Consider the following 42,601-nt stretch of genomic DNA (forward strand, 5'->3'; position numbering starts at 1 on the left):
CCACCCGACCGTACCATTCAAAAACCACTTAAGTTATTGATAAATAAGCACAAAATCAGATTGATAAAACAGGCTTATTGCCATATGGCTTATTTTTGTGCCACATAACGTTCCACATTTTGCGCCACACGCGCTTTCGGAGCGGTATAGATGACTCGCAAACGCGAAGACAAAAGCCCTAACCGGCACCTCCAGCAACGCAATGGCAATTTCTTCTATAAGCGCCGTGTTCCGAAAGAAATCGCGGCCCTCGACGCCCGTGGCGAGCATATCCGGATATCGCTGAAGACGGATGATATCGCCATCGCCAGAACGAAGCGCGATATTTATGAGACCGCAGATAACGAATATTGGGCCTCCCTTATAATGGGCTTCGAAGGCGACAAAGCGCGGCTGCAATACGCCTCTGCAGTCAAGCGTGCCGAAGCTCTCGGCTTCTCATATAAACCTGCCGCGATGCTTGCGCTTGAACCCATAGAGGCCCTTGCACAGCGTTTCGAAGCCATCCTTGACGTTCGCACCGAAAAGTCTGCGCTCGTGTCCGTGCTCGGCGTTGTGGATCAGCCGGCCGCAACCATTTCGAAAGCGCAGAAAATCTTCCTCGAGGAGATTGTTCCCCACGAGCTGACCGGCAAGAGCAAAGACCAGCGGGAACGGTGGATAGCGAAAAAGAAACGGTCGTTCAAAAACTTCATCGATCTCGTTGGCGATAAGCAGCTTGTTGATATCACGAGGGATGATGCCAACAAGTTCTACAAGTATTGGCTCGATAAGATCGCACCGAAGGAAGGTCGCGGCTCGCACTCTCCGTCGACCGGTAACCGCGATATGGGAAATTTGCGGACGCTCTACACGGCATATTTCACATACATGGGCCAAAAAGATCGCGATAATCCCTTCGATGATCTGAATTTCAGCGAAAAGAAGAAGCGCAAGCGGCCTCCATTCCCCCTCGATTGGATCAAGGAAACAATCTTGGCGCCTGGCGCATTGGCTGGCCTGAACAGTGAAGCGCGGGGAGTGTTGTTGGTCCTGATCGAGACAGGCGCGCGAATGGGCGAGATCAGCAATCTGACCGGGGCCACGATCGATATTGCCAGCAACATTCCCCATATCAAGATTGAGCCTCGCGAAGACCCGGACGATCCACGGGAGATAAAAACCCAATCGTCGATCAGGTCCGTCCCCCTAATCGGTATGGCACTTGAGGCGCTGCGAAAGCATCCAAACGGATTCCCTCGTTACAAAGACAAGGAAACGGTTCTATCCAATACCTTGAACAAGTTCTTTAGGGATAACGAGCTGTTTCCATCTACGAAGCATACGATCTATTCGTTTCGCCACGCATTCGAAGACAGGATGAAAGAGGCGGGAATTGACCACGAATTGCGCAAGATTTTGATGGGCCACACCATTGACCGGCCTGATTACGGGATAGGCGGTTCAATGGAATGGCGCATGCAGGAACTCAGGAAGATTGAGCTATCCTTTGATCCCTCGATTGTCTGACCCTCTCGCGGATCAGCGTCATCTTGTCGATCGACTTCTTGCGGTCATCGATTTCCCGTTCGAGCCTTTCATAGATGGGCAGTAGGCAGTCGAACTCCGGGCCGTGATCAACCATGATTGTAGCCAGGCGGTCGAGATATAATTCTAGACGCTCAATAGTCACCGGCTTGGACGAGGTAGGCTTACCCATTGGGGGTTGACCTCGCGATCGTGTATCCGATACCGGCTTCGCTCAGTATCGTGTGCGGGTGCAAGCGCCTGATCGCCTTTATGTCGCGATAAATCGTCCTCTCGGAGACGCCAAATTGTTGGGCCAAGTCAAGGGCGCGCACCACGTCACCCCAGCTGAGATCGGTTGCCATATGGTCGAGGATATATCTACGCCGCTCCCTGGCGATCGAATGCTGATATTTCCTCTCTCGTGGGCTCGCTCCCTGGTCGGTCATGGCTTGCTCCTGTCGAGCAGTGAGCGAGCCAGCCATCCGAAGTAGAACGCAAGTATCGTCGATACGATTATTGCGACAGGGTCGATTGTCATAATCCACCTCCGGTCATAGCGTCTTTGTGGAGGGTATCTCTGCCCAAGTCAGTAATTTGGATACTTACGCCGCGCCACTCTAGAAGCCCTCGCTTCACAAGTGAGGGGATGACGCGTGTGCTGCCGTCTATGAAACCGCGATCGATCGCTCCGCAATGTTGGTCGCCAATGTATTGAAGGAAAGCCATCTGAGTTGGTGAAAGTCCGTTCATGCCGCTTCACCAAGGTCTTTTTCAGCGATGTGGCAGAGGAAGTCACAAGACGGCGCTATCGGGTTTGTTGTCGGTTGATTGGCAGGGATTTCATCGATGAAAATCCGCTCGTCGTTGATGCGTGACAGACGTACGTCAAGCTTGCGTGAAAGCTTGGCCATGCGTGCGAAGTCTTCGGGATAGGACTTGCGTACTAGTGCCCAATAGTCGGGGCTGGTTGCCTTAACGCAAGTCTTACAGTTGTTGTTGTGGAAGCCGAGCTTGTAAGGGATCGGAATATCAATCCCAGCTTGCTGCACCATTGCTAGAACCGCCTGTTTGGTCAGTCCGGCATCGATGAGCGGGGTGCGAATGGTAAGCTCTGGATAATTATCTCTAAGCTGCTTGGCTCGCTCTACATCCCGCCTATCTGCCGTATACCCAAAAACATGAATATCCGTGGGTCTCTGGAATGCGAGACGCGGCCTGACTTTTAGTTCTGTGGTGCAGCGAGCGCCATTGATCCCGGCAAGCCACCCGGTCTTTTCCCATACATCCCAAGTGTCGGCGTATTCATCCGACTTGATCGAGGTGATGGGGGCGTTGAACCAGCGCACGCAATCCGCCATGAAGCGCTTACTGTCGTCGTGTTCCTGTCCGGTTTCGCAGTAGACGGAGATAGCCTCCCGGTTGTCGGCGAGTGTCATTTTTGCTGCTACTGCGCTGGCGGCACCGCAGGAAAACCAAATGACGGTGCGAAATGCAATCGCAGCGTTGATCTGCTTTTCAGTTGGTTTCATTTCAGAACCTCCAGATAGCAGCGGCGGCGAACCAGGCCACCAAAACAATGATCCACGCGAGCAGCGCTGCCAGAAACGATAATCCCAGAGCGTGAGTGAAGAGATAGGCAAGCAGCCCGACGACAGCCGCGAGCAAAATGTCACCTTGCGTGAAGGTCAGCATGTTTGCGGCCTCCACGACTTCAGCACTTCGACCAGCTCGATCCCCGTGGTTTCGAAGTTACGATGGTGGATGGCGATACCGCCGGCGTCGTTCCACTCTCGCACGTTCTTGTCGTAGTCATCGATCAAGATGTCGCCGGGTGCATGCATGAACAGCGGCTTGTACTTGCTTCCCGACACCGGGAGGATGGTGACTTTGCTCGAAAGATGCTTCCGAACCCACTCACGCTTTTGCCGGGCGACATTTGCGTAATTCGACTTTGAACAAGCGGTGAGGATGATGGGATTGAGCCGCTCGATCTCACAAAAGAAGTCTAGCGCACCATCACAAAGAGGCATGTCGAGAAAATAGGAGGGGTGCGCGTTGATCTGCGACCAGATTTCATCGCCCGCCATACTGCGGTGATCGAGATTAAACGTCGCCGGAAAATGGTAGTCGAAATCGGCCAAAACGCCGTCTAGGTCGAGATATAGGCGGGGGGTCATATTGCCTCCTCGCAGATTGGACGGTTCGCAATTTTCAGTAGTATGTCGGCGTGGCAGGGTTTGCCATCGAGCGCGCACCAACATGCCAAGTTTTTGCCACGCAGCTCGTCGAGGTGGGTGCCAACGTAACTGCGAGACGCTTTGAGAGCTTCGATGTCTGGTGACTTCGCGAGCGCTAGGAGACCTGAGAGCAGTGCAGTGTAGAGATCAACGCACTGTTCTCGATCGCCGTCCTTCCCGACGATAAACGGGTTGCCCCAAGGCCCGGGGCGGGCGACGTGTACCGCCGGCAACCCATTGAGCGCAAGGGAGTGGGCTTCGAGATCAAAGCCTCTCGCACGGGAGAGGCGGATTCGCTGCGGCATAGTCATTGAGGGACCTCCGCCTTAACATCGTCAGCAGTTCGATCGTGCTCGATCGCGTGATCGTGCGACATCGTCCTCCAATCTGGCCAAATACGATTTTCGTTGCGGGTCTGAACTGCCATAATGGTCGCGGAGATTGCTTCTGGCGAATACCCGTGACGCATCGCTCCGTCGAATGCCAAAAGCATCACGTCGACCCATTCTTTGAGGTCGTGAGGGTCCTTCTCAATCTCGATCAATTCCTTGCGGATGTGGTCGAGGTTACCAAGGGTTCTTTCGCCTGGACCGAAGGTCGCCTGTGAAAATGTCGATTGGCGGCGCAGGTGTTGGATGAGATCGAAGATCATTCTGCTGCCCTCAAAGAATGTTCTGGGAGGTTGCCCCACTGTGCAGCCATTGCGCCGGCGATGCCGGGGAAAAATCGCGAGCGTTCCTTCCAGCGATCGGGTCCGGGCGACATACGAAAGACGCGCTGTTCGCGGCCTGCAACGATGTTGGTGGGGACGAGTGGCGGAAGGTTTTTCAGCCATAGGCATGTTCGCTTGGTTTCACCGTGCCCATATTGCCAAGGTTGCACCGACTGGGCCGGTTCGCGATAATTGGTGATCAGCGCCTTGGCGTGGCGGTGCATGACGGGGTTTTCGACACAAATCCGCTCGATCGGCGCGTTCCAAAAATCTGAGAAGAGAGCTGCGCCTTCGCGCAGTTCGGCTTGCATTTGATCGACCGTCTTGCCGGCCGGCGGCGTTGACAGCCACCGCACACCTGAATTGCACAGGCGAGTGCAGGGCGGGTGCGCCACGATCAAAAGGTCCCATCCATCGTTGAGCAATTCGCGGGCGTCGCCGATGATATGCTTGTTGCTCCTGTCCTCGGCCGGAAGTAAATCGCAGGACCAAGCGTCATGACCTCGAACAGCAAAAGCCGTTCTCACAACGCCCGAATATTCGCACGCAACCAAAACGCGAAGCCCGCTCATTGCACGCCACCTCGCGCGTCATGCACTCGCTTCTGAAACCAAAGGGACGGCGGCTGATAAGGCAGCGGACTCATTGGCATGTATGCGCCGACGAAATCGGGGTAATCCTGCACGGTAACCACAACCGGTTGCGGAGCGCCGTCTTTACCTTGGGTGTGCCGATGGAATGTCTCGGCGCCGCGTTGGCGGACTTCAGCTATGCGAGCAGGTATCCGGCTGAAAAGCGCAACCACTTCTGGATTTATCTCGCTCACACCCGTTGTGAGGTTAGAGTTTGTAAGGGCTAGCTCGAGCGGCTTGCGCCAATTAACGGGTGCGCCGGCCGTCCACTTGTAGTCTTGTCCAACGGTATAGTTTCTCCCGCATTCTGTTGCCTGGAACAGGCACGGGTGGAATTCATCATCCTCCTCGGCCCAGTCCGGATGCCGCATTTTCGGGAGGACAAATGATCCCGCGGAATAGGCGACAACCGTGTGAGGCTGCGCCCATTCGGGCAGCGGGCATGAATAGGAATGACCGCAGTAGGTCATGTGGATGGGCTTGGGTGGCCGGCAGGCTTCAAACATGGCGTCAGGTATGCCGAGCGTCATCGGTCTGCTGCAGCTACCGTGCGGGTCCCGAAACACGGCAATCGCGTGCCCAGATATACCGGCCACGATTGCGCCACCTTCCGCACAAGGTTCTACGACAATGTTGTCAGTCATGGCGCCTCCGAACGAGCGCATGTAATCGGTGAGGGGTTGCAACATCCACAGGATGTCAGAACGGAAAGAGGCAAAGCCGCTCTCGAGCTTCCCGTTATCGTCCATGGTTTACCTCGGGGAATGCGTCGTGTGTCACACCGTCAAGCTCGCGGCCGGCGGCTCGCTTTCCGAACCAAGCCATATAGGGGCCGTTCGCATCCGAAGTCGGCTTGTATTCGCCCCACTGCTTGAAGAGAAACGGCACGCTCGCGCCGGCGCATTGATCGCGCAATGATTGAACCCATTTTTGCTGCACCGGCCTCGCACCATGGCCGCTTTCGCCGCCGACAACCACCCAATCGAGGGTCGGATGCATGAAGCCATCTGGAATGCTGCTTAGCCCGTACCAGTCGAGGAAACCGTCAAGCGCCTCGTTAGCGTCGTCGGTAGTGCCCTGCCAAGACAACTCCCATTCATCGCGCCATAGGCGTGGATTAATCGTGTCCATGGAGCCGTCGTTATCAATATCGACGTTGGCCAGGTCGATAGGGCCTAGCAGCGGTTCTGCGCTGATCCACCGGACAGCGGCGGGTGTGTCGAGCAGAATAGGAATGCGCTCTTCGGCCCGCGTCTGATCCTCGACCGACACGCCAAGCCAGACATTTGCAAGCGGATTCGCTGCGGTCTCCTGAGCCGTCTCATAAATGCCATCCGGGTCCTTGCCGCCCCAGATGGACGCTGCCCATTGACCGAGCCGGTCAGCTCGTGCTGGTAAATTCCGGCAGTAGTCCCGCATGCGATCCGGACGCTTCGTCAGCACTTGAAAGACGTGCTGCGGCGCGAGCGTCATAACGGTGAAAATCTTGTCGATCCATTCATCTGGCACGCCCTCGGCGAACAGGTCGCCATGCGCGCAAACGAATATCATGCGGGGGGCTTTCCACCGTAGTGGCTGATTAAGCCACTCTTCGTTGAAGCGAACCTCTCCAGTCCAAACGGGACCGGCCTTCGTATCCTTTGTCAGCCCCTTGCGGGATTTGATGTGCTTGAGCCGCGTTCCTGCCAGCTTCATCGCGTAGCAGTTGGTGCAGCCCGGCGACACGATGCTGCAGCCGGTGATGGGGTTCCACGTCGCATCTGTCCATTCGATCTTGGTTTTGTCAGCCATGCTTTGCCCTCCACAGTGCGAGGGCGACAAAGGCCAACCAAACTAGAAGCGAGATCACGGTGGCTATGGTTACACGCGCTGTGACTTCGAACAGCGGGCCGCATTCAAAGCCACCTTCGTGTTCAGGCTCTTTGTAGGGAATCATGACCACGACCGCCCAAATGAGGCCGGACAAAATGATTGGCACAAGCCATAGATACTGCTGAATGAGCAGAGCCATTCGCGTTCCTTTTCAGTGGACAGTGGTGAAGCGATAAAGACGGTTGAAAAGTGCCTGCCAGGCGTGACGCAGCACGTTGAGTTCCCGATCGGGAACGCCGGCGTATTCTCCGACCGTCACTCGCATGCTGATCTCGTCCATCTGTTCTTCGATGGTCAGATCGCGAACGGCGGAAAGCGTACGTACAGCGTAGTCGTTGAGCGCTGCGGGAAGGTGCGCAGTAGGGTTCATTTGCGCGCACCGTGGTCACTGGCGTTTCCGCTCACGCGAAGGCCGCAGTCGTAATACCCGCTGGCGCAAGAACGCTCCTGGTATGCTTCGAGAGATGTTCCCGTCGCCGGGGTCCAATTGTTGTAGCCGGTAGTGCAGCCGGACAGCTGCAGCGAGGTTACGAAAGCTCCGACGATAAACGCCGTGCCGAGGATATGCTGAAGGGTAGTGCTCATTGTCATCCTCAGAGGTTGCGGCTGGACCAACGCGGGGTGTCGCGCGGTGTAGCCTTCGGATGACGCATATATTTCTATTATAGAAACGACGGTGTCAATAAAATGTTTCGAAAAAAGAAACTTCAAATATGACGATTACGCTGATATGAGTGAAAGGACCTTCGAAAACAGAAACGTTGGAAGCAGAATCAGCGTGTGCGGTTGGAAAGCTTGGTGCCGATCGAGATTATGAGATCGACGATCTTCGCTCGATCTTCATCATCCAATAACTGAGTGGCTTCGATAATCTCAAGCAGCGAGGCCGAAATATCGTGGCGCGGCTTGGGTTGATCCAAGAAGGACTGTTCAAGACGGGCGACGATCTCGGCGTTTATGGAGGATGATATCGCAGCCCGGGACAACTGCTCGTGCAGTTCCACGGGAAGCCGAACCGTCTTCCGTATCCAATCGTCTTGCTTCCCCATGAGGGTCGGCAATAACATCGAAAGTTTCTGGTGTCTTGACACCAAAATGGTGTCAACACATGTATGATGGTCTTTTACTAGGGAGTGCGGCGTAATGCGATCAAGGCGGGAGGCCCTCAAGAGCCTTACACTTGGAGCGGTTTTGATAGGTCAGACCGGAACCACGAGGCAGGCTAATGCTTTAGCCCTGGACGATGAATGTGAGGAATACGCCCGGAGGCTGGCAGAGGCAATGTCGCGCCGGCATGGTGGGGCCTGGACGATTGAAGTTGACCACACTTCCAGATTTGCACTGATTATCCCTGTTCCAGCCGGCGTTGATTAACCTGTCTTCTTCGGGACCATCGTCTGCAATATTTTCATCGACCGATCGCGATCGTCGGGAGACATGCGGTCTATAAGCTCGTTCGCAGAAGGCTTGTCCGGATCGCGAAAAAGCGCCGGTATATCGCAATCCAGCACGAACGCTATACGCTCCAGTAGATCCTGATTATAGCGCTGCTTTCCATTGAGAAGCTTCGATATCACGCTCGTACTTGCTTCAATCCGTGACGCAAGCTCCGCCGAGGTCATGCCTCGATGCTTGAGCCACGACTGAAGATAGAGAGTCGATACGCGCCGGTCTTTTGTTTCTTTGAGTTTCACTGGCATCTTTCGATTATCGCAATTTCGTTAAATTTGGCGATACTCGGAAAAGAAACTTTCAACATGCTCCGCTTGACAAAAAAGTTTCTATAATAGAAACGTGATGTCATGGAGCACGCCCTTACCAAATATCGAATCGAGACCGGCCTATCGTTGGAGGCCTTCGGGGCTTTGATCGGTGCGTCCAAGAGCATGGTTTGGAAATGGGAGGCCGGAGCGGCCATTCCACGCCGCAAGTATCTCGAACGTATATTCACGGTCACTGCTGGCAAGGTACCCCCAAGTGCATTTGTGGCCGTGCTTACTTTGGAGCCGGCACAATGAATTCCTTTTGTGACGCCCTTATCGTTCGTTTTAGCCGGTCACGTCACGCAAATTGCAGGCTATCGACTTTTCGCGCCTCCCGTCACTTCCCCATTTCTGTCCGCGTCCTCCTCCCTGCGGATAGAGACGCGCGCCCGGACTTAGGCCTTTCGTCCGGGCGCGCTCGTCCCTTCGGAGTAAAATCATGACTGTCAGGTTCTCATCAGACAAACAGCGCAACTCGTTGAAAATGGCTTTCCGCGTGTCCGTCGAGCAAGGCGGTGGCGGCAAAATCGTGAGCGAGATGACTCGAGTCACTGCGCCGATGATCTCACTTTACTGCGCATCTCATGAACACGAACGCTTTCCCGGCGTCGATGTAGCACTCGATCTAGACCTAGCCGTTGGCGCTCCAGTTAATGCCCGCGCGCTGGCTTCTGCCCAGGGGTACGAGCTGGTGCCTATGACCGAAAGTGCCGGAACAGGCCGGCTTGGGCTGGGCGATCTCTCCAGTGTGATGCGGGAGGCTCACGATGTGGAGCGGCAAATTGTGGAGGCGCTCGATGATGGCGTCGTAACTGAAAACGAACGGCTGGCGATCACCAAAGACATTCAAGAACTCATGTCCGTGCTGTCCAGCATCCAACGGAAAGTGAGTGGCGCATGAGCAAGTACGGATTGATGAATGTCCCCATGAAGGCCTTGGAGAGCGACGATTGCGCTTGGCCAGTTAATTCCCCGCCACCTGGCGGAGTTTTCATTTTTTGTGCCGACGTTTGTCAAAATGGCCGGCGCTACTGCGAGAAGCATCAAGCGTTGGCCTACCAGCGGGGCCGTTTCATTGCGAGCGAGGCAGCTTAATGGACGCGCATCCGCTTGCCGAGCTGTTTCCGATGATAGGCGATACCGACCTGCAGCAGCTCGCCGACGATATCGCCGTGCGGGGCCAGGAAGAGCCCATTGTCTTATACGAAGGCCGGGTTCTAGACGGGCGGAATCGTTTAAGGGCCTGCGTGCTGGCCGGAGTTGAGCCGCTCACGATGGAATATGGCGGTACCGATCCGCTCGGATTTGTTCTCTCGCACAACCTACATCGCCGTCATTTGAGCGAAAGCCAGCGGGCCATTGTCGCGGCCAATATCGTCGACTGGACCAATGGCACAAATCAATATGCCGAAGGGTCCGCAAATTTGCAGACCCAAAAGAAGGCAGCAGAGCGATTGTCTATTTCCGAACGTGCGATCGCTGCTGCCAAACGCGTGCGCGATCGCGGCGTCGAAGAACTGTCGACTGCGATCCGCGACGGCAAAGTGTCGGTTCACGCCGGCGAGGCAATTTCGCATCTCGCGCATGAGGCGCAGCGGGAAGTCTTGGCGCAAGAAGAGCGAGAAATCATTGCGCGCGCCAAGGCGATCCGGGCGGAGCGTCAGCGCCTCCGCCATGCCGAGCGCCTAGCCAACATGCGCGCGATCGAAACCGCGGGCCATACTACGGCGCCGGGTCGCGTACGCATGCAATATCCCGTGATCTATGCCGATCCACCATGGAAGTTCGACGTTCGCAATGAGGAAACTGGTCGCGAGAAAAGCGCCGAAAACCATTACCCGACGATGGACACAGACGCAATTTGCCAATTGTTCGAAGAAATTGGCTCTCCAGCAACACCTAACGCCGTTCTGTTTCTTTGGGCGACTAATCCAATGCTGCTCGATGGTATTCGTGTGCTGCAGGCTTGGGGCTTTCGCTACATCCATCACTGGGTTTGGGACAAGGAAGTTGCCGGCACGGGGTATTGGGGGCGCGATCGCCACGAGATTCTTTTGATCGGCAAACGCGGAAACATTCCCGCGCCGCTGCCCGGATCGCAGCCTGAGACCGTCTATCGCGAAAAGAAAGGCCGGCACTCTGCCAAGCCCGATTTCTACGCCGAAACGATAGAGCGGCTTTACCCGGATGTTCCTCGCCTCGAAATGTTCTGCCGCAAGCCGCGCCCGGGCACTTGGGACGCGTGGGGATATGAGGTCGGCGAACCCGTCAACGAAGCTGAAAAGGTGGATGATGCGACCAATCAAGATTGATCCCAAACAGCGTCCTACTCACATTGATCCCGGCGTTGCGCCCATGTTGCAATGGGTCCGGATCGATTGTCTCGTCATCGACGACAGTTATCAGCGAGAGCTGAAACCTGGTAACTGGAAGGCAATCAAGCGTATTGCGGCTCGCTTCAAGTGGTCGCGGTTTTCGCCCGTGTTCGTCGCCCCGATCGAGGGCGGCAAATACGCGATCATCGACGGGCAGCATCGCACCCACGCCGCTGCAATGTGCGGATTCGCCGAAGTTCCGTGCCAAATCGTCCACATGACAGCCGAGGAACAGGCCGCAAGCTTCGCGGCGGTAAATGGCATGGTGACGAAAGTCACCGTCTGGCAAGTTTACAAAGCTGCGTTGGCTGCAGGCGAAGATTGGGCCGTCCAGGCCGCACATGTTGCCAGCGACGGCGGTGCAACGCTGATGGACAGCAATACGTCGAGCTATACCAAAAAGCCCGGGCAGATATATGGCGTCACTGCATTTCGGAACGTCATCCATGCGCGCAAGCGCGAAAATATTGTGCTTGCCCTCAGAGTACTGATGCGTGCGGAAGGCTATCGCGATGCTTCTGAGGTCTGGGATATGGGAATTCTATATCCTCTGCTGATGGCGTTATCTGAACGCCCAAAGGCATTGATGCAGCCTGATTTCGTCTCAAAGTTCGAGCTTTTCGACATTTGGTCAGCGAAAGACAGTATCGACGCCGAAACCAAAAAACGGCTGCGTGCTGGACTACCGTATGTCGCCAAGAAGGATCAGCTCGCGGCTGCCATCACTGACTGGATTGACGCGAAGTTTCCCGAGCGCGTTGCCCTGCCTGCGATGGCATCGGCATGACCAGGTTAATTCCGGACTACTCGCCTCGGATGTTGAAACGATTTTTGCACCTTGGCGCTGACTACCGTTGGCTTTCGGCTCCTCTCAACGGTGGGCAGGACGCGACGGTGAAGCGATACAAGAATGACATGCGGCGCGCCGCCGGCGTGTCGGTGGCTGAGTTTGAGGACGCGTGGGCCGGACGGCTCAAGACAGCCTCTCCCCGCAAAAAACTATGGGCGGCGCTAAACGTTCGGCCCAACGATCTCGGCGTTCTCCTTCTCGATGATGGGAGTCAGGAGGTGATCGAATGACCGATCTACCTTCTGAGGATGAAGTGGCAGGGCGTGCGGAATACGATTGGCGTCCCTTTGGGAAGTTGCTGCGCGCGCGTCTCAATGATGACGGGCGTGGTTATAGGGCGCTTGCTCATGTCATTGGTGTGACGTGGACTGACCTATCGCGCGTGACGTGCGGCCAAGCCGTGGCCGCGCACAAGGTCATCGCCATCTGTGACTGGATGGGTATCTCGTTTCGCGCCTTCTACATTCCTCCAATGAATTCAGACTGTTGCAGTGAGTCGCGTGTGAAACGTTCTGCGCAAATTAGCGGTGGCAGACGATGAGGTCGGAGGCGGCAGAACTTCGAAAAATCCGAGATCGTCTCGATGCTCTGCATCCCGCGCGATGGTCGTTGGCGGCGGATCGCGACATCACCTTTGTAGAGTCAAGGCTGGATAGCGGCGAACTGGTCGAGGTCGCGCGGTTCCATCGCGGCGCTTCATCAGATGAGATTGATTTCGTCGTCAATGCGCCCGCCATGGTCGGTTTTCTTCTCGGTCTTGTCGATCGGGCCATCACGGCTGCGCGAGGGTCGAGCGGCGCGCCCGCAAAGCGCGAGCCAAAGGATTTCGCGGCGGAAGCCGCCATGAAATGCGAGGAGCCCGCGTTCCGGGTTTTCCTCGAACAATGCCACGGTCTAGAGCGTCCTTTGACCAAAGATCGCGTGGCTCAAAAGTTGCGTACCGTACTCTGTGTTTCCTCCCGAAAAGAACTCAATGACAGTGAAGCTGCGGCGGATCGGTGGCGCAAATTGCGGGCCGATTTCGAGACGTGGCGGAAAGCAAGCCGATGAACGAAGAGGCGACAATCCGGCGTGGTGTGCGCAATGCACGCTATAGCACCATACCAAACCACGTCTTCGAGGATACGCGCCTCAGCATGGCCGCGCGGTGGCTGCTTGGCTATCTCTTATCCAAGCCTGACAACTGGACGGTCATCGTCGGCGACGTGGCCAAAAAGGGCGGGTGCGGTCGGGACAAGGCCCGCACGATGATCAAGGAGCTAGTCGACTGCGGTTACGCGGAAAAGGACCAAGCACGCGAAGGCGGTCGCTTTGGCGCGATGTCGCTTGTCATCTACGATGAACCGACGGGAGGTGTTGCATCTTTACCGCAGACTGAAAAACCGTCGACGGTGAATCCGTCAACGGTAAAACCGTCGACGGTGAATCCGACACTAGTAAATACTGATGATCAAGTAATTACTGACGATAAGGTTGAGAGAGAATGCGCGAGCGAGGATGAGGGAAGGGAAGGGAATGCAAAGGCCCTTGAACGTTCCTTCTTCCGGTTGGTGAAAGGTTGGCCAGGGTCTCAGGGGATGCCGACTGGTGAGGCAAGGAAGCTTTGGGCGGACCTGACTGAGGAGGATCGACAAACGGCTCAGCGGCGGCGGGATGCGTGGTTCAACATGTTGCGCAGCCAGTCGAAGAAGCACTTTCCAGCACCGTCCACCTATCTGAAGGATCGCCTTTGGACCGATATCCCCGATGAGGCACCTGCCGCCAAGCCGATAAGCGTTGAGGCTCGCCCCTTCGGTCCAACATGGGCAATCGAGCGTTTCCGGCGACTTCTTGCTGGTCCACAAGATTTGCCAATGTTCACGTTCATCGAAAAGCAGATGATTGCGGCGAACCCTGATCGGGAAGCGGCGATGCGCCGGGAGAAGCAGATCAAGCTCGGCTGGCCGTTCGTGAACCGAATGCATGAGATGGCGACCCAGAGACAGGGTGTCATGGTGCTTTCGGCGTTGGACGATCTCAAGCCATTGGTCGAGGCAGTTCCCGTCGCGAGTGAGCTATTTGATAGCTGGAAGACATTCCACGAGTCGAAGGGATGGCCGTGGATACCAGACCCCGGAAACCAACCTGTCGTCTATTTTCCTGTCGGAGGACCGGAAAGACTGAAGGAATTTGAGCAGGCAATTCGGGGAACGGGAAATGATGGCGATCGATAGGAAAGACCTCGAACGGGCAGCAGCGATCAATCTTGATCGGGCTTGGATTGCCAGTGATAGAGCGCGGGAACGCAATGCCAGGCAGAACAGGTTTCTCGCTACTGCGGCCGGGTCAGACGAATCGCTTCGGGCGTGGTTTGTGGTCACAACGCCGAATAACCAAGAAAAGGCTGTGCACAAACGGCTGCTCGACGCTGGCATTCAAGCCTGGTTGCCGGTCGAGATCGAGCAAATCCCAAGGCGGGGAAGTAGGCCGGCGATGACAAACGAGCGGGTCTGCTGGCCTGGCTACATCTTCGTTTTCGTTGTCCCCGTAGCCGAAAGTTGGGCGGGGTTGGCGGGTATTAAGGGTGTTGCTAGCATCCTCACGGATGGCAAAACCCCTGTCGCCTTGAAGGACAAGGAAATCAATCGTCTCAAAGGCTTAGTGCTATCAGGTGAGATATTTCGAAAAGAGAAAAAGGATGTTGGTGAGTATCAAGTCGGTGAACGCGTTCGCGTCGTCGATGGACCTTTTGCTTCGTTTCCAGGTGTTGTAGAATTCTGCGAACCGGACGTTGAGACGGTGCGAGTCGATGTCCTCATTTTTGGGCGTGAGACGCCCGTCTGGCTGGCACTTGATCAAATCAAAAGAGTCAGATAGCGAATCCATCCAGACGACCCGTAGACTGTGAAGCGCAAAGCTTCCGAGACGGTGAGCTGCCATCACGGTAGGGCTCCCTGCGGACCTAAAGAGAAGCGAATGCCAATAGGCGAATAGCTTCTCCACAAGTGCGAAGCCATGGAGGCTTCGATCTCATGCCAAAACTGACAGCGCTCAAGCCGGTTCTCAAACCGCTCTCTCATCGTGTCTCCAAGCTTGGGGCTTACGAGAATGAGCAACAGCGGTTTCGTCAACGCGACGAGAGCCAGGCATATCGCAAATGGTACAAGACCGCGCGTTGGCAGAAGCTACGCATGTCGGTTCTCGTGCGGGACCTGTTCACCTGCCAAATGGTGGGATGCGGACGCATCATGGCCGACACGTCGAAGCTGGTGTGTGACCACAGAACTCCGCACCGTGGCAGAGAAGTGTTGTTCTGGGATGAGCGCAACCTCCAGTGCATCTGCAAGGAGTGCCACGACAGCATCAAGCAACAGGAAGAGCAAGCAACGCTCCACCTGCGCGGTAATTGGGATTGATCTTCATGAGATGGACCAAGGGTGAACCCGAGCAGGCGATGGCTGATCCAATCCTTGTCTCGCACAAGGAACATGGCCTAATGCTTGCGACATGGCAGGAACATCGCGGCTCTTATATCGGCGTGAAGGCGACGGGCGATACTCACGCACCGTTCTTTCATGGCATCATCGAGAGCGGCACCATAACCAAGTGGTTCAAGCCGTCGACCTAATCAGGACATCGGTGTATGCCTCGGTACTGCGGGCGCAAATGCTCGCGACGGAAACGGCCTCCGATGAAGAGGTAAGCACCTTTAGCGCCATCGGTGCGTAGGTTCTCGTCAAACGGGTTCGCCGACGACGGTTCTTTTGCATTCGGTATAGCGACGACACGATGCAGGGATAGCGCCCTGCCTGCACCAATGTCCTGACATCACTACCGGGGGGCGGGTCAAAAGTCTGGTAAGACCGATCCTCCTAGACCCGCGTCCCCCTCATTCGGAGATTTTTTTCCCGTGAGCGAAGAAAAATCAGCCAGCGCAAGCGACGTTGATCTGTTCGGAGCGCCGATTACGCAAATACGCGAACGGTGGGGAAGGGCGTCGTTTGCCAAAACAAAGGAAAATCAGGAGCTTGTATCGCTACTCCGCGCAGCCGGCTGGTCGCAAGGCCGGATTGCTCGGTATCTCGGCTGCGATGAAAAGACGTTGCGAAAACATTTTTCCCGAGAGCTGGAAGATGGTGCTGATCTGATCGAAGGCATGGCCTTGGAAGTCACCCTGAAAAAGATGCGCTCCGGTAATTCAGTCGCAACAAGTCGGATCTTCGAAATCATTGATAAAGGCCGCGTCGAACCGCCAGCTCCGAAGACGAAGCCAGAGGAAAAACGTGAGCAGCAGCTCGGCAAGAAAGCGCTGGCAAATCTTGAGGCCGAGACAGCTCACGAAGAGTCTGGGTGGGGTGAGTTGCTCAATTGACCGAAACGACCGAATGGAATTTCGCGTGCCCCGATTGGATTGATCGGCTGAAGGAAGGCCGCTCGCTCGTCCCAACCTTGCCACTCGACGAGACCGAGGCCAATCGAGCCGCGAGCATCTTCAACAAGCTGCGTTTGCCCGATGTGCCTGGACAGCCGGCGATGGCAGACGCTGCCGGTGACTGGCAGCGCGACATCGTTCGCAACGTTTTTGGTTCGCTTGATCTATCTGGACGCCGCCTCGTTCAGGAACTCTTCGCATTGGTGCCGAAGAAGAACTCGAAAACGACGGGCGGGGCCGGCATCATGATGACGGCATTGCTGATGAACCGTCGGCCGCGAGCGGAATTCATCCTTGTGGGTCCGACGCAAGAGGTTGCCGACCTCGCGTTCCAGCAGGCGACCGGCATGATTGAGGCCGATCCTGATGGTTATCTGCAGAAACGTTTCCAGGTACAAGAGCACCTCAAGACGATTGTCGATCGGCGGTCGAAAGCGAAGCTGAAAGTAAAGACCTTTGATCTGAAAGTTATGACCGGCGCAAAGCCCGCCGGCGTACTCGTCGATGAAATCCACTTAATGTCGTCGATGTCGTTTGCCTCGCGAGTTATTGGCCAGATACGCGGGGGAATTATTGCCAACCCCGAAGCCTTTCTGATTTTCATCACTACGCAAAGTGACGAACCGCCGGCGGGCGTATTCAAGTCTGAATTGCAGTACGCGAGAGGTGTCCGAGACGGGCGAATTACCGATGAGGTTCGAACGCTGCCGATCCTCTACGAATTTCCGGAGGCGATGCAGATCGCCGAGGACAAGCCGTGGCAGGACCCGAAGAACTGGCCAATGGTGCTGCCTAATCTTGGCCGATCAATAACGATCAAGCGTCTGATTTCAGACTACCGCACCGCCAAAGAAAAAGGCGAAGAGGAGGAACGGCGGTGGGCGTCTCAGCACCTCAATGTTGAGATCGGGATGGCACTTCACTCTGACCGTTGGATCGGCGCGGATTTCTGGTTGGCTGCGGGAAATGCGAAGGTCACGCTCGAACATGTTTTGGAGAACTGCGATGTCGTCACTCTTGGCATCGACGGGGGCGGACTGGACGATCTCTTGGGGCTGGCAGCATGCGGACGGCACAAGATTACACGGCAGTGGTTGCTCTGGACCAAGGCATGGGCTCATCCCGAGGTGTTGAAACAGCGCAAAGAAATCGCCGAGACGCTTCGTGGTTTCGAGAAAGATGGTGACCTGGTTATCTGCTCGATGCCGACGCAGGACCTGATCGAGGTCGCTGACATCGTGGAGCGGGTTCGCCGCGCTGGACTATTGCCAGAGCAACATGCAGTTGGGCTCGACCCCTACGGCATCGCAGCGCTCGTTGACGAACTTGATCTCCGCGGCATCAACGGAGAAATGCTCGCTGCAATCGGTCAAGGCACGCGGCTTTCTCCTGCAGTTTGGGGGATGGAGCGGAAGTTGAAGGATGGAACACTCATTCATTCCGCGTCCAACCTTATGACCTTTTGCGTGGGGAACGCGCGCGCGGAACAGCGTGGCAATGCGATCCTTATAACCAAGCAGACCGCCGGCAAGGCCAAAATCGACCCGCTCGTAGCATCGTTCAACGCTGTAATGCTCATGAGCAGAAATCCCGAAGCCTCCGGAGCTGGTGAAGACAGCTTCTTCAAGAGTCTGGAAAGTGCCGTATGAACCTGTTTCGCAAAATGGCCGATTTGGTACGCACCCTCTCGATGCGGCAGCCCCAGGACTGGAATGGAGTACAGCAGTCGTCCGACGCGGGTGAGACCGTGAATGCGCAATCGGCTCTGTCTCTTTCCGCCGTTTGGGCGTGCGTTAATCTACTATCAGGTACGATTTCATCGTTGCCGTTGATGGTTTACAAAATCGATTCCAGCGGAAATCGCGTGGTCGATCCCTCTCACCCGCTTTATCGTCTCCTGCACGATAGCCCGAACTACGATCAGACAGCAGTTGATTTCTGGGACTATATAAATTCGAGTATTGAACTTTGGGGCAACGGGTACGCTCGGAAAGTGCGGTCAGGCGCTCGAATTGTCGGCCTCGTGCCGATCAATCCTGAGTGGGTGAACGTCCGTCGGCTTTCCAACGGCAAAATTGAGTATCGCTGGACGCAAGATGGCAGGCAATTTGTAGAAACCGACGAAACTGTGCTGCATATTCGTGGGTTTGGTGGCGAACCTCTCGGTGGCATGTCGACACTGCATTTTGCCAGGCAGGCGTTTAGCCTGGCGCGAGCGACCGATCGGGCCGCCGGAGAGACGTTCAAGAATGGTATGCGGCCGTCGGGCGTGCTCACATTCGAAAAGTGGCTTTCGCAAGAACAGCGTGATCTGGTTGAGAAAAAGCTGCCGGAAAAATTCATTGGGAGCATGAACGCGGGAAGGCCGCTTATTCTCGAAGGCGGTACCACATGGCATCAGCTCACCATCAATCCCGAAGACGCGCAGATGCTGGAGTCCCGTTCGTTCTCGGTAGAGGAAATCTGCCGTTTCTTCGGCGTGCCACCCTTCATGGTCGGCCACACGGATAAGGCTACCAGTTGGGGCACCGGCCTCGAACAGCAAACGCTCGGTTTCCAAAAGTTCACTCTTCGCCGCCGCTTGAAGCGCATCGAGCAGGCGCTCGAAAAGCAGTTGCTCACGTCGGCCGAACGCGCCAACGGCATGACCATTGAATTTAGTCTTGAGGGCCTATTGCGTGGCGATAGTAAAGCGCGCGCCGAATTCTACGCCTCCGCTCTCATGAACGGATGGACGACCATCAACGAGGTTAGGGCTCTCGAAAACTTGCCACCTGTCGAGGGCGGCAATGTTCCCCGCATGCAGTCTCAGAATATCCCGATCACCCAAACGCCGCAGCCTGCGGCCCTTGCTGCTCCACAGGCCACACAGGAATAAGAACCATGAAAACCAAGGATTTTGCCCTGCAGGTGAAAGACCTGTCGGAAGACGGCACATTTGAGGGTTACGGCTCTGTGTTCGGCAACGTGGACAGCTACGGTGAGAAGGTTATGCCGGGCGCATTTGTCGAGAGCCTGGCGCGCCACAAGCGCGAGGGCAGCAATGTCCTCATGCTCTGGCAGCACAACGCGGATGAGCCCATCGGTGTCTGGGAAGACTTGGCCGAGGATGCGAAAGGGCTCTGGGGGAAGGGCCGTTTCCTCCTCGATATCCAGAAGGCGCGCGAGGTTTACACGCTCGCCAAGCACAAGGCGATCGGCGGCCTGTCGATCGGCTATCGGGAGGTCGAGACCGAGCCGGATGGAAACACTCGGCTGCTGAAGAAGCTCGAGCTTTATGAGATCAGCCCGGTGTCGTTCCCAGCGAACCGCCGAGCGCGGATCGAAGGCGTCAAATCAGAACGCATGGAAGAGATCGCCCGCCGCTTCCGCGATGGCGACCCCATGCCGATCAAGGATTTCGAGGAAGTTCTGCGCGAAGCAGGGTTCCCGAAGAGCATGGCCACTGCGATTGCCTCGCACGGCTATGCCAAGGCCATTCGGAGCGAGTCCGAGGGCAGTCAGGCAAACGACGCGACCGCGCTCCTCAAGGCGCTGCGCGGTTAAATCCCAACCACTGTCCAGAAAGGACAACTGCAATGACTGAGAAAACAGCAATCGAAATGGCAGCCGAAATTAAGGCTGACCATCAGAAGGCGTTTGACGCTGTAAAGGCGATCGCCGAGGACGCGCTTGGCAAGGTAAAGTCCGGCGAAGAGTTGACGACGGCTGCCAAGGAAAAGGCCGACGAGGCTCTTCTCAAGATGAACGGCCTCACCGCTCAGATCGCCGAGATCGAGCAGAAGCTCGCTCGTTCCGGCAACGAGGACGACAAGGACGGCGAAAAGTCCTTCGGCGAGCAGTTCGTCGAGAACGAGGGCATCAAGGAATTTGCGGCGTCCGGTTCGCGCGGCAAGGCTGACGTTCGCTTCAAGGCGACGATCACCTCCGCAACGACCAATGCTGCCGGTTCTGCGGGTGCTGGCGTCCAGAATACTCGACTGCCGGGCGTCCTCGAACTTCCGCAGCGCCGTCTTACTGTTCGCGATCTGCTCAGCCAAGGCCGGATGGACGGCTCGACGCTCGAGTATGTCCGCGAGACGGGCTTCGTGAACAATGCGGCTCCCACCGCAGAAAACACGGCCAAGCCACAGTCTGATCTCAAGTTCGATCTGGTCCCCACCTCGGCGAAGGTCATCGCTCACTGGATGAAGGCCTCGCGCCAGATTCTCGATGACTTCTCGCAGTTGCGCTCGATCATCGACAACCGCCTGCTTTACGGCTTGGCCTATGTCGAGGAAGCGCAGCTCCTCAACGGTGACGGCACCGGCCAAAACTTGAACGGCATCATCCCGCAGGCCACTGCCTACGCGGCGCCGATCACTCTGCCGGCACCGACCAGCATCGACATGATGCGTCTTGCCATGTTGCAGGCGGCGCTCGCTGAATACCCGGCAACCGGCCACGTTATGAACCCGATCGATTGGGCATGGATCGAAACCCTGAAAGACAGCGAAGGCCGTTACATCATCGGCAATCCGCAGGGCACGATTTCCCCGACGCTCTGGGGCCTCCCGGTTGTTGCAACGCAGGCGATCGCAGTCGACAAGTTCCTCACCGGCGCATTCAAGCTCGGTGCCCAGGTCTTTGATCGCTGGGATGCCCGCGTCGAGGTCGGCTACATCAACGACGATTTCACCAAGAACCTTGTCACCATCCTCGGTGAAGAGCGTCTCGCTCTGGCAGTCTACCGTCCGGAAGCGTTTGTCTATGGCGATTTCGGCCGCGTGGCCTGATCCAAGGTCGGTTGATCACAGTGGGCGGCTCCGGTCGCCCACTTCATGAACCGAAGAAGGAGGCTCCAATGAAATTCAAGGTTTTGCGCCATCATATTGGTGATCAGGTCTACAACGTCGGCGATATCCGCGAGGCGCGTGAAAGCGATGTCAAGCATCTCATCGGCAAGTCGCTAGAGCCGCTGAACGGTTCGAAGTCGGAACCGGCGCCAAAGAACAAGGCCGTTAAGCGCGCGCCGAAGAACAAGGCCGCTCCGGTCGCGCCCGTAAGCACTACCGAAACGGAGACGGGCGGGGCCGCTGGCTAATGGACATTGTTCTCGTCAAAGCGCCGACGGCGGCACCGGTCAACCTGGCTGATCTGAAAAAGCACGTCATCGCGTCGGATTTCACCGATGATGACGATATTCTTCAGATGTACCTCGATGCCGCTGTCAACCATATGGACGGCTATTCGGGCGTCCTCGGTCGTGCGCTGATGACGCAAGAATGGGCGGTGCAGGCTTGCGAATGGCGAGCCTGCTTCACCATGCCCATGAAGCCGGTCAAGGGCGTCGCTCTCAAGTATTTTGATGAGGCGAACGTTGAGCGCATAGTTCCGGACACGTCCTACCGTCTATCTGGCGAGACTTTGTGGCTCGATAGCAGTTTCACACGTCCGTCGCTCTACGCGCGCGGAGACGCGATCTCCGTCGTGTTCACGCTTGGCGAGGATGATCCTGCAGACGTGCCGGCGGCGATCAAGGCGGCAATTCTGCTCATGGCTGCCGGCTTGTATGCCAACCGCGAGCAAATCGGCGGCCAGGCTTACGAAAACCCGGCGTTCGATCTGCTCATCTCGCCCTATCGCCGGATGCATCCATGATCGGCGCGGGCCAATTAACGCGCCGGGTTGTCGTCCAGCGATTTACCTCGACGACCAACGCCTTAAATGAACCCGTCAAGACTTGGCAGGATTTCATCAGCTATCGCGCGCAGCGCAAGGATGTGTCTGACGGCGAAAAGTATGCTGCTGGCCAAGTCGGTGCATCGCAGATCGCGCGGTTTCTCATTCGCTCCACCAACGATAGCCGAACCATCACGCCAATCGACCGGCTGAGCCACGAGGGCACAATCTGGGAAATCACGGGTGTCAAAGAGGCTGACCAAGGTCGCAATCGCTTCATCGAGATCACGGCGACACGACGGAGCGAGCCATAATGGTGCGCAAGGTGAGGGTCGATGGGCTAAGCGAGCTTGATAAGGCCCTTGGCCAACTGCCCAAATCAACGGCAAAGGCCACCCTTCGCCGTGTGCTAAAAGAGGCGGGAGAGCCAATTGCCCGAGCAGCTCGGCGCAAGGCGCCGACGCTGACCTTTCATTTGAGCGAAAGCATTGATGTCTCGACGAAGCTGAATCGCCGGCAGCGCGCATTGCACAAGGAAGAAGGCGGCAAAGCCTTTCAGGAAATGTTTGTCGGAACCAACGACCCTGCAGGTGTGCAGCAGGAATTCGGCAACGAAAACCATGTCGCTCAGCCATTCATGCGACCTGCATGGGATGCTGAACAACAGAACGTGCTCGATCTGATCGCCAATTCACTATGGGGCGAGATCGAAGCGTCTTCCAAACGTCTGGCAAAAAAGCGGGTGAAGTAAATGGAAGAGGCCTTGATGGGTCTGCTGCTGGCTAACGCCGGCGTGAGCGCCGCTTTGTCGAACCGGATCAACTGGGGGCGCAAGCCGCAGAGCGACCTCGGTCTGCCTTATGCCGTGCTGCAGAAGATCAGCGGCCTACCCGATATCCATATGCGCGCGCCCTCGGGCTTGATCACGAGCCGCATCCAGGTCGACATCTACAGCGAAACCTATACCGCGATGCTGGCCGCCTATCGCGCTATCCTCGCCCTTTTGTCAGGTTATTCCGGTACCGTCTCCGGCACCAATTTTCAGGGCGTCTTTCTTGACGCCGATCGCGATCTACCCGCTGCGGATGCGGGCGAGGTGAACAACCTATTCCGCAAATCCCTCGATTTTATCATTTGGCACGATTAGGAGATACCAATGGCCGAAACTGGAGCAATGATTGGCTACGGCAGTATATTTGCCATGGCAGACCCCGAAGCGCCCACCGTGTTCGAGGACATCGCGGAAGTTTATGACATCACGCCGCCGTCCGACACGGATGATCTCGTGGATGCGACCCATATGCAGAGCCCGAACCGCACCCGCGAATTCATCGCCGGCCTGACCGATCCAGGCGAAGCATCGTTTGAAATGAATTTCATCCCCGGTTCCGCTGCCGATCTCGCGATCCAGAATGCCAAGGGCAAGCGTAAGATTTGCCGCATCACGTTTCCCAACGGCGTCACCTGGACGTTTACCGGCATCCGCCAGGGTTATGAACCGGCGGTTCCGACCGAAGACAAGATGACGGCGACGGTGACCTTCAAGGTCTCTGGTCCGCACGTCAACGGCGCGACGCAGGCTCCCGCCAACACGCTGCTTCCGGCGATCAGCGGTGTTGCGCAGGTTGGCCAGGTGCTTTCGGCTTATGCAGGTGCGTGGAGCTATTCGCCGTCGTTCAGCTACCAGTGGAAAAAGGCAGGCGTGAACATCGCCGGCGCAACGGGCCCAACGTACACCCCGGTCGTCGGCGACGTTGGGGCGGCGATCGCCGTCGCAGTGACTGGCACAAATTCGGCCGGCAATGCCACAGCGACGAGCGCCGCCACGGCCAACGTCATCGCAGCATAGGTGACGCATGGCCAATCCACATCGCGGGCAGGTGGCGTTCAAAGCAGGAGATAGTGAATATACGCTATCATTCTCGATCAATGCCACCTGTGAGTTGGAAGATCACTTTGATTTGCCCATCGGGAAAGTTGCCGAGAAGTTGCAGAAAAATCCCGCCGAGGTGCGCATGAGTGATCTGCGCGCCTTCATCTGGGCGGCACTGCGCGACAATCACCCCGAGGTTGATATGATCGAGGCGGGAAGGATCGCGACTGAAGCCGGCGTCAAGCCGGTCATCACCGCGATAACGCAATGCTTCATCGCAGCGTTTCCGCCGGCGGAGGCTGCGAAAAAGCCGGACCCCAGGAGGGCAGCGAAGGCATAGACTGGCTTTCGCTGCAATCAAACTGGGTGAGCGTCGGCGAGAGAGGCGATCTCTTCTGGCGTCTCACCCTGCGTGAAGTCAAAAACATCCTGCTTGGTCATGAGAAGCGGCGAACGCGCGAGCACAACGAGCGCGTCTGGACGGTCTGGCACATCGAGGCGCTGCAGCGCTCCAAAAGACTCCCCAAACTTAAAGATATGCAAAGCGGCGCGGCCGCTGCGCCGAAACGGCGTCAAACCGTAGAAGAGCAGATTGCCATTGCGATGCAATGGACGGCGGCTCTGACGCGGCATTGATCGACAGGAGACGATATTTCCATGGCCAATGCTGTAATCGGCGCGTTGCGCGTCAATCTGGGTATCGACACCGCTGAGTTTCAGAACGGCTTGGCCGAGTCTCAGGCCAGCCTGGCGAAATGGGCGAAGGCGGCTGCGGTTGCCGCCGCAGCTGCGGGCGCTGCGATCGCCACTGCGTTGGCGGCTGGCGTAAAGCGCAGCCTCGATGAGGCCGACGAGCTTTCCAAGATTTCGCAGAAGATTGGCGTTCCGATCGAGGAATTGTCGAAACTTAAATATGCGGCCGATCTCTCCGGTGTTTCGATCGAAAGCTTGTCGACCGCGACCGGAAAGCTTGCGCAGAACATCGTCAAGGCATCGGAAGGCGGTAAAGCCGCAAAGGGTTTCGATGCGCTCGGCATTTCGGTGAAGAATGCCGATGGTTCGTTGAAGTCAACCTCCCAGGTTATTGGGGAGGTCTCTGACAAATTCTCCAATCTGGCCGACGGGCCGGTCAAGACTGCTGCCGCAATGGCGATTTTCGGGAAGACCGGTGCTGACCTCATACCGCTCCTGAATGGCGGTTCTGCCGCGATCAAGGAAATGACGGATGAGGCCAAGGCATTGGGGCTCGAGATCAGCGCCAAGACGGGCGCAGCGGCGGAACAGTTCAACGATAATATTTCTCGGATTGGTTATGCAGTCGACGGGCTTACACTCGGCCTGACGGCTGCTCTTGCCCCGGCTCTTGCCGTTGCCTCCGACGCAATCGTCGGATTTGCCAAGGGGGCGCTGCAGCTCCTCGATTATCTGCCGGCGCTGGCGGAGAATGCGGCGATCGCGGGCGGGGCGCTTGCCATCATGTTCGCACCAACGATCCTGGCCGCTGTCGGCGCGCTTGCCGTCGCGATCGGGACTGGCCTCGTCGGCGCCGTCAATCTCCTTACTGTCGCAATCGCGTCGAACCCGCTCGGGGCCCTCGCGATCGCGATCACCGGTCTTGTTGTGCTGATTTATAATTTCCGCGATGAGATCCAGAAAGCCATCGGCGTCGACGTGGTGGCGATCGCAAAAAATGCTGCGAACATGGTCATCGGATCGTTCGTCGCAGCTTTCGAGGATATCAAATTCGTATGGCAGCAGTTTCCGAACATCATAGGAGCGGCCGTCATTGGGGCGGTGAACACTGTGGTCAATGGCGTCAGCCGAATGATCAATGTCGTCATCGATAACATCAACGACTTCACTCAACACATCGCCGGCATCTCCTCCCAGATTGGGATCGAGATTTCGCCAATCTCGCACATCGACGTGCAGGACATCCGCAACGAGTATGCCGAGGCTCTTGGCGCCGCGGTTGGTGATCGTAACAAGGCGATCAGCGAGGCGATGAATCGTGACTACATAGGCACAATTGCCACAGCGTTCAGCGGTGCGACAGCGGAGGCGACCAGTTTCGGGAATTCTGTTGGCGGTGCAAACGGGCAGCTGAACGCCATGGGAGGAAGTGGCGCGAAGGCGGCGGAAGGCGCGAACTCCGCCAAGGATGCGTGGGCTGGCCTGCGAGACGTTTCTGCTGGCGTGAAAGAGAAAATGGCGGCTCTAAAAGAACAAACACGGGCAGTCTCCGATGCTTGGACCGATTTTGGCCGAGGCGGTCAGTCGATACTGGAGGGGCTCGTTGATGGCACCTTGTCGTGGAAAGATGCGCTGAAGTCGGCGCTTCCGGTCTTGCTGGACCTGGTGACCAATCTCATGAACGCGCAGAATCCGGCCGGATTTGGCTCTGGCATGTTGGGAAGTTTTCTCAATGGGCTTACGGGATTGGGCGGCGGGTCCGGATATGGCAAAGGCTACTTCCCGCCGGCTCCTGGTGGCGGACTAACTGGATTTGCTATGGGCGGCATATCCGACGTGCCCGCGATCTTTGGCGAAGGCAAATATGCTGAAGCCGCTGTTCCATTGCCCGATGGTCGTTCGATTCCGGTGACGTTAAGTGGTGGGGATGGTGGGCCGCAATCAACGAGCGGGACAATCCAGGTCGTGCTGTCGCCGGACCTTGAGGCTCGGATTTTGGAGCGCAGCGGCAACCAGTCGATCGAGATCGTCAAGCAGAACAATCAGGCTCAGAGAAACTTCAAGCAGAACGGCGGTCAGGAATGGTAACCGTCGTTAATCTTCCGAATGTCGGCTACCGCAGCTGCAAATTCCATCCGATTCAGCCGCGCGATACAGGTCGTATGGAAGGCCGGCGTACAGAAAGCCAGAAGTTCGGCACGCCGTATTGGGTTGGTACGTGGGAAACCACAGCCCTGGAGCTTCCCGCCTTCGGCCTCGTCGAAGCATTCGAGATGGCGGCGGGGGATAATGGCGAAGTCTTCGCTGCTTACGACGCGTCCCGTCCGCGGCCAGTGCTTCAGGATAGCGGGTCACCATTGTCGGGCGTTAAAGCTCTGGGCGGAGTATTTAATGGCGATGCGGTTTTGCAGTCCATCAGCAACCCTCTGCTGATAGCCGTAAGCGGCCTCCCGGCCCTTTTCAAACTGTCGGTCGGGGATTACGTGGAAGTGCGAAAATCCCCAACTGTCCGCTCTTTGCATCGGATTCAAGCAAATGCCACGGCGAACGAAAGCGGGGTAGTCTCCCTTCCGATCCGCTACGCGCTCGATCTTCAGACGTTTACGTTGCCGTGCACCGTGCACTTCGAAAAGCCATCCTGCCTCATGCAGATCGACCCTGGCAGCTACGAGGCGCGAAAGGAGCTCGTCTATCGCGAGGCCTCCTGGAGTGCAACCGAGGTGTTTTTCTCATGAGTGTTGTTCTTGATCCTGCAGTGGAAGCGGCGATTGAAGCTGGCCAGATTAGACGCCTCGATCTGGTACGCTTTGATCTTCCCGGAAAATCGGTCGGTTATCATCGCGGCGGGCGGCCATACACCTATAATGGCTTGCAGTACCGTCCCAATCGGTTCCTGCAGATGGGGACTATGAACAGTGCCCTTGGCATCGCGGTGACGACGCGCACGATCGTATTCTCCAAAATACCCGTGAGCGACCCTGAAGACGCAATCGCGCGAATTGAGGAATTCGACTATCCGAATTCTCCTGTAATCATCGCCCATCTCTGCGGTGATCCGGTGACGGACCAGGTGCTTGGGATACTGACCTCGACCATCTATGAAATCGACAAGGTGACCTACAACAAGGGCGCGATCGATGGCAGCGGCGAACGTAGTCTCACGCTGTCCATCGATCTACAGCCGCCTGGGCGGTCCGCGCGCGGTTCGACGCTCGTGAAGCGATCGCAAACGGAACAGCAGTTTGACAATCTCGCTACCGATACCTGCCTTGAGTTTGCCTCGGTCGTCAGCAGCCAGCCCATGGAATGGGGCCAAAAGTCGAGTTGATCCATGACGCGATTTCAGATTGTGGAAGCTACGCTGAATGCGGAGCTGGCCAAGCCCTACCAATATGGTGTTGCCGATTGCTTCTTTCTCGGCATTGCCATGATCGACGCGTTGTCCGGCTCTGATCATCGGACCGGATTTGCGAAAGCCTATAGGACACTGGCTGGGGCGCAACGGGCGCTGCGCAAGCGGGGGCACGTTTCGCTCGTGACACTGTTCGACACCATTGTTGAACGATGTGCACCTGCTGAGGCTCGCCTCGGCGACGTCGTGATCCTTCAGCTCGGTGAACACGAGCACGTGGGCATCTGCCTTGGCAGCCGGTTTGTCACCAAGATGAATACCGGAAAGTCCTATCACAATCTGACCGACTGCATCGCAGCGTTTCGCGCGGGATAACCATTCATGCCCATTTTTACGGCCATCGGCACTGCGATCGCGGGCGCGCTTTTTGCTGGCTCGACCTTTGCGGCGACCCTCATTTCGGGCGCTCTCGTCTTTGGCGCCCGGCTTGGCATCAGCTATCTCAATCGCCCGAAGAAACGGAAGTATGCGGCTGTCCAAGGGGAAATCCAGTACGGGTCTGACGTACCGGTTGGAGCCATGTTCGGAACTGGAATGGCAAAGGGGCATCGGGCCTTCTATGCCAAATATGGCAAGGGCAATAAGTACAATTCTGATGTGTTTCTGCTATCCAACGGCTGGTGCGATGGCCTCGAAGCGATTTTCTTCTACGGGGAGAAAAAGGCGCTGGTCCCGACCGCGACGATTGGCGGCGAAACCGCGCGCTTTTTGGTCGATGGCTATGGCACAAAGCTATCAATCCGGTTCTACGACGGTCGTCCGGGGCAGCCTGTCGATTCGAAGCTCGTGCTTGACAGTGCGCTGCTGGGCGTGACTTGGAAGTCGACGAGCGTTTGTGCCGGTCTCTGCTACGTGATCGTTGATCGCGAATACGACAGCGCGCTGTTTGGCAAGGGCATACCTGAGTTCAGCTTTGTTCTGCGGGGTCTACGTCTCTACGATCCGCGCAAGGATAGCACGGTTGCCGGCGGCTCCGGGACGCATCGTGTTAATGATCCTTCCACCTGGCAGTTCAGTCGTAACCCTGCTGTGCAGCGGCTAAATTATCAGCTTGGCATCAAAGGCTTGATCTCGGGCCGCACGCTGATCGGCGAGGGCAAGTCTCTCGGGCAGCTTGACTTGTCATCGTATTTTGCGGCGATGAACGTCAGCGATACCATCAGGGCGGGCAAACCAACCTATCAGAGCGCGATCTATGCGCAGTCCGATGATGATCACACCGAGATTTTGAAAGAGTTTGATGATGCGATGGCCGGCTACGGCGTTAACCGTCGTGGCCTTTCAGGCGTCATCCCCGGGGCTCCTCAGATACCGATACTGGAAATTACCCCTGACGACATCCCCGTTGATCGCGAGCAGGAGGTCAGCAAGCGCAAGTCATCATTCGACAAGTACAACATGATGAGCGGGCAATTTACATCGCCGGAGAGTCAGTGGTCGGCTGAAAGCCTTAAGCCAATCGTGGTGAATGCCGATATTGCCGCCGATAAGCGGCCGCGTCAGACCGCCAACGATTTCCTGCAGGTTTCTGATCCCGACATCGCACAATATCTGCTCAACATTCGGTATCGTCAAAACCGCAAGGGCGGTCAGGCCACCGTTCCGGTCAGCCGTCGTGTCGGTCTCAAGGTGCAGGAAGGCGAGTGGGTAACGTTCGACGGAATGACTTGGCTCATCACCGAGTGGCGTTGTGACGAGCAGTTTCGGTTTACGCTCGTCCTGACTGAAACAGGTTCGGACATTTATGCCGATGGCGACATTGAACCAGGCCCTGTCGTTATTCCGTCGCCGCCGCAAGTCAATCCATCACTCTTGACGACGGTACAGAACTTCCGCGCCGAAGTAGGCATGATCAACGGCGAGGACGGATTCGAACAACCGGCGTTGCATTTCATCTGGGACCCTCCGCAGGACCCAACAATTACGGAAGTGAGGTTCTTCTATCGCATCCATGGCACCACAAGGGAATTTCAGGACAAAAGTTCGGATCCTGAAAGCGGCGAATACACTACTTCAAAGGACGTTCAGTCAGGGGTTTTCTATGAGTGCCGGGCAACGATAACGACCGTTCCGGATCGCTTCAAGACATTCACGCCATATGTAACTACGGACACAACTACGGGCCGGTTTAAAGTCTATCTACCCGGCGTCATCGATGACGTGCTGCGCAATCTTCAACAGCACCTCGAATGGATCGCAGAAAGTGTTCATTATCATACAGACGAGCTCGATCGCGTCGGGCAACTCGCATCGAGCAACGGCGCTCAAGCTGCGAGCGATAAGTTCGAATTGCGAGCCTCGATTGGCGAGGTTACCTCGTCGTACAAGCGCGACATCCTCGTCGTTGCCACTGCGACGGAAGCAGCGATAATCCGCGTCGAAGACCTTGAGGCGGTGATCAACGATCCGGTGACCGGGCTTGCGGCAACGGCCAGCGCCGTCGATGCCCTCTCCGTCACGGTCAACGATCCTGGAACAGGACTTGTAGCAACAGCCAACCGTGTCACGGCCCTCACGGCGACCGTCGGGAATTTCTCGGCATCGAACCTGTTCCGGTCGACGGTCGAGGCAACTCAAGCGGGTGCACTTGCCACAATCGGCCTAAGCGTTGCGGCAACGGGGCCGGGAGCAACCTCGCAAGCTGCCTTGTTCCTCAGCGCGTTGACGGGCGGTCTCAGCGAAATCGGCATGGTTGCCGACCGCATCTACATGGTGAACGGCGCCAACAAGCGGCGTCCGTTCGTCTTTACGGGAGGTGTGCTCTACCTTGATGACGTGCGGGCCACGTCGCTATCCGCACTTTCAGCAACGCTCGGCGCTGTCGACATCAGCTCGGCTATCATCGGCTCGCTGATCGTCGGCACCTCAAACCTCGGCATTGACTCAGTCACATCAACCGGTTCTGCCGGGCCTGCTGCGCCTCCCTTCAGCCTGACGGCCGACATGCCAAGCCCCAACAGGTCGCTGCTCCAGTTCAAGTACAGCGTGAGCGTGAGCAATCCCGGATCGTCTGGCGTGACACGGTCGGCGACATTCTCTGTCGTCAACAACACCACTGGAGCCACGGTTTACTCCAAGAGCTTCAGCGTCAATTCCGGCAGCTCGCTCAACATCGATGAGACCGAATTCTTCTTCGGTCAGAACGCCGCCGGGGTCAACTCATTCACTGCCACATTCCAACTCTCGGGCTCGATGAACACGACCGGTCTCACCGGTTCACTGATCGCGCTTTGGTGGAAGCGGTAATCTCAAAGGAAAATTCATGTCAGAACGTATTCAGATCGCGCCCATGGCTGCGCTCAATGAACAGTTGGCGCTTGTCGAGTTCTACAAGAACCGGACGCTTGTGCTTGCCAACCAGGTGCACGAGCTGACGGCTGCTCTTGAACAGGCGCAGGCGACGATCCAGCAGTTGCGGCCGGCGGAAGCGGCCGATGCTGATGGTCTCGTGCCAGGAAAGGCGCACTGATGGCTATTCGTCCCGACTATACGGCCGGTACAGTCACGATCGCGGCCAACGGCACCGTGCTCACTGGCGTCGGCACTATTTGGGCCGCTGCCAGCATCAAGCCAGGCGCGACGTTCAAAACCAAGAACCTCGACGCGATCATTGCGTCGGTCGATAGCAACACCCAGATCACGTTGACGGAGCCATGGACGGGCGGCGCGCTCGCCGGGGCAACCTATGCCATCCGCTATCAGCCCGACGGCTCCAGCCTGACGGCCAAGGTGCAAGAGCTCATCGAGCAGCTTGGAAATGGTAACGTGCTGGCTCTGTCAGGCCTCACGGGCGCGCTGGACGAGGTTCCAGTCTTCACAGGCCCTGGCGCCATGACGACGATTCCAAGATCGGAATTGACGCGTGGTGTGGAATTTGATGTTCAGGTCGACACTCTGGCCGATCGCGCTGCATACGACGGACAAGCTGAAGGCTACAAGGTTCTTGTCTCAAACGTTGGAGATGGTCGCTCTGCCCTCTACAGCAAGGCCAGTAACACTCTGGGCGACTGGTCTGACCCTTCATACATCACAGGGCCAATAGGTGCCGTCGGGCCGTCTGGATATAACCCGCGAGGCTCCTATAGTGGTTCGACTTCGTACGTCGAGGGCGATGTCGTTCTCAACAATGGGTCTTCGTGGTCTGCGTTAAGCGCAACTACTGGAAACGCGCCACCCTTGTTGCCCGCCACTTCTAATACATGGTGGCAACTGGTCGCCCAAAAGGGTACTGACGGTACCGGCATTGGCGACATGTTGAAGTCTACCTATGATCCGCAGAACAAGCAGGGCGATGCCTTCCCCTACGACACGAAAGCGGCAGCCGAAGCCGCAACCATTTCGGGGGGAATTAACACCATTCGACTGCTTGGTTACGGGAGCGCCGGCGACGGCGGTGGCGGCCTCTATGTGAGGGTGGGGTCAGAGCCCAGCCATGCAGGTAAGCTGCAGTCTGCGGACGGGGCATGGTGGCAGCTTTCCACCGACACGGCCCATCCGAGGATGTTCAATGCGCCTGGGAACCTAACGGGCGATGATTCCCCCGCGGTTCAGAAGGCGCTGAATTATCTCAAGTTCATTGGCCGAGGCGCGCTGGACCTTACAGGCACTTTCAAGATTGTGGACGGCGTTGCTCTCTCGGGTATGTCGAACATCGAGATTGTTTCGAAAGGCGGGGTGATCTATTACCCACAAGCCAGCGCGAACCACTATCACCTTTTCCGCATCAACAGCTGCGCCAACATTCTGGTCGATGGACTAAACATCTATTCAGACAGCGCTCTGGAGCGGGATGACACTGGCTTCGCGGTGCAGGTCAGCGGGTCGTTCGGTGTGCGCATCACGAATAACAGGTTTGCAGATATTGCATCAGCTTGCGTATGGATGGATAACTCTCAAGACTTGATCGTAACCGGGAATTTTATCGACAGCGGCAAGGCAGACGGAATACACTTTTCCGACGGATGTCGGGATTTTGTCTGCTCTGACAACACAATTAACTCGGTAGAAGATGACGCCATCGCAGTGGTTCGCGACACTGGCGGAGTGATCCCCAGCAACGGGACAATATCCGGTAACGTTATTCGCCAGACCATACGTGGGCATGGTGTAGTTCTCATTTCGTGTCACAGCATTGTTGTAAGCGGAAACAACTTGGAAGGGTTCATCGGGCCGGCAATCGCATGCTACACATGGGTTGGAACCACGGACCGCGCGGTGGATATCCTCATTACCGGGAACATTATACGCAACGTAGGGAGCGCCCCCGAGACCGACCTTGGATCCTGCGCGATCGCACTTGCAGGAACCCAACGCGCGGTAGTCAAGAGCAATGACATACAGGGTCCAGGCGTAATCGATGCGACACATCCCAACGCTGCGATCTTCTTCATCGACGACTCTGCTGACATAACCATCGAAGGGAATGCTCTGCACGACAGCGCGAAGTACGGAGTTTTGGTCAACGACTTAAGCGGAACCTCTAACAACGGAATACGCGTACTGCGGAACGATTTCCGCAATGTCGCCGAACTTTCGTTCAAGGCCCGACCTGCTGGTGGGCTGGGAAAGGTGGTCGTGTCGGGGAATACGTTCGAACTCTGCGGCTACAGCAACCCCAACAATCGCATAATCGAAATTGCGAATGCTGGTGCCAACGGGGTCTATGTAGGCGGCAATAAGCAGATTGATGCGCGTCGCAGCATTTTCGTAGACGCCGCGACATGCAGCGCCATCTTCGCTGAAGACAACACGCCGACCGTAAAGATATCTTATAATCCCAGCGCTCGCGCTTCCGACGAGAGTGCCTTCACCTCCGCGACTTCTCAAGCCTCATACTGGCGCTCTAGCGGCATGATGTTTGTCCGGATCATCGTGACGATCACAACCAAAGGTGCGGGCGTCGGCTTGAAGGTAGACGTACCTGTCGTAAATGACGGCGGTGGCCACGCATTCCAGTGGCGAGAGACGGCGGTAACCGGGGCAGTGGGAACAGCAGAATTCGCAGATAACAACACCCTGTATCTCAGCCCAGCAGACGCCGCACAAGGTGATCCCGTGGCCAGCGGTCGGACGATCGAAATCAACGGATGGTACACGACGAGCGGCTAAGCGGGCGATGCTTTAGGCCAAGTAACCGTGCTTGCGGGTGGGTTCCCGCAAGCACCCTGCGCTATTCAAAACAAATCAACGCGTACTCGGGTTCAATAGAAACGCCAAATTGGGCAATTTCCGGCCTTCGCCGGCTACATTCGGCCTCCCCGGAAAGCCACTGTGCGGAAGAAGGGGCTATGACTGTCTTCTGCGCCACAAGGCCAAGTAGATAGATTCCGCTCCAATGGGGGGTGAGCAGGGAGTGCATGTCACCAATAGCGCCAGTGTTGGCTAGATATTGACCGGCGCCTATCACAATCGGTCTATCCCACTTAAACCCTTGGTCAGAGAATTTCGTCACAATTTGATGTGCGATGGCGAAGTCCCTCGCGCGCCCCTGCGAATAACTTGTTGCCAAGCCGACGCTTGCGATCAAGAGCACTGTAACCGGAAGCCAGCATAAGACCGGGAACCAAATGGAGCTCAACAATCTATTGCTGGCTACAGAGACGGCACATGCCACAACAAACACCAATCCGGCGAAATACCAAAAGTAGGTCCTTGGGGGGAACCAAGTGTAATCGAAGGGGAGAGATGTTAGCTGCAGGCCCGCGAACCCAATGACGCCGATTATAAGCACCACTGCCATCCAAAACCGAGGGCCCCGTTCGCGAACGGCCGGCCGGTTCGATACCAGACAGATTATCGCCAAAAAAATCAGGGAACCAGTCACAAACAGGCGAGCGTTTTGAGTCAATGGCGTCGTTAGGGGTCCAACAATCTCCAGCCCTAAGCGAGACAGGTGGATTTTGAATTTCGCTGCCATCTCGGGGGTGGAGAGTCGCCTGAAAATAAAGTCCACACCGTAGCTGCGCAGCATTTCGAGAACGCCGAAGTTGAGCATCATCGAGAACAGAAACCCGGTAGCACAGGCTCCAATTGTGGCCGCTATGCGCTTCAGCGGGATATCCGGCCGAGCTACCTCAAATGCAACCAGGGTGGCAACAACGACCATAAAGAACCCGAGAGCGCCTTGATACGATGTCATCACAATAAAACTGGTAACTAGGCACAGAAGTCCGTTGCGCGCGGGAGAACTGCTCCAAAAGTGTACCAGTGACAGGATCGAACAAAAGGACAGAAAGATGGTAACTCTCGCGCTGGCATAGCTGTTGAGTTCGAAGAAACCGGGATGAAGGGTCGCGCACAGAATTAGTGGCACCGCAACAGATGCGGTGAGGTCCGGACGAGCCCGCCTGATCATGAGGCCGACAATCAATGCCAGAAGTAATTCGTTAGGAAAGAACAGCAGCTTTGACAGCATAGAATGATCAAACCCGAGCCATTCGAGTATCCATGCCACCGGAATAGTGGTAATTCGGCCCCACTTCAAATTGGCATCGAGTAATGTTCCGACTTGTCCGGTTACGAGGTGATAATATAGCGGGACAACATCATCGATCGAAGGATAGTAAAAAAGGCAAATTCTGACCAGCGCCGTGATCAGGAACGCCAAGCCGACTGAACGGATCAGCCAACTGTCAGTTTGGTCGGCGCGACTGCTGTTGTGCATCGGCGATGAGCGCATCGCGCGCGATCCAGTTCGGGAGTCTTCCAAGGAATTCACCCCTAAGCTTTACGCAAAACTACGATGTCTTGAAAATCATGAATTGCGCCTGGGACAATCCGCTCCACGATGAAATCCTGCGCCCAAGCCGAATGTATATAATTGGCAGAAATAAAGGTGATGCCGTAATCGTAATTATCGGTAGTCAGATGACCATCCTGCCGACTGAAATGAAATCCTGTAGTTTCGAACGCTCTAGCCGCGTTACGAAACTCATTTTCGGGTATCGACAACATGTTCGCAATTCGTTGCTCAGACAAAGCACGGGACAGCGCACGTTCGCCATGCACTGTCAGGAATAGATAGGCACCGTCGCGGGTGACCCGCTTCAACTCGTCGAGGTACAACGTGCTATCTTTCTCGTTCATGTGTGTGAACACGGAAATAGAGATCACGCAGTCAGCGACTTGATCCGGGAGTTCAAGTGGTCGGCGGGGTACACTGGGAACTGAGTTTACCCAAGGAAGGTTCTGATGCACCCACTCCAAGAGCTCATGGTCCACGTCTATACCAGTGTATTTTCCTTGGAAACCTTTGAATATTCGCGCAAGTTTGCCACTTCCAACACCGAAGTCGATGATGCTTTCGAACCGATGAAGTGCAATCGGGCTCGCTTGGCTTAAAGCTCGAAAAACGTCACAGCCGTGCTTTGCGAAGTCACGTTTGTCGGTAAGGCCCGAAACCTTATACATTAGCGGTTCTGGCGGGAATTTGGCGACCAAACCACTATCGAGGTCGTTCTCGCTGAAGCTTTCGTTAAAATGAAGCCATTGTTCGGGTTCGCAATTTACGTCCAAGTTCAGACCGTGAGTTGTAGCCATTTTGTGCCCCTAAGCGAGAAACGATTCCTTCGGGGAGGGTCCTTACCAGTTTCAGAGCGCCAAGAATAGTCGCGGGGGACAACGACAACCTGTGGCGGTCAGCTTTCGAGCTCTAGGCCGCCTCTCTATGCGGCGATCGCCAATTCTCCCGAGCCCGCTTTTATCGTAGTATGGCCACGAGCCGACAGGTATGGCACGCGCTGCTTTAGGAACGCTTTTTCTATCAGCTCGTACGATAGGGCGCTGACAGCAAGCGTCACCGGATAGTGGAATAGATACAGGATCGCCGCTTCGTTCCAGACACTCGAATTGAAAAGCCGGATTCCGATCCAGTCTGCATATAACCTGTCGCAAAGTCCGAGCGTGATAAAGTGCAGCATGTATGTGCTGTACGATATCGCACCGATGTAAGCCAACGACCTTGCGATCGCGCCATTTGCGCGCAATGTCAGTAGGCAGTAGGGCGCGAGGATGGATGCCCAGCACACGGCAATCATTGTTGGCCAGAACACCCACAGGATCGAGGACGAAGGATAACTCGGCTGATTATAGTATCCGCCTCGCTCGTTCATCCAATGGGTGACGCACACCGTAACAAAAAGCCCGAGACCAAGTGCAACGCAGTATATCTTGGTGGCATATTTAGGCGGGTGCGCCTTAAGCCTAAGAAAAGCGAGGCCAGCAAGGATGCCAGCGAGGAACGCGTCACCTTGCCCGAATATCGTCCAGTATCCGATCTGTTGCGCGTTACCCAAAGAGTAGAAGCACGCGAGCCTCAGGATCACAAGAAGAAGGCTGAACATACCGCAGCCGACAATCGTTTGACGATAGGAGTCGTGCACCAGGCGATCTTTTAGAAATGGGTATGCAATATAGAATTGGAACTCCACGATGAGCGTCCAGGTTCCATATACGGTCCCCCCTCCTAGTAAGCCGAACAGCATGAACAGTGAAGTCGTAGAAGCGCCAGCTGCGGTGACTGCATAGAGTGTCACCAGGAAGATCAGTGGAAACAGCCTGAGTACACGGTTCCTCAGAAAGGCAATGTATTGAATGTCTTTCTCGTGGGTGAGGACGGTAAATACGAACCCCGTGATCGTTATGAAAAGAGTTACTCCCACCCAACCTTCTTCAAAAAGGCTGGAGACCCAGTTGTTCGGCACTGTCGTCGTTGGAATTCCACGTTGATGAAGCCCGTGCCATGAAAAAACAAGTAGCGCTGCAAACGCCCGCAAGTGATCGAGTCCAATCAAACGCTGACCAGATGTGGGTTTCAAGGCGATTTTCTTTCAATGATTTGTTGGGCAGGGGCCCGGTGAGTGCCGCTGCAGTATTAATCCCAACTTTCGGCGAATAGCTAGCGAAATGATTTTCGGCATTAATAAATGCCGCGGAAAAGCCTCTCGAATTCCCTTCAAAATCAAGGAAACTGAAATGCCCTCCTTTGGATCAAAATCCAAAGCGGCTCTGGCTAAGTGCCATCCGCTTTTGCAAGACATTGCCAATGAAGCGATCAAGGAAATCGACTTCATGGTGCTCGACGCCACGCGCGGCCGGGTAGAGCAGGAGCGGGCCTTCGCCGGCGGCAAGAGCAAAGCCCGTTTCGGCCAGTCGGCGCACAACTACGTTCCGGCCATCGCCTTCGATCTCTTCCCGGCTCCGTACGACTGGAACAATACCGCGGCCTTCATCGCTCTGTCGAAGGTCATCATGCGGATCGCGAAAGAGAAGAAGATTCCGCTGCGCTGGGGTGGTGACTGGAATAGGGACGGCGACAAAACAACGTCCGATGCGTGGGATAAACCCCACTACGAACTCGACCCTTGGCGGGATTGGGCCGCTAAGTCGAAGCTATTTGAGGGCTAAAAATGAATGGGGCACCTGGGGCAGTCGATGCGGTCGTTAACCTCCTAATAGGCCTCGGTCTGCCTGGCGTGATCATCATCGCGCTCGGGTTCGCCGTTTACCGGCTCTATAATCGGAATCAAGAACTCCTTGACACGATGGTCGAGACCGGCCGCGAAACCGTTAAAGCACAGGAAGCGGCTACAGCCTCGATCAACAGGCTGTCCGATCTGCTTCTACGTGGCAAAGCACCGGAGTAAGCGAATGGGACTTCTGCGGAGGATATTCAACCCTCACGATGGTTCTCGGCGAGCGGTCGCGGCTCAAGTGATCCGAGCGCGCGAGAACGTCGAGAAAGCAGCCAACCGACTGGAGTCTGTCGTCTCAGATTTACTCGACGAGAATGATCGCATCACAGGAAGGAAACCTCGGCATGTTCCGAAATCTCGCTCTTAATCGGGTAATGCTTGGCATTGTGTTCTGCACTCTTGTGTTCTTCGTATTGCGCAGCGTCTTTCCACCGGTTCAATTCATCATTTTCTTGAATGGCATCTTTGCCGGTTCGATCGTCGCCATTCTCGTCGCATATCACAAGCTCATCTGGTACGCGGTCCTCGGCGTTGGGGAATACAACCGCGTCCGACAGATGACCATTGGCTTTGCAATTTGCTGGGTGGCGATCTGTGTTGGCGCATCGAACTCGATCTATCTCCGATCGACCGGCGCTGAAATCCCGATGACCGATCTCACGGCAGCGGCGCGCTATCTCAGCATCATTGCCGCAATGCTCCAGGTGACGGCGCCAGACTTCGGCCTCGGGCTGTTCCACGGTCGCGATCGTCGGGTGCTGTGGCTGGGTGTCTCGATCGGGCTCACGGTCGCCACCATCACCATGATTGTTCAGCAGTGGGGAACGTGATGCCGTATCTCAAACTGCTTCCATACATAGCGATCGCCGGGCTGTTGGCGGTCGTGCTTTGGTATCGGGGCGAGATGATCGATGCGAAGGCCCACAAAGCCGCCGCAGATGCAGCGCTCTCGATTGCCAAGGAATCGAACGAGCAGCAGGCCAAGGCGATCGACAAGCTCGTCGAGCGCAAGGCTCGCGACGATCAAATTCTCGCCGATATCTCAGCGAAACTCGCCGGCATCAATCAGAGCGTGGCGGAAACAACCGAAACCATTACAAAACTGGAAAAGAACGATGAAACCGTGCGCAAGTATCTTGATGGGGTTGTGCCTGAGTCTCTGCGCCGGGTGCTCAACAAGCCCTAAAGCCTTTCAGGCGACCAAGGTCGTCGAGGTCTACCCGCCTGCCGCGTTGATGGCGCCATGCCCCAATCCCTACCGAGAGGTGAATACGACCGGCGATCTGGTCAATCGCCTCACCGCAACCGAGGGCGCGTTGAAGACATGCAGCGCTCAAATTGATGGGATTCGCGCATGGCGCTCCGATCAATAAAATCTACGATTCAAAACTCATTCGCCCGCCGCCGGTCATTCCGGTTGGCGGGCTCTTTATTGCGTTCTAGGGCTGCCTCGGCCTTCGGTCTCTTGCCAGCGTAGTTTTGCGCCCGCCGAACTTCGGATCAGGCTTGCCGGTGTAGGCCGGCCGCAGTGGCTCGGCTTCCATGTAAATGTTGGCTTCCCTTGCCGCCTCTACGAAGGCCACACGCGCGACCGAAGGCGAGCAATTGCCCTCAAGGCACTTGAGCATGATTTCACGCGCCAGACGGTGCTTAGGTCCGGTTTCGTCGGGCCATTGCTGCAGCAGGAACACAGCCGCATCGTAAGCCGAGGTGACACTGATCAATTGCCCGGGCTGTCGCCCAAACACGCGCACCATCTTGAAGGTTCTATAGTCCTCGTAACCCATGGCCGGAAATATAGGGCCGGTGTTTCAAGATTCCGAATCAATCGTTTTCATTATTTTTTACGCGGGATGCGCTCCACCCGCCCGCTGCGAAGATCCTCGACGACGACGGCATATTGCTCCGGATTGTTCTGCCTCATCGATCGGAGTTCCATGGTGCGCTGATCGTGGGGCCATTCCTGCGGATCGCGCTTGCCGGCCTCAGTCTTCAAGAAATGAGCCAGGCGATGCTCAACCATCAGAATGGCATCCTCGCGTGTCAAACAGGTGTCGGTGGTGGCGTTCCCTATCTGCATGTTGACGGACCAGACGTCCTGGTTGTCTGCATCCGTTGTGCGATAGATGCGCGCGATCGTAATGTTCTCGACGTAGGCGCAAAAGTCGTGATGCAGTTCATCGCCGCCGATGAGCGTTCTTTTCCATGTTATGTGCATGGTCGCATCGTAAGGATGCGCTATCGGATGATGCAACCAATTTTTGAAGCTATCGCGGGTTAAACTTTTCGCGTTTTTCGAAACGTGTTCGAGCTTTCAAATCGTCGAACACCTTTTGAAATAAAGCGCAATCTACCAGCCTGATAGCCCGGAAGTGTTTGCCGGATTTAAGAGGTGCCGCGTTGATAGGACCTCGATCAACCTCGCCTCATCAAGGGCCAAATTTCCCGAATGACGGTGAAGCTTGGGTTAAGCTCTAGTCCAGCCTCATAGAAAATATCCCAGATGCGAGTGTGAGAGCGGTCGATTTGCAGGGCGATCTCTTTCAGTTTCCCGTAGTCAATCCGGCGCTCAATGAAACGCGGCGAGCCCATGTTGGACACGCCCGGATTGCCATCCTTATCTTCGCTCCACATCCAGTGCACTACTTGATCCCGGTGGCCTTTTACAGACAAGACCATGTCTAATGCGCTAGTCAGCCGTGTAGCCCATTTTTCATTGAGCTGGGCTTTAGCCTCTTTCTTCAGGCGCTGTACTCTCTCGACAAACGAAGAGCGCTGATAGTTGACTTGCTGTTCGGCAGTAGCAGTGGCATTCAAAAGCTCAATTAGGTTTTCCAGCGCAGCCCAATTGAAAGAAACCAGTCCGATGCCGAATATCTCATTGTCTGAGATCGCGGGCATCATTCTGAAGCCCTTTCGATTTGCAGTGAGCATCATCAAACATCCCTTCGAGGAACAATGTTGGCATAGTCTAAGTTAAACTTTGGCAGCATGTCTCCGGATACGAAGGTTTCTTTTTCGATGCACTTTGGGCCACGAATTACGCCACACAATGAGCCACAAATTTGGTGCGCCAAACAGAAACCGCAAATGAAATCAATAGGTGCGGAGTAAATGCGGTGCATCTCGACTGCACCGCCAATACTCCATCCTGGTCTAGTCGAATTTTAGGAGTTGAATGATTTCGTTTGGGCTCAGTTCTCGTCCCAACAGTGAACTTCGCATAGTGGAGAAGATCGCGGCCATCTGGCTATAGCGCGCGACCGTGGGCGTGTGTGAGTTGAAGTCCCGTCCCTTGAAGTTCTCAAAGCGGCCAAGCTGATCCACTAAGAAATGGGCGATACCCATGTAGTCAGTCTCATTATTGCCATCAAAGCCCTTGAAGCGGGGGTTCTTACCTCTAAAGCCGACTTCCTCCTCTATGCGTTTTTTATCGTCATTACTGAAACCAGCGTAAGCGCGCTCGATGAAGGTCCATGTGTCGAGTACATCAACGACCGTTCGAAGAGCTTTGGGGTCGTCAACTTCGTTGTGCATGACGCCCGACAGTTCCCAGTCCAGAGCCCAAAAATGTCCGCCGTAGATGACTTCCTGAATAAGTTCGACCTTTTTCATTTCGTACTTGCTGTCCTGCTTATCCTTGCCGGCGTTGATTTGGTTCTTCAAAATTTCCGTCAGCAGCCACGTCATGAGCCTTTCGCTCTTATTAAGTCGAAAACCCTCCGGCGTGTGAGCATCTAGACCTCGGTCGATCAATCGGCGCACTGCCTCAGACCTCGAGAATGTATCGCCCTGGCTCCCGCGCCATTGGTCCACTCGTTCGATAGTGTCGGCATCAAGTCTCAATTCAAATCGTTCCGTCTTCGGTGTCATCTGAAAATTCCTTACATACGTTAATCTGTACGTATTGTACGGTAGATGTACGTAACAATCAAGTGTGGAAAGAGACACCCGGCTGAGGGATGACAAACTTCCGATTTTCACGCCGCCGACTACGTATGAAATATGCCGGTACATTGCGCCACATTACGTTCCACATTTTGTGCCACAAGTAGAACAGAATATCGGCAAAAATCAAACAAAAACAATAATCAACGATTGCCGGGGAAGCCACCCGACCGTACCATTC

57 protein-coding genes are annotated in these 42,601 nt (G+C 56.0%); 34 read left to right on the top strand and 23 right to left on the bottom strand.

Features of this window, described 5'->3' with window-relative positions:
• Nucleotides 1-150: 150 nt before the first annotated feature.
• Nucleotides 151-1,509, top strand: coding sequence for a DUF6538 domain-containing protein (locus BLR72_RS21810; protein ID WP_091951991.1), 1,359 nt, complete (start codon nucleotides 151-153; stop codon nucleotides 1,507-1,509).
• A gap of 182 nt (nucleotides 1,510-1,691) precedes the next feature.
• Here the strand turns inward: BLR72_RS21810 and BLR72_RS22340 are convergent, their stop codons facing one another.
• From BLR72_RS22340 to BLR72_RS21885, 14 genes are all read right to left on the bottom strand, one after another.
• The gene (locus tag BLR72_RS22340) at nucleotides 1,692-1,955 is read right to left on the bottom strand and encodes a helix-turn-helix domain-containing protein (RefSeq protein WP_210183747.1); all 264 of its coding nucleotides are present in this window, start codon (nucleotides 1,953-1,955) and stop codon (nucleotides 1,692-1,694) included.
• A 300-nt stretch (nucleotides 1,956-2,255) separates the two neighbouring features.
• On the bottom strand, nucleotides 2,256-3,038 hold the full coding sequence (locus BLR72_RS21825) for a hypothetical protein (RefSeq protein ID WP_091951997.1): 783 nt from the start codon (nucleotides 3,036-3,038) through the stop codon (nucleotides 2,256-2,258).
• A 1-nt stretch (nucleotide 3,039) separates the two neighbouring features.
• Nucleotides 3,040-3,201: a hypothetical protein gene (locus BLR72_RS22590; RefSeq protein ID WP_175492433.1), complete on the bottom strand. Its 162-nt coding sequence runs from the start codon at nucleotides 3,199-3,201 to the stop codon at nucleotides 3,040-3,042.
• Nucleotides 3,195-3,650, bottom strand: coding sequence for a 5' nucleotidase, NT5C type (locus tag BLR72_RS21830; protein ID WP_210183748.1), 456 nt, complete (start codon nucleotides 3,648-3,650; stop codon nucleotides 3,195-3,197). Before BLR72_RS21830 ends, BLR72_RS22590 begins: the two co-directional genes overlap by 7 nt.
• 32 nt (nucleotides 3,651-3,682) lie before the next feature.
• Nucleotides 3,683-4,057, bottom strand: coding sequence for a DUF4326 domain-containing protein (locus BLR72_RS21835; RefSeq protein ID WP_091951999.1), 375 nt, complete (start codon nucleotides 4,055-4,057; stop codon nucleotides 3,683-3,685).
• Nucleotides 4,054-4,398, bottom strand: coding sequence for a dATP/dGTP pyrophosphohydrolase domain-containing protein (locus BLR72_RS21840; RefSeq protein WP_091952002.1), 345 nt, complete (start codon nucleotides 4,396-4,398; stop codon nucleotides 4,054-4,056). Before BLR72_RS21840 ends, BLR72_RS21835 begins: the two co-directional genes overlap by 4 nt.
• On the bottom strand, nucleotides 4,395-5,030 hold the full coding sequence (locus BLR72_RS21845; protein WP_091952003.1) for a hypothetical protein: 636 nt from the start codon (nucleotides 5,028-5,030) through the stop codon (nucleotides 4,395-4,397). The genes BLR72_RS21840 and BLR72_RS21845 overlap by 4 nt, the downstream gene beginning before the upstream one ends.
• Nucleotides 5,027-5,839 (bottom strand): hypothetical protein, encoded by an 813-nt coding sequence (locus tag BLR72_RS21850; protein WP_091952005.1) that lies wholly within the window; start codon nucleotides 5,837-5,839, stop codon nucleotides 5,027-5,029. The genes BLR72_RS21845 and BLR72_RS21850 overlap by 4 nt, the downstream gene beginning before the upstream one ends.
• Nucleotides 5,829-6,881, bottom strand: a complete 1,053-nt coding sequence (locus tag BLR72_RS21855) for a DUF5131 family protein (protein WP_091952006.1) — start codon at nucleotides 6,879-6,881, stop codon at nucleotides 5,829-5,831. The genes BLR72_RS21850 and BLR72_RS21855 overlap by 11 nt, the downstream gene beginning before the upstream one ends.
• Nucleotides 6,874-7,101, bottom strand: coding sequence for a hypothetical protein (locus tag BLR72_RS21860; RefSeq protein WP_091952008.1), 228 nt, complete (start codon nucleotides 7,099-7,101; stop codon nucleotides 6,874-6,876). The genes BLR72_RS21855 and BLR72_RS21860 overlap by 8 nt, the downstream gene beginning before the upstream one ends.
• A gap of 12 nt (nucleotides 7,102-7,113) precedes the next feature.
• Nucleotides 7,114-7,332, bottom strand: coding sequence for a hypothetical protein (locus tag BLR72_RS21865; RefSeq protein ID WP_091952010.1), 219 nt, complete (start codon nucleotides 7,330-7,332; stop codon nucleotides 7,114-7,116).
• Nucleotides 7,329-7,547: a hypothetical protein gene (locus tag BLR72_RS21870; protein ID WP_091952012.1), complete on the bottom strand. Its 219-nt coding sequence runs from the start codon at nucleotides 7,545-7,547 to the stop codon at nucleotides 7,329-7,331. Before BLR72_RS21870 ends, BLR72_RS21865 begins: the two co-directional genes overlap by 4 nt.
• Nucleotides 7,548-7,735: 188 nt before the next feature.
• Complete coding sequence (locus tag BLR72_RS21875) at nucleotides 7,736-8,029, bottom strand: Arc family DNA-binding protein (protein WP_091952014.1); 294 nt, start codon at nucleotides 8,027-8,029, stop codon at nucleotides 7,736-7,738.
• A 303-nt stretch (nucleotides 8,030-8,332) separates the two neighbouring features.
• Nucleotides 8,333-8,656 carry a helix-turn-helix domain-containing protein gene (locus BLR72_RS21885; protein WP_175492434.1) on the bottom strand — a complete coding sequence of 108 codons (324 nt, stop codon included), beginning with the start codon at nucleotides 8,654-8,656 and terminating at the stop codon, nucleotides 8,333-8,335.
• 508 nt (nucleotides 8,657-9,164) lie between these two features.
• On the opposite strand from BLR72_RS21885, the gene BLR72_RS21895 reads away from it, so the two are divergent.
• The 5 genes from BLR72_RS21895 (at nucleotide 9,165) to BLR72_RS21920 (ending at nucleotide 12,491) form a co-directional block, all read left to right on the top strand.
• Nucleotides 9,165-9,626 carry a phage regulatory CII family protein gene (locus BLR72_RS21895; protein ID WP_091952022.1) on the top strand — a complete coding sequence of 154 codons (462 nt, stop codon included), beginning with the start codon at nucleotides 9,165-9,167 and terminating at the stop codon, nucleotides 9,624-9,626.
• Nucleotides 9,627-9,819: 193 nt separating this feature from the next.
• Nucleotides 9,820-11,037, top strand: a complete 1,218-nt coding sequence (locus BLR72_RS21905; RefSeq protein ID WP_091952026.1) for an MT-A70 family methyltransferase — start codon at nucleotides 9,820-9,822, stop codon at nucleotides 11,035-11,037.
• Nucleotides 10,976-11,887, top strand: coding sequence for a ParB N-terminal domain-containing protein (locus BLR72_RS21910; RefSeq protein WP_175492435.1), 912 nt, complete (start codon nucleotides 10,976-10,978; stop codon nucleotides 11,885-11,887). Before BLR72_RS21905 ends, BLR72_RS21910 begins: the two co-directional genes overlap by 62 nt.
• Nucleotides 11,888-11,916: 29 nt before the next feature.
• Nucleotides 11,917-12,180 (top strand): hypothetical protein, encoded by a 264-nt coding sequence (locus tag BLR72_RS21915; protein ID WP_139202564.1) that lies wholly within the window; start codon nucleotides 11,917-11,919, stop codon nucleotides 12,178-12,180.
• Nucleotides 12,177-12,491, top strand: coding sequence for a hypothetical protein (locus tag BLR72_RS21920; protein ID WP_091952032.1), 315 nt, complete (start codon nucleotides 12,177-12,179; stop codon nucleotides 12,489-12,491). Before BLR72_RS21915 ends, BLR72_RS21920 begins: the two co-directional genes overlap by 4 nt.
• 158 nt (nucleotides 12,492-12,649) lie before the next feature.
• On the opposite strand, the gene BLR72_RS22595 is transcribed toward BLR72_RS21920, so the two are convergent.
• Nucleotides 12,650-12,841 carry a hypothetical protein gene (locus BLR72_RS22595; RefSeq protein WP_175492436.1) on the bottom strand — a complete coding sequence of 64 codons (192 nt, stop codon included), beginning with the start codon at nucleotides 12,839-12,841 and terminating at the stop codon, nucleotides 12,650-12,652.
• Between the two features lie 155 nt (nucleotides 12,842-12,996).
• Here BLR72_RS22595 and BLR72_RS21930 point away from each other — a divergent pair, with 155 nt between their 5' ends.
• From BLR72_RS21930 to BLR72_RS22045, 24 genes are all read left to right on the top strand, one after another.
• Nucleotides 12,997-14,163 (top strand): helix-turn-helix domain-containing protein, encoded by a 1,167-nt coding sequence (locus BLR72_RS21930; RefSeq protein ID WP_091952036.1) that lies wholly within the window; start codon nucleotides 12,997-12,999, stop codon nucleotides 14,161-14,163.
• Nucleotides 14,147-14,806 carry a transcription termination/antitermination protein NusG gene (locus BLR72_RS21935; RefSeq protein WP_091952038.1) on the top strand — a complete coding sequence of 220 codons (660 nt, stop codon included), beginning with the start codon at nucleotides 14,147-14,149 and terminating at the stop codon, nucleotides 14,804-14,806. The genes BLR72_RS21930 and BLR72_RS21935 overlap by 17 nt, the downstream gene beginning before the upstream one ends.
• A 155-nt stretch (nucleotides 14,807-14,961) precedes the next feature.
• Nucleotides 14,962-15,345, top strand: a complete 384-nt coding sequence (locus BLR72_RS21940) for an HNH endonuclease (RefSeq protein ID WP_091952041.1) — start codon at nucleotides 14,962-14,964, stop codon at nucleotides 15,343-15,345.
• Between the two features lie 5 nt (nucleotides 15,346-15,350).
• Complete coding sequence (locus tag BLR72_RS21945; RefSeq protein WP_139202565.1) at nucleotides 15,351-15,557, top strand: hypothetical protein; 207 nt, start codon at nucleotides 15,351-15,353, stop codon at nucleotides 15,555-15,557.
• A gap of 282 nt (nucleotides 15,558-15,839) precedes the next feature.
• Nucleotides 15,840-16,301 (top strand): hypothetical protein, encoded by a 462-nt coding sequence (locus BLR72_RS21950; RefSeq protein ID WP_091952045.1) that lies wholly within the window; start codon nucleotides 15,840-15,842, stop codon nucleotides 16,299-16,301.
• On the top strand, nucleotides 16,298-18,010 hold the full coding sequence (locus tag BLR72_RS21955; RefSeq protein ID WP_091952047.1) for a terminase large subunit: 1,713 nt from the start codon (nucleotides 16,298-16,300) through the stop codon (nucleotides 18,008-18,010). Before BLR72_RS21950 ends, BLR72_RS21955 begins: the two co-directional genes overlap by 4 nt.
• Nucleotides 18,007-19,239: a phage portal protein gene (locus tag BLR72_RS21960; RefSeq protein WP_091952049.1), complete on the top strand. Its 1,233-nt coding sequence runs from the start codon at nucleotides 18,007-18,009 to the stop codon at nucleotides 19,237-19,239. The genes BLR72_RS21955 and BLR72_RS21960 overlap by 4 nt, the downstream gene beginning before the upstream one ends.
• Nucleotides 19,240-19,244: 5 nt before the next feature.
• Nucleotides 19,245-19,907: an HK97 family phage prohead protease gene (locus BLR72_RS21965; RefSeq protein WP_091952051.1), complete on the top strand. Its 663-nt coding sequence runs from the start codon at nucleotides 19,245-19,247 to the stop codon at nucleotides 19,905-19,907.
• 32 nt (nucleotides 19,908-19,939) lie between these two features.
• Nucleotides 19,940-21,136 carry a phage major capsid protein gene (locus BLR72_RS21970; RefSeq protein ID WP_091952053.1) on the top strand — a complete coding sequence of 399 codons (1,197 nt, stop codon included), beginning with the start codon at nucleotides 19,940-19,942 and terminating at the stop codon, nucleotides 21,134-21,136.
• A 68-nt stretch (nucleotides 21,137-21,204) separates the two neighbouring features.
• Complete coding sequence (locus tag BLR72_RS21975) at nucleotides 21,205-21,444, top strand: hypothetical protein (RefSeq protein WP_091952055.1); 240 nt, start codon at nucleotides 21,205-21,207, stop codon at nucleotides 21,442-21,444.
• Nucleotides 21,444-22,001 (top strand): head-tail connector protein, encoded by a 558-nt coding sequence (locus BLR72_RS21980; RefSeq protein WP_091952057.1) that lies wholly within the window; start codon nucleotides 21,444-21,446, stop codon nucleotides 21,999-22,001. The genes BLR72_RS21975 and BLR72_RS21980 overlap by 1 nt, the downstream gene beginning before the upstream one ends.
• Nucleotides 21,998-22,336: a phage head closure protein gene (locus BLR72_RS21985; protein WP_091952059.1), complete on the top strand. Its 339-nt coding sequence runs from the start codon at nucleotides 21,998-22,000 to the stop codon at nucleotides 22,334-22,336. The genes BLR72_RS21980 and BLR72_RS21985 overlap by 4 nt, the downstream gene beginning before the upstream one ends.
• Entirely contained in the window at nucleotides 22,336-22,773 is a 438-nt protein-coding gene (locus BLR72_RS21990) for an HK97-gp10 family putative phage morphogenesis protein (RefSeq protein ID WP_091952061.1), read from the top strand. Before BLR72_RS21985 ends, BLR72_RS21990 begins: the two co-directional genes overlap by 1 nt.
• Nucleotides 22,774-23,169, top strand: a complete 396-nt coding sequence (locus BLR72_RS21995) for a tail completion protein gp17 (RefSeq protein WP_091952063.1) — start codon at nucleotides 22,774-22,776, stop codon at nucleotides 23,167-23,169.
• 9 nt (nucleotides 23,170-23,178) lie between these two features.
• Entirely contained in the window at nucleotides 23,179-23,871 is a 693-nt protein-coding gene (locus BLR72_RS22600; RefSeq protein WP_175492437.1) for a phage tail tube protein, read from the top strand.
• A 7-nt stretch (nucleotides 23,872-23,878) separates the two neighbouring features.
• Nucleotides 23,879-24,235, top strand: a complete 357-nt coding sequence (locus BLR72_RS22005) for a GTA-gp10 family protein (RefSeq protein WP_091952065.1) — start codon at nucleotides 23,879-23,881, stop codon at nucleotides 24,233-24,235.
• Nucleotides 24,236-24,261: 26 nt separating this feature from the next.
• Nucleotides 24,262-24,531 carry a hypothetical protein gene (locus BLR72_RS22010; protein ID WP_091952067.1) on the top strand — a complete coding sequence of 90 codons (270 nt, stop codon included), beginning with the start codon at nucleotides 24,262-24,264 and terminating at the stop codon, nucleotides 24,529-24,531.
• 21 nt (nucleotides 24,532-24,552) lie between these two features.
• Nucleotides 24,553-26,676 carry a phage tail tape measure protein gene (locus tag BLR72_RS22015; RefSeq protein ID WP_091952069.1) on the top strand — a complete coding sequence of 708 codons (2,124 nt, stop codon included), beginning with the start codon at nucleotides 24,553-24,555 and terminating at the stop codon, nucleotides 26,674-26,676.
• Nucleotides 26,670-27,323: a hypothetical protein gene (locus tag BLR72_RS22020; protein ID WP_091952071.1), complete on the top strand. Its 654-nt coding sequence runs from the start codon at nucleotides 26,670-26,672 to the stop codon at nucleotides 27,321-27,323. The genes BLR72_RS22015 and BLR72_RS22020 overlap by 7 nt, the downstream gene beginning before the upstream one ends.
• Nucleotides 27,320-27,916, top strand: a complete 597-nt coding sequence (locus BLR72_RS22025; protein ID WP_091952073.1) for a DUF2163 domain-containing protein — start codon at nucleotides 27,320-27,322, stop codon at nucleotides 27,914-27,916. The genes BLR72_RS22020 and BLR72_RS22025 overlap by 4 nt, the downstream gene beginning before the upstream one ends.
• Before the next feature lie 3 nt (nucleotides 27,917-27,919).
• Complete coding sequence (locus BLR72_RS22030) at nucleotides 27,920-28,315, top strand: DUF6950 family protein (RefSeq protein ID WP_091952075.1); 396 nt, start codon at nucleotides 27,920-27,922, stop codon at nucleotides 28,313-28,315.
• Between the two features lie 6 nt (nucleotides 28,316-28,321).
• Complete coding sequence (locus tag BLR72_RS22035) at nucleotides 28,322-31,246, top strand: phage tail protein (protein WP_091952077.1); 2,925 nt, start codon at nucleotides 28,322-28,324, stop codon at nucleotides 31,244-31,246.
• Between the two features lie 16 nt (nucleotides 31,247-31,262).
• Nucleotides 31,263-31,469, top strand: coding sequence for a hypothetical protein (locus BLR72_RS22040; protein WP_091952079.1), 207 nt, complete (start codon nucleotides 31,263-31,265; stop codon nucleotides 31,467-31,469).
• Complete coding sequence (locus BLR72_RS22045) at nucleotides 31,469-34,108, top strand: right-handed parallel beta-helix repeat-containing protein (protein ID WP_091952081.1); 2,640 nt, start codon at nucleotides 31,469-31,471, stop codon at nucleotides 34,106-34,108. Before BLR72_RS22040 ends, BLR72_RS22045 begins: the two co-directional genes overlap by 1 nt.
• 61 nt (nucleotides 34,109-34,169) lie before the next feature.
• On the opposite strand, the gene BLR72_RS22050 is transcribed toward BLR72_RS22045, so the two are convergent.
• The 3 genes from BLR72_RS22050 to BLR72_RS22060 all read right to left on the bottom strand — a co-directional run bounded on the left by BLR72_RS22050 (nucleotide 34,170) and on the right by BLR72_RS22060 (nucleotide 37,815).
• Nucleotides 34,170-35,678, bottom strand: coding sequence for a hypothetical protein (locus BLR72_RS22050; protein ID WP_091952082.1), 1,509 nt, complete (start codon nucleotides 35,676-35,678; stop codon nucleotides 34,170-34,172).
• Between the two features lie 41 nt (nucleotides 35,679-35,719).
• Nucleotides 35,720-36,538, bottom strand: coding sequence for a class I SAM-dependent methyltransferase (locus BLR72_RS22055; protein ID WP_091952084.1), 819 nt, complete (start codon nucleotides 36,536-36,538; stop codon nucleotides 35,720-35,722).
• A gap of 125 nt (nucleotides 36,539-36,663) precedes the next feature.
• Complete coding sequence (locus tag BLR72_RS22060; RefSeq protein ID WP_175492438.1) at nucleotides 36,664-37,815, bottom strand: acyltransferase family protein; 1,152 nt, start codon at nucleotides 37,813-37,815, stop codon at nucleotides 36,664-36,666.
• An 88-nt stretch (nucleotides 37,816-37,903) separates the two neighbouring features.
• Between BLR72_RS22060 and BLR72_RS22065 the strand changes: the two genes are divergently transcribed.
• From BLR72_RS22065 to BLR72_RS22080, 4 genes are all read left to right on the top strand, one after another.
• Nucleotides 37,904-38,404 carry a M15 family metallopeptidase domain-containing protein gene (locus BLR72_RS22065; RefSeq protein ID WP_091952088.1) on the top strand — a complete coding sequence of 167 codons (501 nt, stop codon included), beginning with the start codon at nucleotides 37,904-37,906 and terminating at the stop codon, nucleotides 38,402-38,404.
• A 2-nt stretch (nucleotides 38,405-38,406) separates the two neighbouring features.
• Entirely contained in the window at nucleotides 38,407-38,643 is a 237-nt protein-coding gene (locus tag BLR72_RS22070; RefSeq protein ID WP_091952090.1) for a hypothetical protein, read from the top strand.
• A 173-nt stretch (nucleotides 38,644-38,816) separates the two neighbouring features.
• On the top strand, nucleotides 38,817-39,302 hold the full coding sequence (locus BLR72_RS22075) for a hypothetical protein (RefSeq protein WP_139202566.1): 486 nt from the start codon (nucleotides 38,817-38,819) through the stop codon (nucleotides 39,300-39,302).
• On the top strand, nucleotides 39,302-39,658 hold the full coding sequence (locus BLR72_RS22080) for a hypothetical protein (protein WP_091952094.1): 357 nt from the start codon (nucleotides 39,302-39,304) through the stop codon (nucleotides 39,656-39,658). The genes BLR72_RS22075 and BLR72_RS22080 overlap by 1 nt, the downstream gene beginning before the upstream one ends.
• A gap of 253 nt (nucleotides 39,659-39,911) precedes the next feature.
• On the opposite strand, the gene BLR72_RS22085 is transcribed toward BLR72_RS22080, so the two are convergent.
• The 5 genes from BLR72_RS22085 to BLR72_RS22630 all read right to left on the bottom strand — a co-directional run.
• A complete protein-coding gene (locus BLR72_RS22085) occupies nucleotides 39,912-40,220 on the bottom strand; it encodes a DUF982 domain-containing protein (protein ID WP_175492439.1) in 309 nt (102 codons plus the stop codon).
• Between the two features lie 89 nt (nucleotides 40,221-40,309).
• Nucleotides 40,310-40,690, bottom strand: coding sequence for a hypothetical protein (locus BLR72_RS22090; RefSeq protein WP_139202567.1), 381 nt, complete (start codon nucleotides 40,688-40,690; stop codon nucleotides 40,310-40,312).
• 197 nt (nucleotides 40,691-40,887) lie between these two features.
• Nucleotides 40,888-41,409, bottom strand: coding sequence for a hypothetical protein (locus tag BLR72_RS22095; protein ID WP_091952100.1), 522 nt, complete (start codon nucleotides 41,407-41,409; stop codon nucleotides 40,888-40,890).
• A gap of 219 nt (nucleotides 41,410-41,628) precedes the next feature.
• Complete coding sequence (locus tag BLR72_RS22100; protein ID WP_091952102.1) at nucleotides 41,629-42,345, bottom strand: YfbU family protein; 717 nt, start codon at nucleotides 42,343-42,345, stop codon at nucleotides 41,629-41,631.
• 58 nt (nucleotides 42,346-42,403) lie between these two features.
• The coding region (locus BLR72_RS22630) for a hypothetical protein (protein WP_210183749.1) at nucleotides 42,404-42,601 on the bottom strand (198 nt) is incomplete at its 5' end.

It is taken from the genome of Phyllobacterium sp. YR620 (assembly GCF_900104165.1).
Taxonomy (GTDB): domain Bacteria; phylum Pseudomonadota; class Alphaproteobacteria; order Rhizobiales; family Rhizobiaceae; genus Phyllobacterium; species Phyllobacterium pellucidum.

Bases quoted from the DNA above. Each gene is read 5' to 3' on its own strand.
- BLR72_RS21895 (WP_091952022.1), top strand. From the start codon at position 9,165: ATGACTGTCAGGTTCTCATCAGACAAACAGCGCAACTCGTTGAAAATG.
- BLR72_RS22095 (WP_091952100.1), bottom strand. From the start codon at position 41,409: ATGATGCTCACTGCAAATCGAAAGGGCTTCAGAATGATGCCCGCGATC.
- BLR72_RS21865 (WP_091952010.1), bottom strand. From the start codon at position 7,332: ATGAACCCTACTGCGCACCTTCCCGCAGCGCTCAACGACTACGCTGTA.
- BLR72_RS21915 (WP_139202564.1), top strand. From the start codon at position 11,917: ATGTTGAAACGATTTTTGCACCTTGGCGCTGACTACCGTTGGCTTTCG.
- BLR72_RS22080 (WP_091952094.1), top strand. From the start codon at position 39,302: ATGCCGTATCTCAAACTGCTTCCATACATAGCGATCGCCGGGCTGTTG.
- BLR72_RS21850 (WP_091952005.1), bottom strand. From the start codon at position 5,839: ATGGACGATAACGGGAAGCTCGAGAGCGGCTTTGCCTCTTTCCGTTCT.
- BLR72_RS21930 (WP_091952036.1), top strand. From the start codon at position 12,997: ATGAACGAAGAGGCGACAATCCGGCGTGGTGTGCGCAATGCACGCTAT.
- BLR72_RS22015 (WP_091952069.1), top strand. From the start codon at position 24,553: ATGGCCAATGCTGTAATCGGCGCGTTGCGCGTCAATCTGGGTATCGAC.
- BLR72_RS21840 (WP_091952002.1), bottom strand. From the start codon at position 4,398: ATGATCTTCGATCTCATCCAACACCTGCGCCGCCAATCGACATTTTCA.
- BLR72_RS22005 (WP_091952065.1), top strand. From the start codon at position 23,879: ATGGCCAATCCACATCGCGGGCAGGTGGCGTTCAAAGCAGGAGATAGT.
- BLR72_RS22600 (WP_175492437.1), top strand. From the start codon at position 23,179: ATGGCCGAAACTGGAGCAATGATTGGCTACGGCAGTATATTTGCCATG.
- BLR72_RS22045 (WP_091952081.1), top strand. From the start codon at position 31,469: ATGGCTATTCGTCCCGACTATACGGCCGGTACAGTCACGATCGCGGCC.
- BLR72_RS22070 (WP_091952090.1), top strand. From the start codon at position 38,407: ATGAATGGGGCACCTGGGGCAGTCGATGCGGTCGTTAACCTCCTAATA.
- BLR72_RS21960 (WP_091952049.1), top strand. From the start codon at position 18,007: ATGAACCTGTTTCGCAAAATGGCCGATTTGGTACGCACCCTCTCGATG.
- BLR72_RS21870 (WP_091952012.1), bottom strand. From the start codon at position 7,547: ATGAGCACTACCCTTCAGCATATCCTCGGCACGGCGTTTATCGTCGGA.
- BLR72_RS22100 (WP_091952102.1), bottom strand. From the start codon at position 42,345: ATGACACCGAAGACGGAACGATTTGAATTGAGACTTGATGCCGACACT.
- BLR72_RS21975 (WP_091952055.1), top strand. From the start codon at position 21,205: ATGAAATTCAAGGTTTTGCGCCATCATATTGGTGATCAGGTCTACAAC.
- BLR72_RS21875 (WP_091952014.1), bottom strand. From the start codon at position 8,029: ATGTTATTGCCGACCCTCATGGGGAAGCAAGACGATTGGATACGGAAG.
- BLR72_RS21985 (WP_091952059.1), top strand. From the start codon at position 21,998: ATGATCGGCGCGGGCCAATTAACGCGCCGGGTTGTCGTCCAGCGATTT.
- BLR72_RS22030 (WP_091952075.1), top strand. From the start codon at position 27,920: ATGACGCGATTTCAGATTGTGGAAGCTACGCTGAATGCGGAGCTGGCC.
- BLR72_RS21940 (WP_091952041.1), top strand. From the start codon at position 14,962: ATGCCAAAACTGACAGCGCTCAAGCCGGTTCTCAAACCGCTCTCTCAT.
- BLR72_RS21945 (WP_139202565.1), top strand. From the start codon at position 15,351: ATGAGATGGACCAAGGGTGAACCCGAGCAGGCGATGGCTGATCCAATC.
- BLR72_RS21845 (WP_091952003.1), bottom strand. From the start codon at position 5,030: ATGAGCGGGCTTCGCGTTTTGGTTGCGTGCGAATATTCGGGCGTTGTG.
- BLR72_RS21905 (WP_091952026.1), top strand. From the start codon at position 9,820: ATGGACGCGCATCCGCTTGCCGAGCTGTTTCCGATGATAGGCGATACC.
- BLR72_RS22020 (WP_091952071.1), top strand. From the start codon at position 26,670: ATGGTAACCGTCGTTAATCTTCCGAATGTCGGCTACCGCAGCTGCAAA.
- BLR72_RS22055 (WP_091952084.1), bottom strand. From the start codon at position 36,538: ATGGCTACAACTCACGGTCTGAACTTGGACGTAAATTGCGAACCCGAA.
- BLR72_RS21970 (WP_091952053.1), top strand. From the start codon at position 19,940: ATGACTGAGAAAACAGCAATCGAAATGGCAGCCGAAATTAAGGCTGAC.
- BLR72_RS22340 (WP_210183747.1), bottom strand. From the start codon at position 1,955: ATGACCGACCAGGGAGCGAGCCCACGAGAGAGGAAATATCAGCATTCG.
- BLR72_RS21855 (WP_091952006.1), bottom strand. From the start codon at position 6,881: ATGGCTGACAAAACCAAGATCGAATGGACAGATGCGACGTGGAACCCC.
- BLR72_RS22025 (WP_091952073.1), top strand. From the start codon at position 27,320: ATGAGTGTTGTTCTTGATCCTGCAGTGGAAGCGGCGATTGAAGCTGGC.
- BLR72_RS22035 (WP_091952077.1), top strand. From the start codon at position 28,322: ATGCCCATTTTTACGGCCATCGGCACTGCGATCGCGGGCGCGCTTTTT.
- BLR72_RS22075 (WP_139202566.1), top strand. From the start codon at position 38,817: ATGTTCCGAAATCTCGCTCTTAATCGGGTAATGCTTGGCATTGTGTTC.
- BLR72_RS22050 (WP_091952082.1), bottom strand. From the start codon at position 35,678: ATGCGCTCATCGCCGATGCACAACAGCAGTCGCGCCGACCAAACTGAC.
- BLR72_RS21810 (WP_091951991.1), top strand. From the start codon at position 151: ATGACTCGCAAACGCGAAGACAAAAGCCCTAACCGGCACCTCCAGCAA.
- BLR72_RS22065 (WP_091952088.1), top strand. From the start codon at position 37,904: ATGATTTTCGGCATTAATAAATGCCGCGGAAAAGCCTCTCGAATTCCC.
- BLR72_RS21965 (WP_091952051.1), top strand. From the start codon at position 19,245: ATGAAAACCAAGGATTTTGCCCTGCAGGTGAAAGACCTGTCGGAAGAC.
- BLR72_RS21835 (WP_091951999.1), bottom strand. From the start codon at position 4,057: ATGACTATGCCGCAGCGAATCCGCCTCTCCCGTGCGAGAGGCTTTGAT.
- BLR72_RS21825 (WP_091951997.1), bottom strand. From the start codon at position 3,038: ATGAAACCAACTGAAAAGCAGATCAACGCTGCGATTGCATTTCGCACC.
- BLR72_RS21995 (WP_091952063.1), top strand. From the start codon at position 22,774: ATGGAAGAGGCCTTGATGGGTCTGCTGCTGGCTAACGCCGGCGTGAGC.
- BLR72_RS21860 (WP_091952008.1), bottom strand. From the start codon at position 7,101: ATGGCTCTGCTCATTCAGCAGTATCTATGGCTTGTGCCAATCATTTTG.
- BLR72_RS21910 (WP_175492435.1), top strand. From the start codon at position 10,976: ATGAGGTCGGCGAACCCGTCAACGAAGCTGAAAAGGTGGATGATGCGA.
- BLR72_RS21990 (WP_091952061.1), top strand. From the start codon at position 22,336: ATGGTGCGCAAGGTGAGGGTCGATGGGCTAAGCGAGCTTGATAAGGCC.
- BLR72_RS21935 (WP_091952038.1), top strand. From the start codon at position 14,147: ATGATGGCGATCGATAGGAAAGACCTCGAACGGGCAGCAGCGATCAAT.
- BLR72_RS22040 (WP_091952079.1), top strand. From the start codon at position 31,263: ATGTCAGAACGTATTCAGATCGCGCCCATGGCTGCGCTCAATGAACAG.
- BLR72_RS21980 (WP_091952057.1), top strand. From the start codon at position 21,444: ATGGACATTGTTCTCGTCAAAGCGCCGACGGCGGCACCGGTCAACCTG.
- BLR72_RS21920 (WP_091952032.1), top strand. From the start codon at position 12,177: ATGACCGATCTACCTTCTGAGGATGAAGTGGCAGGGCGTGCGGAATAC.
- BLR72_RS22590 (WP_175492433.1), bottom strand. From the start codon at position 3,201: ATGCTGACCTTCACGCAAGGTGACATTTTGCTCGCGGCTGTCGTCGGG.
- BLR72_RS22090 (WP_139202567.1), bottom strand. From the start codon at position 40,690: ATGCACATAACATGGAAAAGAACGCTCATCGGCGGCGATGAACTGCAT.